This is a genomic window from Streptomyces triticisoli (assembly GCF_003270085.1).
In the GTDB taxonomy this organism is placed as follows: domain Bacteria; phylum Actinomycetota; class Actinomycetes; order Streptomycetales; family Streptomycetaceae; genus Streptomyces; species Streptomyces triticisoli.
Genome location: NZ_QFDQ01000001.1, coordinates 1 through 55,922, shown reverse-complemented (window position 1 = coordinate 55,922; position 55,922 = coordinate 1). Strand labels below are relative to the sequence as shown.

The following is a 55,922-nucleotide window of genomic DNA, read 5'->3' as shown; positions in this document are numbered from 1 at the left end:
CCTTGCCCGGCAGGTGCGGTCGATCTCCTGCTCGGCGAAGGTGATCACGTCGTCGTCCTCTTCGGCGGAGGCTGGAGGAAGAGGGGTCCGTTCACCGACGATCTCCTCCCACAGCATGCGATCCTCCGCTGGCACCCACATGTGCCGACCGGCCCGGCCGTTGCCGCGGCTGGGCACGTAGACCGGAACGCTCTCCCCCGTGGCGCTCTGCAGGACCAGGTCTTCGATGTGGACCGGCTTCTTCTCGGGAAGACACAGCGCGGGCACGAACCAGTCGGCGTGAATCGCGTCACAGTGACCGGCACCCTCGCTGACGAGGCAGTGGCGGTCGCTGCTCGGTACGCACTTCCAGACCTGAAGATGGAGGTACCCACCGCGGATCACCATCTCCTTGCCGTCGTCGATGTCCTTCCACGGCATGTCGTCGACGCGTGCCCACGGCGCACGGTCGATCAGGGAAGCCGCCCGGTCCTTCGCCACCCACAAGGGCGTGACGCCGTGCTCCACAGCATTGACCGAGCGGCGGTGCACGCTGCTGGGGCTGATGTGGTGGTACTGGATCTCCCAGCCGATCCGTATGCCACCGGGCCCGGTGACGACGGCGTCCGTGACGCTCCGCCGGTTCGCCACGGGAACTTCGGCCTCGGAATCCAGCCCGTACCGCGCGGCAGTCTCGACGACCCGCTCCTTGGTGGCCTTGTGCTGCGCGCTCTCTGCCGGGGTCGGCTTGTGCGTAACCGGCAGGTGAGAGGCAACCAGCGGCCTTCGGCCGCCCACGCGACCTCGGCGGATGAACATCCACGGAGACTTCCCGCCGGTCTCCGACTGGCACTCCCGCCCTTCGTGGTGCGCCAGGCATTCAAGCAGTTGCGGGTCGCGGTCGGTCACGCTCGCGGTGATCTCACGAAGCAGCTCCGGACGGCCCGGATGCCCGAGGTCGGGTAACGACAGGTTGATCTCTATGCCATAACCGGTGTGCCACACCCCGTTCGCCATTCCTCCACGATAGGAACGGCCACTGACACTCAACAGGGCGCACAGCAGGGGCACATGGCCCTGCGTCCATCTGACGACATGGATTTCGTCGTCCGGATCATGTCCTCGATCGAGCAGCGCTGTCCAAATCTGGCCAGTGGCGATCTAGAAGCGAATTTGGCCGATCATGCCCACAACACTGGAGACCAGCCGATTGATCTCCGGCGCCATCGACGTGCTGGCCAGGAAGAACCCGAAGAGCACGCTCACGACCGCGGGCCCGGCCTTCAGGGAGCCGCCTCGGATCAGCACAACCAGGACGATCCCGAGCAGCAGGACGAGGGAGATGCGCAGGGACATCAGGAATCCGCGGCCTCCGCCGGGCCGCGCTGCTCCCTGCGCGCCTGGCCGAGAGCTTTGCGCAGCCGGCCGGGCTGTGTCAGCGACCTCGGCCCTTGAGGGAAGACGTGCCAGTGCAACCCGGGCGGCTCCGTGGCCTCGGCGGGCGGCACGACGATGTGGCACTTCTGTCCGAGAGGAACCGTTCCTGGCTCCTCCCAGCCGACGGCCGTGCCGGGCGGCACGAGGAAGTACATGCGAGGCTCCGGCCCTCCGGGGTCAAGGATGACCGGACCGACCACCGTGCCGTCCTCGCGGAGAAGCTCGATCGCGCGCCGGCCGGTTATCTCTACGACGCGTATGGCGTCCCACCAGTGACCCGCCGAGCACAGTTCGGGATCGTCGCCTATCGGCATCCACCGAGGCGGCAGCGCGGGAACGCGCGGGGTGACGTCGGGCATGGAAACGGCCTCCTCAGAACCATCTGTGAGGAGACCTTTCCACTCTGTTGGTTCCGTGCGCGGACAGATTGTCCGTGGGATTTCCCTGCGAAGTGTCTTGACTGTTCCTCAGCTTGTGATAACTCCCGCCCAACTACCGAACGAAGAGAGCTCGTTGGAAGGGTGCGCGTCCATCCGCAGGAGTGCCGCGACCGTCTCGCGAGCCGAGGGGTGGAATCGCGTGTGGTTCGGGGCGACCTTACGCGCACGTCGCAGGTCCCCGAACGCACCCGCCCTGTCCCCCACGGCCAGCTTTGCCGAGGCCACGTCGATGAAGTGGTGGCTCGACCGCTCGCCCACCGTTGAGGCCGGGGGCACCCACTCCCCGCCCGGCACGTCAGACCACTCCGTGAGGCGGGCGAGAGCCTGCTCCGTGTCCCCCATGTCGATCATGGCGTGCACTTCGTGGATGCGGATGTTCGTCGGCCCGAAGGACATCTCGTAGGCGAGGGAGTCACGGTTGCCGGCCATTCTGGCCACGATCTCGGCCTCGCGCAGGTAGTCGTCCGCACGGTCCGGATTGTTCTCCCTGGCCTCCAGCACGGCCAGCTTCAGCAGCAGCGCTCCGTCGACCGCGAGCGCGTCGTTGGTGAAGGAGCGTTCCGGCTGGACTCGTTCGAGCTCCTGGCGCAGCGCCTGGAGCTTGCGGCGTGCGGATGAGTAGGCCCCCTGGCGGAGCATCGCGCCGGCGACCAGGTACCCAGCCGTGAACTTCATCAGCGGATCACCGGACAGGTCAGCAGCCCACCGCACCCGCTCCAGCGCCGTGTTGGACAGGTCGTGATGCCCCATCTTGTGGGCAAGGGAGTTCACCGCCCGGTAAGCACGCGCGAGGTGCCAGAACGCCTTGGCCTGGTCACCGTTGCGGCCGTCGAGGGCGAGATGCGTCAGTTCCGTGATGATCGGCGGCAGGAGCGGACCCATGGGCGCGTAGCGCGCGTCCCGCCGGAGAGCGGCGACTTGGTCGACTTCGGACGCGAGAACCGACAGCGGCCTCGGGGCGATCTCAAGTTCGTCCGGGGTGTCGTAGCACAGCATGATCCTCCGGAGTTCCGGGATCACCGTGTGCACGCCGTCCTCGGCTTCCGGCTCACCGTAGTACGGCTGGCCGGTGAGGACCTCGGGGCCGAAGTGCAGTGCCTTGGCGAGCGCCAGGACCAGCGACGGTGAAGCCTTGCGCGCGCCGGACTCCAGCTTCTGGACGTAGCTGGGTGATATTGCGACCTTCTGTGCCAGTTGAGCGGCAGACAGCTTCCGTGTCCGGCGGGCTATACGGAGACGGTCTCCCAGCGTCAGGTTTTCACTCATTGGTGGGGCGATCCCTTCGCGACGGAGCACTGCACTCAGCGTACGGACGATGTCCAGCCCCACAGAGTTGCTCGCCAAGTGTCAACAGCGGCGTCGTCGACATGTGCGCGCTTGGACATCAGCCGGCCCCCTGCATGCGGGGCCGCCCAATTTTGCATAAACCGCATGAATACTCCCCTCCAGTAATCCCTCAATAGCGCCCCGCGCTTTTAGCGAGGGCTAGCGCATGAGTCAAGACCTGTGCGCGAAGAACGTGCGGACAGTCTGTCCGCTCGCGTGTCCTTCCCGGTGGGATTGTTCTGTACACAACGCACACCGCCTGCGGGCCGGTTTCCCGGAGGGCGCCCGCCCTTCCCTCGCGCGACGACCAGCTCGTCGTCGGGTCTTTGGTACACAGCCGGCCGGAGGGCTGGGTTCTGCTCAAGATCACCGATCTACTGATGGAGCCTCGCCATGCGCTATCCGCCGACGAGCACCGCCTTGTCGACGAGTCTGTCCGCGATCAGCACACACCCCGTGAGCGACGTGCTGCTTGGTGCTTCTCTCGGGCAGGGGTCCGCAGCTCGGTCTTCGAGACCGACCGCGGTGATACTCGATCTCTTCGGCACTCTCGTCACGGCCCCGAGCGCGGTTGAACGGAGTGCTGCCGCCACCCAGTTCGCCGAGGTACTGCGTGTGTCCTCAGCGGTCGCCGAATCGGCACTGTCCTGCAGCTGGCGGGCGAGGCACGACGGGCAGCTGAGGTCCACTGCCGAGGTCGCGGCACACCTCGTCGCGCACTGCAAAGCTCCCGTGTCCTGTGTGAACGAGCTGGAACGGCTCCTGGCGCAACTCGCCCGCGACCGGCTCCAGACCGATGTCACGCTCCTGCAGGCCCTGAAGGAGCTTCGGCACGGCGGGGTCCGGCTGGCTGTTCTCAGCGACGCGTCCCCCGACATCGCCGAGGCGTGGAGCCACAGCGGTCTCGCTCCGCACTTCGACGCCGCCGTGTTCAGCTGCCGGGCGGGCGCGGTGAAACCCGCGCCTCAGCTCTTCAGCGAGGCCCTCGGAGCGCTCGGCGTCGCCCCGGAGCAGGTCCTCTACTGCGGTGACGGCGGCGGTGACGAACTGGCCGGGGCGGAGCGCGCCGAGATGCGTGCGGTTCGTGTGGAACGCCGGGGTGGGCCGCACGGCCTCGCGTTCGGCGAGACCGCCTGGCACGGCAGGGCGATACCAGAGGTGGAGGCACTCCCGTCCTTACTGAGCACGTGGAGGGAGCGATGAACATCCCGCACGCATGGGCAGTCGAAGGCGGCATCCTCCGCCGGCTCCCCGCGCCGGTCGACATGCACCCGATGGCCGGCACGACGATGGTCGAGATCCGGTACACGGGCTTGTGCGGAAGCGATGTCGCGAAGCTCAGTCACCCGTGGCAGGGGCGGCTGCCGGAGACCTGGTATCCCGGACACGAGGTCGTCGGGGTCGACTCGGAGACGGGTGACTGGGTCGCGGTCGACCCGCTGGTGCCCTGCCGCTCGTGCCACTACTGCGACCGCGGCCACGTTCACCTCTGCCCGGAGCTGCGACGCATCGGATGGGACCTTCCCGGGGGTCTCGCCGACGCCGTGAGGGTGCCCCGCGGCAACGTCATCCCGTTACCCCACCTGCAGGATGCCGCGCACGGTGTGCTTGCCGATCCGATGGCAGTGGCACTGCACGGAGTCCGCTGCGGTCTCCGGCTGCCTCTTGGGCGGCTCGGCATCATCGGGGGCGGCGTCCTCGGGGTGTGCACGGCGATCTGCGCAGCGGAGGCCGGGTGGGACGTGCACATGCTGGTCAGGGAACCTTCGCGGTCGCATCAACTGGGCTACGTCCTCGACCCGCACATCAACCTCCGCTCCACCGAGCTGCCGCCGTGCGACGTCGTCGTGGACGCCGCGTCCGGCGACAGCGACTCCCCCATACGCCAGGCTCTGAGCGCGGTTCGTGACGGTGGAACGGTTCTCGTACAGAACGCCTACGCGCCCCGGGTGTTTCTCTCGGTCCCTCTGCGGGGCATCTTCCGGCGCTCGATCACCCTGCGCGGCTCCTTCTCGTACTGCCGCGCGGACGGCCACGACGACTTCCGTGACGCCATCGACGTGCTCGCGAAGGGCGGCGACTGGGCTGCCCTGATGACCCGGGACAGATTCCCTCTCAACGACCTGCCACAGGGACTGGCGGCCCTGAAGAGCGGAGCCCGCCACCGTCCGTTCAAGGTCCTGCTCGCGTCCGACATCTGAAGGAAAGGAGCCGACACCGTGGCGATGACAGCGCCATTGCTGGCCCACAGGATCAACTCGCCCGCCGACATCCCACCCCAGGACGTCCACGACGGCATCACGCGCATTCTCGCGTTACCGGAGGGCCACACGCGGGACGTGATGCTCGGAAGCGTCCTGACCGGACTGCTCCTGCGAGGGCCAAGGCTGGAGGAGGTCGAGGCCGCTGTCCGAGCCTCGACGGCCCTGGACCGAAGTGGCTGGGACTTCCACCAGCCGCCCGCGGACATGCGGTTCGTCGGCTACACCGGTAGCGGGAAGAAGACCTTCAAGACGATCAACCTCAGCACCGCCGCCGCGCTGGTGGCGGCCACCGGGGGAGCACACGTCGCGAAACTCGGATCCCGCAGTGCGTCGTCGAAGACCGGATCGCGCGACTTCATCGACCTCGTGGGGGCGACGAGCGACACGGTGCCGCACCAGGAGATGGTCGACATCACGGCGGAGGTCGGCTTCGGGTTCTTCTCCATCGAGAACCGCGTACCCGAGTTCGACCGCCGCTACGGAGGCAGGTTCCAGGCCGTACACGCCCTCAGTCTGGCGTTCCCCGCCCTCCTCAGCCCAGTCGCCTGCCCGGCCTACGTGTACGGCCTCTCGCACCCCGCGGTCGGGGCTTCCGCCCGGCTGCTGTCCCGCCTCGGCCTGCCGGACGTGACGGTCGTCAGTTCCAGCGTCGGCAACGCGGTCCAGGTCGACGAGCTGATCCCCGGAAGCACGGTGCGGGCCTGCCGCATCAACGCCGGCGACGAGGACCTGGCCTTCAACGACGAGGTCCGCAGGGGCGCGGTCTCGATGCCGCAGGACCTGATGTCCGTCACCCAGTACGAGGACCCCCGGGAGAACGTCACCGCTGCGATCCGTGTGCTGGCCGGCCGGGACGCCAGTGAGGCGCGGAAGGCAATCGCCCTCAACGCGGCCCTGCTCATGGTGATGTCCGAAGCGACTCCCACCATCCGGTCCGGCATCGACAAGGCCCTCACCATCATCGACGCGGGCGCGGGACTGGACACGCTCCAGCGGTTCGTACGGCTCACGGGCGGTGCCCCGCGCCAGCTCCACTCGCTTCTGCAGCGCATCTCCCCGACGGCCGTTCTGGTGAGCCCGGGCGTCAAGGAGGTGGCACCGTGCTGACGCACGACGAACTCGCGATCGTCCACTTGGTCCTCAACACCGACTGCAACGCCTGGGACCTGACCGCGACCAGCACCTCACCGGGCGTGTGCCGCTTCTGCTACCGCGAGCGCAACCGGGTCAGCACCGACGCGGACACGGTCCGCCGTGTGATCGGCCGGATCCGTTCGGAGTCCGAGGCCCACCGGTGCGTCTTCACCGGTGGGGACCCCGTGATGCCGTACGACAACCACCTGGAGGTGGCCCTCCGGCACGCCACCGAGGTCGGCTTCGAGACGAACCTCCACACCAACGGGCTGCTCCTGAGCGAACGCTATGCCGGCCTCCGCGACCACGTGACCGTGTACTCCCTGGCAGTCGACGGCCCGGACTCCGAGACGGCCGACTGGTTCCGCGGACAGGGGTACTTCGAACGCTTCCTGTCCAACGTCGAGCTCCTCACCGGCGACCAGCGGCGCCTCGCGTTCAACACGTTCACCACGGCCGGCTCCGTGAAGGAGCTGCCGCGCCTCGCGCAGCTCATCACCGGGGTGGCCCAGCAGACAGACGTCGAGTACTGGCTGATCTCCCAGTACCGCCCCATCGGCCGCGCGAACGCGCACAAGGCGGAGATCTACGGCTTCGAACGAGACGACTTCGTGCGGGCCGTGGACGACGTACGCGGCGACGTCAACGGCGTGACGATCTATGCCCAGCCGACGCGTGCCCCGGAGGACCCGTATCCGTTCCGCGTGTGGGTCCTCGCCGACGGAACGGTCACGGCGGACCTCGGGAGCGTCGCGGCACCTCGCAACGCGGTGCTCGGCGACCTCCTGGTCGAGGGCTTCGAGCCGCTGGTCCGCCGGGCTTTCTCCCTCCGTGAGCAGACCCAGTTGGAAGGAATCGCATGAAGTTCGACACCGCGTACTACGAGAGCGTCATCGACCAGCACCGCTATGAGCGCCTCGGGCTCGGCACCATCGACTTCGGCCTGGCGGGGATGAGCCCCGGCGACCTGCGCACGAAGTGGGTGTGCCACACCGGAGCGCGCCAGTTCGCGGAGGCGGTCGCGGCCGAGCAGCCCGCGATCGTCACCACCGGGGTCGGGCTCGGCGGCCCGCCGCACGCCGGCACCCTCTTCCAGCTGCTGCGTGCGGTCAAGCTGCAGCAGTCCGGGCTCGATGTGCAGATCGTGCTGGGTGATCTCGACTCCTACAACGCGCGCCGTACGCCCCTGGACTCGGTACGGAAACTCGCCGACCAGTACGAGGAGTTCGTCCTGCGCCTCGGGTTCGACGCCGAGCGGGGTGTGCTGCGCAGACAGGAGGGCGAGACCGACGTCATGGCCACCGCGTTCCTGCTGTCGCGCCACCTGGACGACGACGACTTCCACTGGGCCGAGGAGGACCTCGCCGGGCTCTACCGCAACCACGGGGTCTTCGACCACCTCAACTACGGGATGAAGCAGGCCACCCTGCTCATGGCGGCGGACTTCGTCCATCTTCTCCGCGAAGGGCGGCACGTCCTGGTCTCCCTCGGAGTCGACGAGCACAAGTACGTCGTCCTCGCCCGACGCGGAGCGGAACGCTGGGGCCTGCCCGCGGAACGGCTGGCCGGCATCTACACCAAGATGATCCCGGGCTTCGGCGGCCTCCCGAAGATGAGCAAGAGCATCCCCGGCTCCGGGATCGACGCCTCCATGTGCACCGAGGACATCCGGGCCCTGCTCAGGGCGGACACCGACACCGCGCCCACCGACGACGGCTCGGCGCTGCTCCAGATGTACGCGTGTCTGCCCGAGGTCGACGGTCGGGAGTACGACCGGGCCTCAGCCGCGCGCCGCGATGGAAGCCCTGAATGGCGCACCGTACGCGAGCAGCTGGTCGAACGGCTGATCTCTCTGTTCTCCCACTGGCCGAAGTAAGCGAGGAGTCTCCCGTGCACACGGACACCACGACCTCCCGACAGCCCATCGGCGGCGCCGGGACCTACTTCATCAGGAGCGGCTACCGCAGCCGGGACCAGGTGGAGTACTTCCTCGACGAGACGGACGACACCGTGACCTGGCAGCCCGACGTCTACCCCTACGCCGCCGCCCGGGCGAAGCAACTCGGCCGCGACGTCGTGATCGACATCGGCTGCGGACGGGCGGGCAAACTGGCGTCGCTGGCCTACGAGTACCCGGCTTGGTCCTTCATCGGCGTGGACTTCGGGGACAACCTCGTGTGGTGCCGCGACAACCACCCCTTCGGCGAGTGGATCGAGGTCGATCTCGAATCGGCCGAGCGACTGCCGATCTCCTCCTCCCTCGTGCGCAGGTCCATCGTCGTCTGCTCCGACGTAATCGAGCACCTGGTGAATCCGGCTCCGGCCCTGTCCCTGATCCGTGGCCTCCTCGTGGAGGGCAGCGCCGCCGCCGTGCTGTCCACGCCGGCGCGCGAGTGCCGCAGCGGTTACGACGCTCCCGGACCGCCGCGCAACCCCAGCCATGTCCGGGAGTGGGCGAGCGACGAGTTCCAGGCGCTGCTGAAGGCTTCTGGGTTCGAGATCCACTACGCGGGACTCACTCGGAGCGACGACGCCTCGAACGGCCTGTCCACCCAGTTGCTCCTCGTCGGCTTGGAAGGGACGGAGGGCGAACAGCGGTGACAGCGGCTCCCCGATCCGAGGGCATGCGTGTCGTCCACCTGCCGGCTCGTACCCCGTACGCGTGGAAGCTGCAGAGCCGTGACTTCCACATCCTGAACGGGACCGAGCTCCCCAGCGGCGACACGGTGCCGACGGCGGTCGACGCCGCTTGGCTCCTCGAACACGGCCCCCTCACATGGCTCGACGTCCTGCATCTGCACCACATCGACTTCGAGGACCCCGCCACTCTGGAACGCCTGCTCGACGCGTGTCTCGGCGACGGGGTCAAGGTGGTCTTCACCGCCCACGACACTCGGCCCATGGTCGGCAACGTCGAGGGCTTCACGGCGCGACTGCGGATGCTTCACTCTGCCGAGGTCAGCTGGGTCTGTCTCACCGAGGGCTCTGCCAGCAAGCTGACCGAGACCCTTGGCAGGAGCCCCGGTGCAGCGGTCATCCCCCACGGGTACGTGGCTGCCCCGGAGGCACTGGCTGGCCTGGAGCGCGAGTCGAGCAGCTCGTCCCGGTACCTCATGTTCGGGGCCTCGCGGGTCAGCCGGGACCAGTTGTCCACCATGGCCAACTGGAGCCTTGGGATCACGGACCCCGACAGCAGCCTCCACGTCCTTCTGCGCGCGTTCAGCCCTGCCGACTTCGTCGACGGGGGCCGTGCTCCGTTGCTCCTGGAGACGGCCCGGCGCGATCCCCGTATACGCCTGACCATGCGCCCGTACCCCACGGATGAAGAAGTGGTCAGCGCCGGCTTGGCTTCGGATGCGCTGCTGCTCCCGTACCTCTGGGGCAGCCACTCCGGCCAGCTGGAGCTGGCCTTCGACCTGAACCTGCTTCCGGTCTGCTCCCGCACGGGGCACCTGCCCGAGCAGTACGAGCAGCACAAGGGGCTCGTCGAAAAACCCGAGTGGTTCGACTGGTCGCAGGGGCATCCGAACCTCTTCGGCGAGAAATTCCTGACCGCGTTGGAGAACGCGGCAGCACGGCTCGAATCCAGGCCCCGCCGCCTCGACCGCGAGTTCCTCGATTACAGGACCCAGGAACACCGGACCATTCTGAACCAGTACGCCCGCGTGTACGGAGGTGACCGGTGAGTGGCCCCCCTCGTATTTCGTGCGTGATCCTCTGCCACAACTACGGCCGGTATCTCGACCGGGCCATAACCAGCTGCCTGGAGCAGGAACCCGGTAACTTCTCCCTTCACGAAGTGATCGTCATCGATGACGGCTCCAGCGACGAAACAGAAGGGGTGTGCCTGCGCCACAAGGACAACGTCAAGGTAATCCGGAGAAACCAGCAGGGTTTCGGACAGACCCTGACCGATGCTTTTCTCCTCAGCACCGGTGACTGGGTGGTGCCGCTCGACGCCGACGACTGGTTCCACCCGTCGAAGCTGCGTACATGCGCCGAGGCGATGATGGGCGAGGTGCTGTTCATCGAGCACTGGGAGCACGTGGTCGACTCCGACGGGAATCCGATGTTGAAGGAGCCGCATCCGGGCGGAAACACGAGCACACTGGTGGTCCACCGCGATGCCGCCCTCAGCCTCCTTCCGGCGAGCAACGAGATCTTCTTCCACGCGTTGCGTGAGGCCGGCCGGGGGATCGCCCTCCGGGACCCGTTGACCTTCTACCGGGTCCACCCCCGCAGCATGACCGACCGCACCACGCCCGGCGTTTCACAGGACTACCGGGCTGACGTCTGCTTCGCGCTCTCGGACCGTCTCCGCGCGATGTACGAAAGCCCTCCCGCGTGGGCTTCCGCCCGCCAGCTCCGAAGGATCTCCTGGCATTTCCGCACCCTCGCCTTCGGTCACAAAGTGGAATCCGCCATGCAGCGCGAGAAGCGTCTGTCCGCGATGCTCCTGATTCCAGGAATGCTCATGGGCACGCTCCGTGCCCGTGACTCAATAGCACCGTGGCTCCGGTCCCTCTCCAGCACGATCGCGGGACGGCCGCTGGTGCGGCTGGCGACGGGCCAGAGACAGCAGCCTCATTCATGATCAATCCGATGATGCACCGAGGGCAGCGATGATAAAATCGCCGCTTCCAATCCCATACTGGTCAGGCCAGTTGTCCGACGCAGGAGCGTATAGGCGCCATGAGCCGTTTGAGTGAGTCCGTCACCCGTGTCATGCACATCCTCGATGGAGCGGACCTGGGCGCGGACTATACGGCCGCGCAGCTGCTCAGTGAGACAACGGCCAGGCGCTCTCTGGACCTCTCCGACCTCTCCCCCCAGGAGCAGGCGGCCCTGGTCGAGGGGCGCGCGAATCACCTGATCCCCTCGGCCGCGGTGCTCGCCGAGAAAATCGAGGCCGCGCAGGCCGCGGGGCGTCCGTTCGTCGTCAAGTACGGCATCGACCCGACCTCGCCCGATGTCCACCTCGGCCACGCCGTGCCGATCATCATCGCCAGCCGGTTCCAGCGGATGGGCCACCACGTCGTCTTCATCATCGGCGACGTCACGGCCAAGATCGGCGACCCGTCGGGACGCTCCTCGGAGCGGCCGGCCCTCACTGACGAGGACATCGCCCGCAACTTGAGCGGCTACCAGCAGCAGGTCATGCCGTTCATCGACTTCAAGCGTGCCGACCTGCGGTTCAACGGCGAGTGGCTGAACAAGGTCACTCTGCCGGAGCTCGTCGGGGTCCTCGCCCGGGTGCCGGTGTCCATGTCGCTCCAGCGTGAGGACTTCCGTACCCGGCTCGCCGAGGGCCAAGGGCTGTCCGTCGCCGAGTTCGTCTACTCCGTCGTCATGGCGTGGGACTCGGTGGCCATCGACGCCGATGTCGAGCTCGGAGGCGTGGACCAGCTGCTGAACCTCCAGATGTGCCGCAAGGTCATGGAGATCTCGGACCAGGCCCCCGAGGTCGTCATCACCACCCCGCTCATCGAGGGCACAGACGGCACGGGCGCCAAGATGAGCAAGAGCAAGGGCAACTACGTGGGCCTGACGGCCTCACCGGACGAGGTCTACGGTCGGCTGATGTCCATCCCCGACCACCTGACCGAGCCGTACCTCCAGCTGCTCACCGAGTGGACGGACGATGAGATCCGCGTGGTCACCAAGCGCCTGGAGGAGGGAACCGCGCACCCCATGGCGGTCAAGCGGATCCTCGCCGGCGAGGTAGTGGCCGCTCTCCACGGCCTGGACGCTGCCGCCGCCGCCCGCGCGGAGTTCACGGCGCGCTTCTCCAGGCGCTCCTTCGGGGACACCCAGAACCTCCCCGTCGTCTCCCTGAAGGACCATGCCGAGGAAACGCTCGGGGCGCTGATCAGCCGCACGCTGGACTTCGCCCCCAGCATCTCCGCTGTGCGCCGCGTGGCTCAGCAGAAGGGCCTCCGCCTGATCCGCGAGACAGACGGAGAGCAGCAGACCACGCAGCTCACAGAGGCTTCCGTCCAGCAGACGCTCAACGCGGTCGTGAGCAAGGTCGGGGCGCTCGATGGCGCCGAGCTGTACCTCAAGGTGGGGCGTAAGGTCGCCCGCATCGACGTCTGAGACTGAGACCCGGCGCCGGCCCACTCGGTGGGTCGGCGCCGTTCCGTTTGGCGCTCGTCGGCGGTGACCTTGACGAGGCGTGACGGAGCGGGCTGCGGCGGATCGCGCGCACGCGGCCCCGAGCCACGCGGGGAATGGTCCGCACCTCAGTTCGCCGGGGGCAGACAGCAAAGATCCGCGAAGTGCTGGCCAGCGCGTGCGAGGACATGTCAACGTGGACGACCTTCTTGCAAACCACCAGGTCGAAGAGGTGATTGCCCGTGACTGCGGCGCCCCCGGGTCCCGGATTTTCCACCACCGTCGAGGCTCTGCGGTTGCGTGAGTGGCGGCTCGGCCCGGGCCAGCCCACGCTCGTGATGGATCAGTTCTCCGCCGACGATTTCAACCTGGTCGTGGACGACCGCGCGGACGTGCACATCAACTCGAAGGATGGCTCCTTCTACCTTGGATGGTTCCCGTCCGGCCGCCCGGGCACCGAGGGCGAGGGGTGGAAGATCGCCGTTACCGGTACGGCCGAGGTGCGCGGCTACCAGATGTCCTTCGACACCGAGACGCCGGCCGACATCGTCGCCGCCGCCGTGGCTCGTGTGCTGGAGACCTCCCGGCAGGTGTGACACCAGAGGCTCGAGCCGGAGGCCCCCGGACGGTCCGTCGTCCACCTCGCCGAAGGCCGGAGGCGGACACACGGCTCGATCGTCTGCCACCCGAGGTCGCCGTAAGGCTGACCCGGCAGGCTCCCGTACCAGGCGCCGCCGCGCCTTTGGCGGCAAGCAGAAACCCACAAGCTTTTGGAGGCGCCCCTGCACCCCGACTTCCCGCTCGACCCGTCCGCCCCGACCAGCGTCCCGTCTGCGTACTGGGTCGGTCCCCGGCACCTGGCCGGTGACGACGGACGCCTGTACGACGCCGTCGCCGACCCGCTCGCCGGCCTGGGCTGGACGAGCCTGACGATCGTCCGCGGCCGGCAGGAGCCGGACGAGGCGCCGGAGGACCGCCAGGTCCTGCGCAGCACCGTCCTGCACGTCAGCCCCGACACGCTGCGGTGGGCGCAGTGGGTCCTGCCGGACGAGCCGTTCCACCTGGGCAGCCTGCCGATCGCCTGGCAGGTCTCCGCTCGTACCGACCCGAGCAGCCCGCTCGCCCGGTGGTCGGCCTACTTCACCCCCGATGTCCCCGGGGAGGTCCTCGCCGACTTCCTCGTCGCGCTCGACGCCCGGGATCAGCCCGCCGTGCCGCTCGGCGGCCCCGAGCTGGTCCTCGACGCGGTCACGGCGCACGGCTGGCCGCGCGACATCGACCGGCCCGGCGCGAGGGCGATGGACCCGACGTTCGCCTCCCACATCCGCCTCGGCGAGGTGCCGCCCCTCATCCAGGACGCCGACCCGCTCGCCCTGGTGGCCGAGGCGGACGAGGCGGTCCTGACCGGGTGGCAGGCATGGGCCGAGCCGGTGCCCGGCGCGGGCTACCTGTGGGCCGCATCGTTCGGCGCCAGCGTGCCGCACGACCTCGTCGCCGCCTTCGCCGACTCCCTCAGTGCCAGCGCACCGGTCCTGCGCCGGGTGCTGCCCGAGAGCACACGCGACCGGCTCCTGCGGGCGCCGGCCGGCTGAGGGCATCCAACGCATTGAAGCCGGGCCTCCCGTTGGGGAGGCCCGGCTTCGTGTTTCGGTGTCTTGTCCCGGCGTCGTCTTCCTCGCGTTACGACCTTGGTTGACGTGGGCAGCGAGTCCCCGGCTATGTCTGCGCCATGTCGACGAAGCGGGAGTAGTGGCCCTGGAAGGCGACCGTGATGGTGGCAGTGGGACCGTGCCGGTGCTTGGCAACGATGAGATCGGCCTCCCCGGCGCGCGGAGACTCCTTCTCGTAGGCGTCTTCGCGGTGGAGCAGGATGACCACGTCGGCGTTGTCTTCGAGTGCCCCGGAGTCTCGCAGGTCACTGATCATGGGCTTCTTGTCAGTGCGCTGTTCCGGTCCCCGGTTGAGGGTGGAGATGGCGACGATAGGCAGCCGAAGTTCTTTGGCCAGCAGTTTCAGGCAGCGGGCGATCTCGGAGATTTCCTCGTAGCGCGAGTTGAGCTGCCTCGTACCGAAAGTGAGCATGTGAACGGCGTCGACCACGATGAGTTGGACGCCCATACGGCTGTGCAGGTATCGGCAGTGGGCTCGAAGGTCGTGCAGGTTGGCGTAGGAGCCGTCCTGGATGTAGATGGGCGCGGCGCTGATGTCGGGCATCCGACGGGCCATCCGGGTCCAGTCCTCATCGGTGCACGTGCCGGAGCGAATGTGGAAGAGGGAGACACGGGCTTCCGCTGACAGGATCCGCATGCCGACTTCCTTGCGGTCGGCTTCAAGCGTGAACAGGGCCGTAGGCAGGTTATGCGTGATGCTGGCGTTGCGCAGGAAATCCAGCGCGAGCGTGGACTTGCCCATGGCCGGCCGGGCCGCGACGACGATGAGCTGACCGGGGTGGAGTCCGCCAGTCAGAGCGTCCAGGTCGGTGAAGCCTGTGGGCACACCCTGCAGGATCGCGTCACGGCTGCCAGCTGCCTCGATCCAGTCGAGTGTGTCTTCCATGACGTCCCCCAGAGGACTTGCTGGGGGCAGCAGGGGACGCCGCGTGGTCGCCGCGAAGATCTCCGCCTGCGCAGCGTCCGCGATCCGGTCCGCTGAGTCCGGCTCCGCATCGGCGACTAGGTTTTCGATGTGGACAGCAGCGGCCTTCGTGCGGCGCAGCAGGGCAGCGTTTTCCACGCGTTCGGCGTCGGCGATCCACTTCCGCGAAGGTGAAGGGCCATCGACCAGCGCGGTGATGTAGGCGGCACCCCCGGCTTCGTCCAGTTGTTCCTGATCGCTGAGGTGGGCGATCACCGCAGCGGGATCCGTTGGCTGGCTGCGCCCGTACAGATCGAGGATCGTGTTGTAGAGCAGGGCGTGGGCAGGCCGGTAGAAGTCGTGGCCGTGGAGGACTTCGACGATGTCGGCGATCGCGTCCTTCGACCGCAGCATCGCCTTCAGGACGCTTTTCTCGGCGTGCAGATCGTGCGGGTGGTGCAGTGCGGTATCGGTGTCCTCGGCGGTCACCTTGGAATCCCCCTCCTCGTATCTTCTCCCCGAGTGGCCAGGCAAGTGGCCAGAGGTGAGCGTATCTGCGGCACCCCAGCGGCAGGAGCTGATCGTCTCTATGGCCCTCGGGGGGATGATGGCGCTCATTTCCCGTTGCCGTGCCGGCCGAGGAACTTGACGGTTCACGGCCGGCGCGTGGGTTCGCGCGGAAGAAGCTGCCTTTGGCGTTGAACGGCGGCTTGGATGGCAGGGTCGGGCAACGCTGGTGCTGGCTGCCATCGCCGCGCGTGTGTACCGTCCGGTCGGACGAAAGGCGGTAGGGCGAAGGGCCGTAGAGGTCCGGTGATGTCCCTCTTCACCAGACGGATCCGGCGCACGGTCTGGGAGCCGAGTTCGACGTTGATTCGTTGGATGAGTGCGTCTGCCAGGAGCTTGACCTGGGTGATCCAGGCGGTGGAGGACCCACACAGTGTGAGGGTTCCAGATTTCCGGTCGAAGCCTGCCAGGTCCACGTGGCCGACCAGGGGTCCGGCCACGGAGACCCAGCAGTTGAGCAGCGTCGCCTCGGTCTCGCTCCAGAGCCCGTGCTCGGAGAACATCTCAAGCAACGCCTGCCCGAGCTGCACCGGTGGTGTCCGTCCGCGCAGTTGCCTGCGAACGGCAGGGGAAGCCGATCGCTCGGTGAAACGGTGCAGACGGGCATCTTCCCTGGCCCGCCGCAGCATCATCCGGGCCAGATCCAGGCGTTGCTCACCGCCGGCCGCCTCTTCGCGAGTCACAGGTCGACCTGCTGGCGGAAGGTTGGGGTGCCCCAGACACGTACGACGTTGTGATCGGTGAACGCGTACACCAGCCGGTAGGCGGACGCCGGGTGCGGCCCTTGCCGCAGCTGCGCCAGGTACTCCTGTGCCTCCGACTCGCTGCGTCGAGGTGTTCCGCACACCTGCCAGGCTTGCCCATTCCACATCTCGGGGATCCAGCGCTTTTGCGGCTCGGGCTGTTCGGCGCGCAGCCGGTGCCGAGACTGCACCCGCGCTGCGGGGGCTTCGTCGTCGGGGTCGGCGAAGCGCGGTCGGGGCGGTGTACGACGACCTGCCCGGCGGCGGGTCTCGCAGAGCAGGCACAGGTCTGCGGCGTCGGGGTCGACCGGTCCGTTCGGGTGTTCGGAGCATCGGGTGACCGGCTTGGGCGTGCTGATCGTCTCGTCCAGCAGGGCCAGCGCGCGTTCGAGGTCCTGGCGGATCTCCTCCACGTTGGGGACGGCCTCGCCGCCGGTGAGCCGCTGTTCGTGTTCACCGGCGACGCGCAGAGCACGACCCAGCGCGGCGACTTGGGCATGGTTCATGGACGGACCTCTCCTTCGTCTTCGGCACCTACCGGGGATCCGTCGTGCCACTGTGCCGGGACCAGAGCCCTTGATCAGCGGCTTGGCCGTGGGCTTCGGGCCAGCCGGAGCCGCATCGCCCGCCACAGCTCGCCCGCGCCCGGGCTGGTGGTGGGCTGGCTACGGTGCAGGCCCGGGCAGCAGGCATCGTGAGCCACCTTGGCGGTGCCATAGTCACGGTGGTGAGGTCCCGGCCAGGCGATCCCGCCGGCGAGATGGTAGACCTCGCGGTCGGCGAAGTGCCGGGCCGGGTACTCGCCCGGCATCAGGGCGATCCACGCCACTTCCTTGTCGGATTCCTCGCCCTCAATAGCGGAGACGGGGGCGGCCCCTGCCTGGGGGCGGTAGATGTTGATCCCGTCGTAGTCCATGGTCCGGTGACGGTGCGTGGAAAGGCCACAGTCCGGACACGGCACCGTCAGCTTGCGCCCCCACGCCGGCACGAGATCGTCAGCCGGGCCTTGCTGGGGAGGAACACTCATCGCCACCCACCACCTCCGACGTGTGAAGGACCGCAGGGGTCGGCTCGCCCAGGCGGCAACTTCCAGGTTAGCGACCCGGGTTGACACGGCCCTGGCTATCTTCACATCCGATGGCACAGCCGACTGCCGTCGGTGCCTGGAGCACACGGAGCTGGCCGAGCTTGTGGCGCAGCAGCTTGACGCGGGCCAAAGCCGGGCCTCCAAACGGGAGGCCCGGCTTCGCGCTGCGGTGCCTTGTTCCGGCGTTACCTGCGCGTCACGGCCCGTGGCTGGGGCCGGTCCGTACCTGCGACCGGCTATGTTCCGTCGCCTTCCGGTCAGCGTCGGTGGCTGAAATCGGTGACAGCGCTCGGCGTTGGCAGGTTGCTGGGCGCTGGGGACCCTGGGCGCCGACTGCCTCGGGGAGGCGTGTCCTGGGGGCTCTCGGGTAGGGCGGGCAGGTGGGCGCTGCGCCGCAGCCGCCAGACGAGGACGTCGCTGATGGAGGTGGCGGTATCGAGCTCGCGCCGTCGGGCGGCTTCGGTGAGTAGGGCGGCCGGGTCGTGGCCGGCCCTGCGGGCGTCGTCGAGGGTGGCGGCCAGGGCGGGCCAGCCGGCCTCGGCCCGGATTCGTTCGGCCAGCTCCGGCAGCACCTGGTGGAGAAGGCCGGCGTGCCGCTGCCGAACACGCGGGGCCAGACGATGGCCTCGCTGGCGGAGGACGGCCATGGGGTGGGCCGCGGCGGCTTGGTAGGCGGCGCGCAGGTGTTCGCCGGCTTGTTGGGCGGCGGCTGCCTGCTGGCTGTGGTGCTTCCTGGCGTGCCAGTTCGCTGCGGCGGTGGCGAGGAAGAAGGCCATGTCGATGAGCATGGCGGTGGTGGCGCCGTCTTCGCCGCGGCCCAGGGCGGGCCCGCTGTGGACGAGATCGCGGGCGGCCTGGCGCAGGGCGCGGTCGTGCCCGCGTACGGCCTTGATGTGGGAGCGGCTGGCCCGCTCGAACGCGAAGGCCGCATTGCGCAGTTCGGCGCGGGTGTGGGCGGCGGAGGTCTTGGCGAGCGCGTCCAGGATCTCCCCTGCCGCGGCGATCTGGGCTGCCGCCGTGCCGTCGTCGCCGTGGTCGATGATCAGCAGAGCCTGCCACGTGGCGGCGGTGGCCCGGCGCCGCGCGAACGCGGGACCCGTCACGTCCGGCAGGACGGATTGCTCCGGCCGGGAGTCGTGAGCCGAGACAGCGGTCTCTGCGGGAAGGGTCCAGCGTTCGCGGATGCGGGGCAGGGACAGGTCGGGTGCGAGTGTGGAGCCGGCGTAGAAGACCGGCTCGCCGTCCTTGTTGCGGTCGTCGGTGAGGGCGACCTTGTAGCCGAGCAGGTCACCGGAGGGCGCGACGCGCTTGCGGATCAGCAGGCCGGCGGCGGCCAGCCGGTCGAAGAACTCCTCCTCGCCGGTCACGCCGGCCACTGCGCGGCGGACGGTTTCGCGCAGTTCTTCGCGCGCCGTGCGGTCCCGACCCTCACGTTCGGCCTTGTGGCGCTCGGCGCTGGTGGCCCGCTTGGCGGCGGTGCCGTCACCGGGCGCGACCTGGTGCAGGCCGAGTTCCTTTTCGATCAGGCGGCACTCGGCCTGGGCGCGTTTGCCGGAGCGGTGGTGGTCGGGGCGGCGGCCGTCCTCCCGGACGAGGGCGGCGATGATGTGGATGTGGTCGTCGGCGTGGCGGACGGCGGCCCAGCGGCAGCCGGCGCCGTCGCCGGGGTCGATGCCGGTGGCGGCGACCATGCGGCGGGCGATCTCGGCCCACTGCTCGTCGGACAGGATCGGGTCGTCGGGGGCGGCGCGCACGGAGCAGTGCCAGACGTGCTTGTCCGGGCGCTGGTCTGCGGCGAGGAGGGACAGGGGCTGGTCGAGGAGGTGCTGGAGGTCCTTCTTCGTCACCGAGGGGTCGCGGCCGGGGTCGGGAGCCATGCCGTCGAAGGAGGCGACCAGGTGCGGGTCGATGTGTTCCTCGTGGGTGCCCTTGCCGTACAGGTAGTGCAGGAGGCCGAGGGTGTTGCTGCCCTGCTGGTGGATCCGGGGGATCAAGCCGCCTGATCCTCCCGCCGGTTGGTGATTCTGTCGGCCGCCCGCTGGACGGCCTGCGCGGCGCGTCGCAGATCGGCGAGAGCGGCGGCGAAGTGCGGTGCGTCCACGCCGGAGTTGAGGGCCTTGGCGATCTGGTTGACGTTGCTGCCGGCCCAGCCCAGCTGACGGCGCACGCCGAACAGCGCGGTCAGGACATCGCGCTCGGTGGCGATGGCCGCGGCGGTGCGGGACTGGTCGCGGGCGGCGGCCAGGGCGGAGTAGGCCAGGAACCCGGCCACGCTCATGCCGACGTGGTCGGCGCCGGACCGGATGAGGGCGAGCTCGTGCTCGTTGAGGCGGACGCTGTGGGCGGGACGCTGCTTCTTGTCGCGCGGACGCGGCTTGCTCCTCCCGGCCCTGGCCTTGCGGCCGGCCCTGCCCAGCTGCGGTCCGCCCTCGGCCGCAGCCTCTCCTCCCGGCGCCCCCTGGCGTCGGGAGGACCCCGCCACCCCCGGGGCGGGGTCGGGTTCGGGCGCTCCCCCTGCGGGGGAGTGTCCGGACCTCCAACTTGCTGCCGATTCGGCTGGGGTCGCAGTGTCAGGTGTGGCGGGGTGCTCGTGGTGCATGGGGTTGATCTCCGAGGAGTCGTGCGGGAGGTGGGTTGTACGCGCGGTGGCGGAGCCGGGGATGGCTGAGCCGGGGTTGGTTCTGCGTGGCCGTGAGGAGCGGCCTTGGCGCGGTTGGCGTGGCTCGGGTGAAGAGCCGCGCTTGCGGGAAGCGGGCTGGCGGCGACGCTCGGGCGGCTGTGCCAGGCGGTGGCGGTACGTGGTTCGCCACCGCCTGGCGTTCTGGGGTGGCGCTCAGACGACGATGGCGTTCTTGGCGGCGTTCAGTTCCGCCCTGACGGTGGCGGCGGCCTTCTGGGCGTCGTCCTTGCTGATCGTGTAGCCCTTGGCCCTGACCGCCTTCTCCAAGGCGGTGCGGGGAACTTCGCCGGTCTCGGAGCCGATGGCGCGGGCCGTGGCGAGCAGCTCCTCTTCTGGGACGGTGCGTTTGCGCTGGGCCGCCTTGGGCGCCCTCTTGGCGGTCGGCGCCGTGGTGGCGGACTTGGCCTCGGGCGTGGGTGCGTTGCTCGCCTTGGCGGGCGGAGCTGTGCTGGCGTCGTCTGCCTGCTTGTGGAGGGTCTGGCGGCTCCGCCTTGGCGTGGCGGAGGTGGTGGGCGGCGTGGCGGCGGGCGCTTCCGCCATGGCGCTGTTGGCGGCGAGGTGGCGGTTGATGACGAGGTAGAGGTGGACGGCGCCGGCGAGGGCGAGCGGGGCGATGGCGGACAGGGTGCCGGCGGTGGTGTTGTTGAGGTGGAGGCGGGTGCCCTCGTTGAGGCCGATGGCGTGGACGACGTTGGCGCCGATGCTGGTGCTGGTGGCCAGGCCGACGAGCGTCCACACGTAGAGGCGGGAGCGCAGCGGGGCGGTGCGCAGGATGAGCAGGGCGACGATGCCGATGGCGATGAAGCCGTCGATCACCAGGGGGAAGAGGTAGGTGAGCAGCCCGCGCACGTGGCTGGCGACGGCCATCTGGCGCAGGGCGTCGTAGGAGAGGGCGAAGGCGACGGCGGCGAGCAGGACGATGCCGACGCGGATGGAGCGGCTGCCGCGGACGGTGGTCGGGGCTATCGGGGCAGGAGAGGGCAAGTCAGGCACTCCAGGGGTAGTGCGGTGGGGCTGGTGGTGAGGGGGTGAGGGGCGTTCACGGAGGGGGCGTACACGCGGGCCCCCTTCTAAAGGGGGCCCCGCGCGTGATCGCTTGGGCGCGTGTGCGGCGTGGACGCTCGCGTGATCGCTCTACCTGCACCTTTGCGGTGAGCGTGCACGTCGTGAGCGGTTTTCCGGGGCGTGTGCGTGCGAGGGGTGCGTGTACGGTCGCGTGAACGGTTCAGGCGGTGGTGCGGGCGGTCAGGACACGGCGCCGATGTGGCGGGTGGAGGCGTGGTAGCGGGCCTGCTGGCCGCCGCCGTTGCCGCCTGCCGTGCCGTCGGCCTTGGTGGCCAGTCCGGCCTTGACGAGGCGTTCGAGGTGGCGCCGGGCCTTCTCGACGTCGGCCCGGTCGGGGTTGGTCTCGCCGGAGAGCACGCCGGCCAGCTCGCGGACGGTCAGGCCGCCGCGTGCCGCGCGCAGGAGCGTGATCGGGTCGAGGGCCGGGTCGACGGTGGTGGTGCCGCGCTCGTGGTCGTGGACGACCTGGAGGGGGCCGATCTCGCCGGTGGCGAGCTTGAGGTGGTGGATGGTGACCGCCGGGTCGCCGGGCTTGCCGTCGAGGAACAGCACGCTGCCGGCGCCGGAGGTCAGCCAGGTGGAGCCGTAGACCCGGTCCAGGGTGGGGCGTTGGCCCTTGGGGGTTTCGGCGCCGGACTTGCGCTGGTGGTGCAGCTCCAGGACCTCGATGCCGTTCTGGACGGCTCGACCGCGGGCGTTGTTGTACGCGACCGCGAGGGCGTCGTCGACCATGGTGCTGACGGCGTCCTTGAGGCTGTCGACCACCAGGGTGTCGGCCTGGTGCGCATTGGCGAGGTCGGCGAGGAGGTCGGGCTCCTTGTCGAGGGTGGCGGGCAGGGGGCCCTGCCAGACGGCGAGCCGTTCGCGCAGGACGGCCTCATGCCTGGGATCGACCGCGCGGGCCAGGGCGCGGGCGATCTGGGTGGGCCGGTCGATCGCCAGGTACAGCACCTTCTTGCCCGGCACGACCGGCATGTCGAGGACGGTGTCCTTCAGGCCGATGCGGGCGAGGACGACCTGGTGGGCGAGGGTGGTCTTGCCGACACCGGGCGGGCCGACGATCATCAGGCTCTCGCCGGAGGCCCAGGCGGTCTGCGCCGGGGTGCCCCAGATCGGCTTCATGTCGGCGGTCTTCGTGACGAAGTCCCAGCCGTTCACCAGGTACCGGGAGAGTCGTCCGGTGCCGGAGGCCAGGGCGCGTTCCCGCTCGGCCCGTACCTCGGCTTCGGCGGCGTTGCGTATCTCGTCCGGGTCGGCGCCCGGCTCCGTGACGCTCTGGACCAAGCGGAGGCCGGTCTCGCGCAGGCGGCGCAGGTCGGCCTTGCGCCGGACGATCTCGGCGTAGTAGCCGGCGTTTCCGACCGACGGCGGTGCACCGGCGAGTTGGTGCAGGTAGACGCGACCGCCGATGCGGTTCAGATCGCCGGTTCCCGTGAGGTGCTCGGTCAGGGCGATGGGGTCCGTGGGCGCGTCGGCGGAGCGCAGCGCGAGCAGCGCCCGCCACACCGTCTCGTGCGCGGGCCGGTAGAAGTCGGCAGCGTCCAGGATGGCCCGGACCTCGTCCACAGCGTCGCTGTGGTGCATGCACGCGCCGAGCACCGCCTGCTCGGCGTCCAGGGCGTACGGCGGTTCGCCCGGACCGTCGACGATCGTCTCGGCGGTCGTGGCCGCGGGCCGGCGGGATGGCATTTGCGGTGACAGGCCCGTACTCTGGGCCATAGGACTCCTCTCCCGGCAGGCCATACGGAGCGCCAACTCCGGCCACCGGTCCAGATCGTCATGGTTGGGCGGTTGCGAGGATCTCCGCTTCACCCCCGGTGTTCGCAGCACCGGGGGTTTCTGCGTTGTCCACCCGCGTTCACCGGTGGACGGCACCACCCTACCAGCGCATTCGGGAAACATCTACTTGCATTCGTCTCCCGAACAGTGTTTAGTGGTGTACCCGCGGCCGTACGGGTATGGCCACGCCCGGACGACCGCACGAACGAGGAGGTGAGCATGGCCAGCGGCAAAGGCGACGACTCCGCGCGCACGGTGAGCGACCGGCCCCCGGTCGAGAACAACATCGCCGACCGCGTGAAACTGGAGCGCGAGGCACGCGGCTGGAGCACGGTCACCCTGGCCGAGAAGATGGCCGAGGCCGGCCACCCCATCGGCCAGTCCGCGATCTGGCGCATCGAGAGCGGCAAGCCGCGCCGCCGGGTCAACACCGACGAGGCGCTCGGCTTCTGCAAGGTCTTCGACATGACCCTCGACGAACTCGCCAGCCCGCCAGGGCAAATGGCCAACCCGATCATCCGGCGGCTGGTCGGCGAGTACGTCGAGCTGTGGAAGGAATGGCGGGCCCTGGGCAAGTCCATGGACGCCATCCAGGACCAGCTCCGGGAGTACACCAAGGTCAACCCGGACCAGGACACCATGGTCCGCAACCTGCTCGCCCACGAACTCGACGCGGCCTCCAACGGCGACTTCCACCGCCACAAGGGCGCCAGCTCCAGGCTGATCCGCTGGCTCGGCGACGCCTTCAACCCGCCGGCCGCCAACGCCGACGTAGACGAGTAGTCGGCTCGCCGCCGGACCCTCGGTGCTGCGAACACCGAGCCCTCCACCGCGGCACATCATCAAGCGCGACAGCGCAACCGCCCAACCACCCACCACCACGACCGGTCCCACCGGAGTTGGCGCTCCGTACGCGACCGGGCTGAGGAGCCCTCTTGTCCCAGTTCCCCCTGCCCGTCACCCAAATCGCCCAGCTGCTCGGCGTCCCCGAAGAGGCCCTGCGTGCCCTGATGGCCGAGCGGGGTGACGAACCCGGCGACCCCACCCTGGTCGGGCTCACCGTCGAGGAGGCCGCCCGCCGTCTGGGCATCGGCCGGACGAAGATGTACGAGTACGTCTCCTCCGGAGAGATACGTTCCGTCAAGATCGGCAGCCTGCGCCGCATCCCCGCCGAGGCAGTGGGCGAATTCCTAGCCCGCCGCCACCGGGCCACGGACTTCGACGCCGCGGCCTGAGGCAGGCGCCCATGGCACAGCCCCGAAAGCCTCAGAAGTCCCGCCAGCCGAACGGCGCCTCCTCGATCTTCCTCGGCAAGGACGGCCGCTGGCACGGCTACGTCACCGTTGGTGTCAAAGACGACGGCACTCCGGACCGCCGGCACGTCAGCCGCAAGACACGTGCCGAGGTCACCAAGGTCGTGCGCGACCTGGAGAAGCAACGCGACTCCACAGGCGTGCGCAAGGCCGGGCAGACCTGGACGGTCAAAACCTGGTTGACCCACTGGGTGGAGAACATCGCCGCGCTCAGCGTCGGCGAGAACACCATCGACGGCTACCGGGTGGCCGTCTACCACCACCTCATCCCCGGCCTGGGCGCGCACCGCCTGGAGAAGCTGGAGCCCGAACACCTGGAGCGCTTCTACCGCAAGATGCAGGCAAACGGCAGCGCCGCCGGCACCGCCCACCAGGCCCACCGCACCGTCCGTACAGCCCTCAACGAGGCCGTACGGCGACGGCACCTCACCACCAACCCGGCCTCCATCGCCAAGGCCCCGAAGATCGAAGAGGAGGAGGTCGAGCCCTACACGCTGGAGGAGGTCCAGCGCCTCCTCCTCGAAGCGGGCAAGCACCGCAACACCGCCCGCTGGGTCATCGCCCTCGCGCTCGGCCTGCGCCAGGGCGAGGCCCTCGGCCTCAAGTGGGAGGACGTCGACTTCGAGAACGGTGTGATCCTCGTGCGTCGTGGCCGCCTGCGGCCTCGCTACAAGCACGGCTGCGGCGACAAGTGCGGACGCAAGCCCGGCTACTGCCCGCAGAAGATCAGCGTCCGGCGGGAGACCAAGGACACCAAGACCCGCGCCGGCAAGCGCCCGATCGGCGTTCCCGAGGAACTGCTGAAGCTGCTGCGACGGCACAAGGAGAAGCAGGACCGCGAGCGGGCTCTGGCCCGCGACCTGTGGGTGGAGAAGGGGTACGTGTTCACCTCGCCGACCGGCGAGCCGCTCAACCCCAACACCGACTACCACCGGTGGAAGGACCTGCTGAAGGCGGCGAACGTCCGCGACGGCCGCCTCCACGATGCCCGCCACACGGCAGCCACCGTGCTCCTCATCCTCGGTGTGCCCGACGCGATCGTCGACCGCATCATGGGCTGGGAGCCCGGCAAGTCGGCGCGGATGCGCAGCCGGTACCAGCACCTCACCGGCCAGGTCCTCCAGCAGACGGCCGCAAAGGTAGGCGGCCTGCTGTGGGGCCCGACGCTGCACCCGCCTGAGCCGACACCTGGAGGTGCCGCGCCCGGACCGAGCCAGAATCCCGCCCCGGCTGAGATGACCGTGTACGTCGCCCGCCTCGGCGACCGTCCCGTGCCTTTCGCGCACCGCGAGCACGCCGAGACCGTGGTCTCCCAGTGGGGCAGCGACCATCCCGGCCACGCTGCGGAGATCGAAGCGTGGGACCGGTCGAAGTGGGAGCAAGAAGGCCCCGGCGGCATGCGGGGCATCCGCGACCGGATGCCCGACCGCCGGCTCGTCCACCACGCCCACGCCGTGTTCCTGCCAGGCGGCGAACGGCTCAACATCGGCCGCGATGAGCAATGGTCCGTGTCGGCCTGGGAGTTCGAGACCGACCTCTACACGGACCTGCCGGTGCGCTGGCACACCACACGCCGTCCCGGCCAAGAGGTCGAGGCCCAGGTACGCGGCACGGACAAGGACGCCGTCACCGCCGCGTTGGCCGATGCTTGTGCACAGGCTGTGGACAGGGCGAGGAACCCCGGACGATACGGCGACGTCCACAGTTCCTAGTCGGTATGAGCACGGTGGGCTGCGTTCGATCTGGGGCGCAGCCCACCTCCGCTTCCACGCCGGCGGGAAGACCAACGAGCAACCACTGGTGCTGGTTTGCCGCTGCCCCGACGCCCCATTGTCAGTGCTGTGCCTCAGACTTGGGTCAGCCACGACTCGTCACTCGGAGTCCGTGGTCTGCCTGAGCGACAAGGGAGTCGACCATGAAGCCGGAAGCCGTCCAGCAAGCACTCGAGCACTTCTGGATCAAGCGGGACGAGCAGAGGAAGAAGCAGAAGGACGGGGGAGAAGCCGGTGGAGAGGCGCGAGGAAACGGGCATCTCAAGGCGTTCGAAAAGATAGTAGCGGATTCATTCGTCGACTGTGGTATCGGGGAGGGGGATATCCGCATGGGTAAGCCATACCTGCCCGGGTATTACCGCGTGCGTAAGCAGTGGGACCTTGTAGTGCTGTATAAGAAAGTGCTCGTTGCCGCTTTTGAGTTTAAGTCCCAGGTTGGCAGCGTGGGAAAGAACTTCAACAACCGATTTGAGGAAGCGCTAGGCAGCGCAACCGACCTCGCCGCCGCTCAGAGCGAGAACCGGCCGTTTGGTGACGTACCGCCTTGGCTTGGCTACATCTTTGTGTTGGAGGAAACCCCTGACACCGAAAAGCTGGACAGGGAGACTCGCGCACTGTTCGAGACCGATCCGGATTTCAATGGCCTGTCGTACAATCAGCGTTATCAGGAGATGATGAGGCGGTTCATCGGCAAGAACGTCTACGACATCGGGTGGTTCCTTACTACGAAGAGGAGCGAGGACGGAACCGTGACCTACAAGGAGCCATTGCATACGGCGACTTCCCGCGCTTTGCAGGTTGCTATCGAGGGGCGCGTTAAACTCGTGAAAGCCATGCTGGGAGAGTAGTTACCCCTTCTCTTCCTCTCCTGGGCATTGGGAAGGAAGGGGTGATGCATGTGTAGATCTGGGCTCTTGTAGCGAGGAGGTGCTTCAGCTGATGAGTGTTTTTGATAGTGATTCCGATCTGCGACGCGGAGAGCTAAGCTTCCATCGCGAGCGAACCACGATACGCATGTATCCCCTATTTTGGAAGGGGCGGCGTCAGCCGGTGGAAGCAATTGAGCTGGTCAGCAGCTCGGTGAAGACTTCTGCGGGGGTGCGGTAGTCCAGGATACGGCGGGGCCGGGAGTTGAGTTCGCCGGCTACCGCCTGGAGGTAGGCAGGGTCGGTGGTGATGTCGGTGCCCTTGGGGAAGTACTCGCGCAGGAGGCGGTTGGTGTTCTCGTTCGTTCCGCGCTCCCACGGCGAGTGGGGGTGAGCAAAGTAGACGTCCAAGTCCGTTGCCAGGGAGAGGCGTTGGTGTTGGGCCATTTCGGTGCCCTGGTCCCAGGTCAGTGATCTGCGCAGGGTCTCGGGCACGTCGGTCACGGTGGTGATGAGGGCGTCGCACACGCTGGTGGCGTTCTTTCCGCCGGGCAGGGGGACGGGCAGGAAGAAGCGGCTGGTGCGCTCGACCAGGGTGCCCAGCGCGGTCTTGCCGTTCCTGCCGATGATCAGGTCGCCTTCCCAGTGGCCGGGCACGGCACGGCCGGCGGCCTCTGCGGGACGGTCGTCGATGGAGCGCATGCCGATGATCCGTGCGCCCGGCGTGGTGGCCCGGCCGCGGGGCTTGCGGCTGGTGCGGCCCGAGCGGAGCTGGACACCGTGCCGGGCGAGCTCGCCCTTGGGCAGGGCGTAGATCCAGGTGTAGACGGCCTCGTGGGAGATCACCTGGTCAGGGTCGCCGCCACCGCGCTCCCGGCGCAAACGGCCGGCGATCTGGTCGGGCGAGTGCCCCTGACCGAGGCGGGCCAGGACCTCGCGGCGCAGTTCGGGCAACCGGTCGAGTTTCCGCGCTTTCGGCCGCCGACGAGTCTGCGCGGCAACGGAGTTGGCCCGAGCCGCCCGGTAGCGCTCACGCCCGCCGTGGCGGCGGATCTCGCGGCTGACGATCGAGGGACAGCGGCCGATCCGCTCGGCGATCTGTTTCTGTTCCAGGCCCTCGGCAAGCCCTCGGGAGATCTCTTCCCGCTCCAGCAGGGACAACGGGCGGCGGGACGAGGACGTGCTCAGGGACAACGGGCGGCGGGACGAGGACGTGCTCACGGGTGGTGCTCTCCGGTCGGGGATCGAACCACCGAGCCTATGAGACCGAGATCAATTGCTTCGACCGGTTGGGATCAAGAGGATCTGCCTGAAGGGGGAGGAGGGATTGTTCTTCCGGCCGACAATAGGAGGCTGCAGAAAATAGCGGAGAAAATAGGGCTACAGTTTCGTCGCGAGGGGCATTATGATGCGCCTCCGTACAGTGTTGACGAAGCCGAAGAGAGGCGTGAGGTAGCCCTCTTGGTGAAGACGCAAACCTCCATTCCGCTTGCTGCTGGCGCTGTGGGTTTTACTCGTGACGGCGACGGAACGTGGCTTGAGTGGGTATGGGTGCACCCATATGAGCGAGGGCGCCTCCTGTATAAGGCTTGGCCTGAGCTAGAAGCGCGATATGGCCAGTTTCATTTCCGACCGCCGATTTCGCCGGCCATGCGAGGATTTCTCAAGGCTCAAAACATCGACTACGGACAGTACGGGGAACGTCCGCCAGGGGCACTGGCCTAAATGCTCCTTGCCTGACGCTGTGGCTGGTCAGTCGTCCCAGCAGTGCCAGGAGACTTGTCTGTCCGGCGGCTTCACTAGCCTGAATTGGTCTGATCGGACCCCTACCGTGTCGGCCTCCGGGCGTGGACGTCAGGCAAGAACAAAAGCCGTGAGGCGGTGTGCCTCCTCTGACAGGGTCTCGTAGTCATCAGGGTTCGAAGAGCCACCGTTCAATCTGGTCCGCGCACACTTGACGGCCGCTGCGGTCGCTCTCTTCTCGTGCCCAGCGGGCAAGAAGAGTGCAGTAGCGCTGGTAGGTCTCCGGCGGCCAGTTTCCTCCACTGCGGAGGGTCGTCCATCCGCATCGAGTGTTCAACGCGTGGGCGACCCGGCTGTCGATGATGAGACATGGGTGGTCGGGGGCACCAGCGCCAGCGAAGTACAGGTACTTGGTGAAGAAGGCAGGGCCAAGGTAAGGCAGAGGTGTGCCGGTCCCAGGTGACAGGCACCGGTAGGCGGCTTCTGGATCGGTACGGGACAGCCGGGCTGCATCCCGCAGTGCTGCGGCGGCAGCGCCTGGGGCCTTGCTGATGCCGTCGAGCCGGCGGCGGTTGAGGCGCAACCTGGATCCGCTGCCCCAAGCCAGGACATGCCACAGCAGCCGCAGGACGTCCCGATCGCTGTCGAGGGAACCCGCCATGGAGAACAGCTCGCCGCGGCTGATGGTCATGGAGCTGGCGCCCTCGAGTCGACCCACGATCGGTCCTCCCGGCAAGCCCCGCTCAGCGAGTGCCGCATTCCACCAGGTTGCCCGGACAGAGATCGTGTGGGCATGAATGCGCTCTGCACGTTGCTGCCGCAGGACGGTACAGCCTTCCGGCGGAAGGGCGAGGGACGCCAGATCGGTTCCCGGGTGCGTCATGTCTTCTGCCATCTCGCATAGCGCCCGTGCCCCGCAGCCTGCGGCCAAGGAGGTATCGGCCTTCGGTTGTGATCGCCGGACTTGGTGGGGGTGCCTGTCATCGGAGCGTCTCCTCGTGTGCGGGCTTCCCGCCGATGGCTCGCGAATTGGTCCGCGACCCAACTTGGTTACACCAAGCCGTGCAGTGAACTCCGCCGGGCCGACCGCAGCCAGCCTGTGATGGGATGCGTCATTTGTGTCGGAATCCGGCGGCTATCTCGTAATGGCGGGCCGGTACCGTGTTGGAGCCCCGGCGAACGAAGAATTCCAGCCGCTCTCCATTCCGGTAGGCGTGAGGTTGGCCGCCGGCAGATACCTCGATCGCCAGCACCCGAAGACCGTTGTGGTTAATGACGCGCAGCGTGTACGACGGGTCGGGTTCTATGCAGTTACGGATCATCTGCGTGATCGCGAGCTTCGCCTGGTCATCGCTGACCTGCCGGCCGAGTCCCACGATGTGAAGGTCGTCCTCGATGCCGATCAAGACGGTGCCACCGTCCTTGGAGGCGAATGCCGAGATGGTCTTCAGCATCTTCTTGCGGGACTCCCCCTCCGGGATCTCCCGTTTGAGCTCCAGGTGTGGGCCCTCACCGCCTGCCAGCAGGATGTCGAGCTCAGGACCGGGGTCCTCCCAAACCACCGAGGCATCGCGCTCGTGGCCGTAGACGGGCGCGGGAAAGTAGCGCAGGTCCAGCCACTGCCCATCACGGCGTAGTACAAGCAAGCTGTCGTGGCCCAGCCCCTGGGGGAGGTCGAAGGTGTAGGTGCCGGCGCCATTGAGGGGTTGCCGCTGGTGACGTGTCGGTTCGGTCAACTCCAGAATGACGCCATCTAGGTGCTCCCCCGCCACCGTGGCGGTGAGACGGTCGGCCCCGATGGTGATGTTCGGGAACCAGGCGTCGCGATCCGGCTGGATGATGCGCCACAGGTCCGGGCGTACCAGGCGGCTGTCCTGCGGACTCTCGTACAAGAAGGCGCACAGGGCGGCGTCGAAGTTCAGGTAAGTGGGGCCCTCACCGACGAGTACCTCCTGGGCGGGGGTCGGCAGGTTGACGTCCTGGTTGACCGTCCACTCGGTTCGCGGCCACGGCGTGCTCAGCCGCGCCCAGTCCTGGCGACCCCGCAGACGCTGGACGGAGGCACTGGAGGCGGTCGGCTGTCCGGGGAACTCCACCTGCAGGCCGAAGACCTCCTGACGCTCGCGGCGCAGCAGATTGGCAGCCACCGCGCCGGGCAAGGGAAGCTCTAGGAAGGTGGCCGTGGCGTAGCGCCAGGACCGCTCCACAACGGGCTCGACGTTGTTCAGGGTGATCTCGCCGTGGTGCAGTCGCCAGCCACTCTCATCGACGGCGACCAACACCAACCTGGCCCGGACGACAGCATGCCCGTCGAGTATCGCGGCCAACTCAGCCACGTCCATGGTTTTGGCCATTGACGACTCCCTATGCCACTCGTGGAGCCGAACCTGGGCCTTTGTCGCGGCTCTTTGGGGAAGGCTACGCCTGGTCGGTTTGCACAGGCACTTCGTTATTTCTTCTATCCAGGAAGGCCGAGATCCTTCAAGTACGTCAGGCGGGCGTTGATCGCTGCTGAAAAGTGCCTCCAGTCGAGGCTCTCTACCAACTCGATCGGTTTCGGATTCTCAGCTGACGACGTGACGTAGCATGCGGCATCATAGAGTTGCTCAGCCATCAACCGCTCGCAGAAGATACCGAACCGGTCCTGATAAGAGGTATTGCGCCAGACATCCTCGACGGGCAAGGCTCCGCGGGCTGTCTTGACCGGCCTTCGAGAGCCCTCTCCGTCCTGCATGATGAAGAAATAGCCGAGCCAGGGCTTTTCCCTCGGGTAGAGCTCGGCAAGGGCGGCCCGGCGCAGGTCCACTGCGCTACCGAGTGCTTCCTCGACCCGGTTGTTGTAGTTGTTGCCGTACGACGGCCCGCCGAGAGCCTTCATCTCGAAGGCTGCGATGAGGACATTCTCGTGTACGACCACGACGTCCCACTGCTTCTGCGGTCGGTAGTAGCCGGGCAGCTCCAGGCCCTGGGACTTGCTGACCCGGATGCTCTCAGGCGGGTAGCCGGCTTCGAGGAAGAATTTCGCCAAGAGGGTGGCGATGGCATCGAAATGCTTGCCGCCCCGCACGGAGCCGGCTGTGCCGGCTCCCACCGCATCCCTGATTGCCGACTGCTCGTTCTGGAGCTGCTTGGCACCCCAGTACGCCGCTATGGCGTCCTCGAAGTCTTGGCGGGTGACCGTCAAGATCCGTTCCCTCCCTAGTCGGGCAGCTCGACCAGCCCGTAGACACGCAGTGCGGCCTCCGTGGCAGCCTTCACGTCGCGCTTTTCGAACGCTTCCGCGAGGGCAGCCTTGTCGCTCTCGCTGATTGCTTCCGGATCGGGCACGCGGATCTTGCGGAGGTACTGCGCTTGGAAGCGAAGCGTCCCCCCTCGCATCTTGACCGCGTACGCCTCCACGAACGCTTCCGCGACCTTGGACAGCAGAAGGCCACCGAGTACCCGCATGTCCCAGACATCCGAGACGATGAAGTACAGGTTGTGGTGAGGGTACAGGCCACCCTCATCCAGGACCGGATGGATCGTCAGCTTCATGTCCGGAAACAGCAGCTTGGGGCGTCGCGTCAGACGGTGGTCGACCTTGTCGATCGTCTTGTACCAGCGCTGAGGCTGCTTGACGGCGATGTAGCGCTTCCGCAGGGCGGCCCCATGCTCCTCGAAGTACGCGGCGAGCCGCGGGTAAGCAGAGAGATCGACCAGGTCACCTTCGGTGGTCCAGGGGTTGACCAGGTAGGTGCGGTTCCAGTTCAGGGTGCCGCTCGTGGTGTCGCGGACCATGGCCATGGGCAGCAGCCGGTCGCTCTCGACCAGGTTGTCGTCCTTCGTGAGGAAAACCTTGTCGGCGCCGGTGGCGATGCCGATGCCGACACGTGTCCCAGTCTTGGTGTCCTCCAGCAGCCGGAAGCGTTCGGTGAGTTCCTCCAGAACCGCCAGTCTGGCCGGCGAGGCGGCCGGCCACGAGTCCTCGTCCGGGAACCAGTGCGGCATGCGGGCGGCCTGGAACGCCGCAGTCGTAACCGACTCCGATGCGTCCTTCGCGTACCAGTCGGCGAACTCGCGGGCTTGGGCGCTGCCGAACGCCCGAGTGGTGTCCGCCGCCACCGCTTCGCCCTGGAGCCGGTTCGAGATGATCGTAATCGCCGGATAGGCCGATACCTGGTCCTCGAAGGCATCCACGTCGTGCATGACCAGGGCCAGGTCCATGCTGAAGCGGCTGGTCACCAGCTGACGGAGCCGACGGCCGTACTGGTTCCGCATCCAACGGTCGGCGCAGATGAAGCCCAGTCGCCCTCCGGGGTTGAGGCTTCGCAGCGCGACCTCGTAAAAGCCGATGTAGATGTCTGCCCTGCCACCCATCGTGGCGCAGGCGCTGCGGTAGGCCGCCATCCGGTCGTCGGGGACGTCTTCAAGGCGGATGTACGGAGGATTCCCTACCACGTAGTCGGCTCGGTGATCTGCATCCGGCTGGAGCAGGTAGTCACCTTGTCCGACCCAGGCGTCTGCCACCTGCCGAGCTTCCTCGGCCGGCCACCCCTCGTCCACCAGCTGCTTCTCAACGACTGCACGGCTCTGCTCCACGTTGCGGTCCAGAAGATCCAGGGCGCGGACGGCTGCGAGCGCATCTCTGAGAGGGCGATTGTGCGTGCGACAGGAGGCGCTGATCCGCGATGCGACGGCTGTCAGGAACGCACCCGTGCCACAGGCCGGCTCGACGAGCCTCACGACACAGAGATCCTTGTCGGCCGTGTAGCCGAGAAGGTCGAGGATCAGGTCGACCACCCAGCGTCGCGTAAAGACCTCGCCGTGTTCCACGGCCTCCGTGGGGAGGGCGGGAAGGTCGTGCAGGTCGGTGCTGGAGAGCAGAGGAGTGGCCACGTCCCGACCCTACTAGGGGACGATTCCGGCCATGGGCTCCGTTCACGAATGAGTGGCGCTGATGTGGAGGCGCGCCGTCGGGGAGCACAGCAGCGAGGACCCGGGCTGGTGGTAGGTACGCCAGCCCAGGGCCGTCCTGCATGAAGCTCAGGCCGCCTTGGCGGGAGCGGTGTCCGCTACCCGCTCGGCGCGGACCTGGCGGAGTAGGTGCAGCACTTCGTCGTAGACGCCGTCTGGATCGTCGGTCTCCAGGATCAGCATGGCCACCACGTCGAGGGCGTGGTTGATCTTCTCGTCGGAGTCCTTCTTCGCCTGTTCGATCCGTTTCAGGTGGCGGGCCACCTCCGGCCGAGCGTTAGCAAACGCTGCGGGCAGTCTGGCGAGGGCGTCGGACAGGTCCCAGCCCTTCGGGATGAAGTACACCGCCTGCGTCGGGTCCTGGCTGAGCACCTTCACAACAGGCTCGGTGATCCGCGGCCCATCGGTGATCTCCACGTTCAGGAGCAGCTTTGAGGCAGCGTGGTACAAGGCCGTGAGATCCGGTTCGTGATCTTCGAGGATCACCTCAGAGATGATGACGCCCTCAGAGGAGAGGCGGACACGGGCGAGCATGACTGTCGCGTCGAGGGAAGCCCGCTCGGGGTCGTAGGCGGCGGTGAAATGGTCGCCGTCATGGCGCAGCATGATGGCTTTCGGCTGCCGGGCATCACCCCGGTGCAGGTGAAGTGGCACAGCGAAGAGGCGCTCACGGGTCAGAATCGTCATGCCGAAGCCTCCGCCCTCCGCCAGGCCCGCCCAAGGGCGTCGCTGCGGTCGCCGTTGTGGCCGTGCTGCTGGGTGCACGGCATGCGGTCGGGCCAGGTGCCGTCGGTATCCGGCTGGGCGTCCATGCGATCGCCGGTCAGCGGGTCGCGGTCGGGGCGTCGCTCCAGACACTTGGACCCGACAGGGCTGCTGGGGGTCGTGCGCAGCGGGCCGGACTCGACGTGGCCGCGTCGGCTGACAATCTCTGCCACGTGCTTGGCGATGAGCTCCGGAAGCTTCTTGAGTACGGCCTGCGGGTCGTCAGCCTGTCGGCAGGCGGCAATCAAGTCCCTGGCCACCCTCGCGAGGACCAGTTCCGTGAGCTGAGCGACTTGGCCATCGTCGACGACGAGGGTGTGCGGCGGGAGCTCGTCGATGTTCAGGTCGTTGGTGGTCATGCGGTCTCGTCCTCCTCGGCTTCGTCCGAAGCGCGTTCGTCCACGGGAGCGATCACGAACTTCTGGAGGAGCGTGTAGGCGACCTTGAGCTCGGGAGTGCCATCGCGTTCGACGAGCTTGTGCAAGCCGATCCCGGCCACGACCAGCAGAGTCGTGACCCCGCAATACGAGTCGGCCATAGCCTTAACCTGGTCCCAGGTAAGACAAGGTGCCTCGCAGGCGCGGTCTGCCTGCGTGGTGGGAGTGCGTTGCTCAGTGCGGGCTGGCCTCGTCGTTGCCCCGACGACTACGGCGGTCATGATCGTTCTCCTCCCTGTCGCTGCAAAGCCAGTCGGGGTCTACCCATGGGCTGACCAGGTGCCCATGCTCCGTTCGAGGGATATCCGGCCGAGCCACGTGACGCGGCAGTCACATCTCGTGCTTCTGGTGGCAGACCCGGTCGTATCAGCGGCCGGAGAACGAGGCCCGTTGATCGATGAGTGCCAGCTTCGGAGGAAGGACTTGAGACCCCGTGTACGGCGCGGGATGCATCGCTCGACAGGTGCCGCGGACGCTGTCCGCCCGCGTCCGCACTGATCCGATCATGGCAACTGAGACCACAGCATGACGAAGGTCCCGATCGCACAGCGGTCGGGACCTTCGTTTCGGCTGGTCAGTGGTGCAGGGGCTCACCGCTGCGGCACCACCCGCCACTCATGCCCCGCTGAGCTGGGAGAACAGGGAGAGCTCTGGTTGCAGTTCTGGTTGCATTCACCCCCGTCCAGCACCATCCACCACCCGCCGGCGGCTCCACTCCGTCGCAGGTCAGAACGTTCCTGATCGCTCCCGGATCCCCGGGCGAACATTTGGAAAGCGTGTTGGGGGCAACCCCTCAAGGGTTCGAATCCCTTATCCTCCGCACCCGCCCACCAGGGCAGACGAAGGTCCCGACCGTTCAGCGGTCGGGACCTTCGTCGTTCCTTGGTTGCGGATCGTTTGCCGAACGACAGCGCTCAGGCCGGCGCCGTGGCAGTGGCGCCGTCTGCGAACGCCCGCTGCTCTCTCCGCACTTCGGATGCCATATTCTCCACTGGCGAGCAGTGCCGGGGGGTACCGCTCAGGGTCTCTCAGGGGGGAACCATCGTGCTCGTACTGTCATGTCTGCTCGTTCTCGCCGCCGTGGTGATGTACGTCATCGCCCGCGCCCAGGACTCGCTCCGGCTTCGGCTGGGTGCCGGCGCCGCGCTGCTCGGCAGCGTGCTCTCTGGCATCGCCAGCACCGTGTACGTCGTCAGCGCCTACGAGGTCGGTGTGCCGGTGACGTTCGGCAAGGTGGGTGCGCCGATGACGTCCGGGATGCATCTGAAGGCGCCGTTCACCGATGTCACGCCCTTCTCGACCCGTCCGGTCGACCTCAACCTCTCCGACAAGGACGTCGTCGAGGTGCGGTCCTCCCAGGGGGGTGTGATGTACGCGGAGGTGACCGTGAAGTGGGCGGTCAAACCGGACAAGGCGGGGGAGCTGTACCGGCTGGCGGGGAGCGAGGACGCCATTCAGCAGCGACTGGTCTACCCGGACAGCCGGGAGATCGTCCGGAACGTCTTCGCCCGCTACACCAGCGAGCAGGGCTACGCCTCGGACCGGGAGAGGATCAACGCGGAGATCGGCAAGTTGATCAAGGAGCGGCTCGCGCCCCGTGGCATCGACATCACCGCCGTGAACCTGCGCAACGTCAAGCCTTCGGACGCCCTCCAGAAGCAGATCGACCGCAAGATCCAGCAGAAGGAGGCCACCGAGCGGGCCGTCGAGGCGACCCGCACGGCGGAAGAGGAGGCCAAGCGCCGCAAGATCGAGGCCGAGGGCATCGCCCGCGCCAACAAGATCCTCAACGACTCCCTGTCCGACAAGGTCCTGACGAACCAGTGCATCGACGCGTACCGGGAAGCGGCCAAGGAGAACCCGGTCTACGCCGTGCCCTGCGGCTCGGGCAACGGCACCCCGGTCATCGTGGGCGGCAGCGGCCGGAACTGATTCCTCCCGCCGGCTGAGCCGGCGCATCGTGCTCGGCCCGCACGGGCACGCCCGGTGAGCCTGTTCCCAGGCCCAGCCGCACCCGAGGTCGTCCCGGGTGGCGTGCGGTGGAACAGCATGGCAGCGCACTGCCTCGCCGGGCCCTGGAGTATGCGTGACCAATCGGGTGGGAGGGCCGGGTGACCCGGCCCTCCCACCCGATTGCCTTGGTCTCGGTTCTGGTCTCGTTCACGCCCGTCCAGCACCGTCCAGAGCCGGCGTGGTACCCCGTTTCGCACCAGGTCCGAACGCCCACGCTCCCCACTGAACCCTCATGCGAAGATTTGGAAAGCGTGTTGGGGTCGGCTCGGAGATGCTGATGACGCTGGGCCCGTCGACATCGGTGAGGCCATCACCGTCGAATACGTCGCCACCGAATACATCGCCACCTCGGGCAGTCGGACCGTGCGCACTCTCAGCCGTCTCGCACTCGACCGCCCTGCATCGAGAAAATACGTCCTTCTGTGCGAAAGGCGGTCCAGCCACTGGCGGCCGAGCAGGCCACCGACATCCTGCGCGGCGACAGCCCGGTCGCCCTCCTCGGAACATGACCTCACGCCGGGCTTTTCGCCCAATCGACGAGCCGGGCCCACCAGCCAACCGTCGAGCGGCCCGGTGAGTCACCTGCGCGCTCCGTCGCCTCGCCCGTGCACCGCTGAGACTTCGGCATGCCCGCGAGCACTCGCTCCCCGTGCCTCCCCCCAGCCCTCGTAGATCATCTTCCGGCACGCTCGACAGGCTGCGCGTCAGCACATGCTTCTCCCATTCTCGTGTTCATTTGCGATCCGCATCATTCACATCCTCGCCACAAATAGCTCCAACATTCTCACCCCTTCCACAAGACAGGGCGGGTGCGTCCATTCCGTGGTGTATCTCACCGACTGATGAGAGAAAGTCCCCAAGGTTGCTCGGGACGCCGAAAAAATGATTGCATCTCGCCTGAACGTGGTGACGGAAAGCATCAGCACGCGAATGGAGAACGGCATACCGCCCGCCCCGAACAGGCGGTGCGTGCCGGTCAGAAGGGAGCAACGTGGGTTGCTCACACGCCGCAGCATGTCCCCTTTTCCCCCTGCTCAGGGCGAGCTTGCAAGGTTGGCGCAACTACTACTGCGACAGCGCGGACCGGTGGCGCGAGTGTGCGCGCTACGAGATGTCGCTCACCGGTGAACGCGTGCCCATCAGCCTGCTGCCCAACGGGGCCACCGCGCGACACCTCGAACGCGAGGCCGGCACGAACCGGTCGGGCCACGCCGGCCCGGGGCAGGCACCCCAGCAGACACCCCAGCAGACACCCCAGCAGACACCTCAGCAGGCCCCGCCGCCGCAGCCCACGGCTCAGTACGAAGCGCCATTCCCGCCCGCACCAGTCCAGTTTCACCAGTCGTCACCACCCGTACGGATTCCCCCGCCTGTGAACAGCCCCGCTGAACACGGACACGTATACGGATACGGACACGTATACGGATACGGGCACGGATACGGACACGGACACGAGCACGGATACGGATACGGACACGGGCGCCGGGCGAACAGTCCGAAGCGCGGCTGGTGGGCTCGGCTCGCCGATTGGATGAGAAACCCCGCATGAGTACGTACTGGCCCTGGTGGGCGGGCGCTGTCGGGCTCGCTCTGGTCACCATCAACTACACCCTCACCACCGACCGGTCCTTCGGGGTGTCGTCGGCGTGGGACCGTGTGCTGCACTGGCGCCGCGAACGCCGCCTCGAGCAGATGGAGGAGGAGTTCACCGACGATCAGGCTCTCGCCGAGGCGCTTGCCGCGGCCACCGCGGAGCACTTCGGAACCGGTGCCGGCGCGCCCACCGCGCCGCAGGTGCCACACCAGATGCCGTACGGGGAGTCTCAGCCGCCGCCCCCGGGCGTCGAACAGGCAGCCGATGAGACCCCTTCCGTCACGAGCACGGGGCCGGCCCCGCTGGTCACCCAGGCCGCCCTGCTGGTGTCGATCTTCCTCGGCGGCCTGATCGCCGCGTTCACTTCCGGGCGGTTCCAGCTCCGCTACGACATGGGTCCGGGTTTCCGGGACCTGGTCACCGCCGATCCCGTCACCATGGTCGTCCTGCTGTTCCTGGGCGGTGTGCTGGTCGGTTTCGGCACTCGGCTGGCCGGCGGGTGCAGCTCCGGCCACGGACTCAGCGGCTGCGGCCGTCTGCGCCCGGTCAGCATCGTTGCGACCGCCGTGTTCTTCGGCACCGCCGTCGGGGTGTCGTTCCTCCTGTGGAAGGTGATCTGATGCGTACCCGGGGCGCGGTTCTGCTGGCCAACATCATCACCGGGCTGGCCCTCGGCTACACCGTCGCCAACATCGGCTTCGGCGACTACGCCGAGCTGAACCGCATGTTCACCTTCCAGGACCTGCGCATGTTCTTCTCCTTCGCCGGCGCGGTCGGAATCATCGTGTGCGTGTTCGCTGTGCTGCGGGTCCGCCGCACCCCCGGGCGCATCCACGCCGGTGTGATCCCCGGCGCGGTGCTGTTCGGTACGGGCTGGGCGATCTCGGGCGGGTGCCCGGCGATCCCGATCATTCAGGTTGCCGGCGGATACCTGCCCGCCCTGGTCACCGTTGTCGGCGTCGCCGTCGGTATCCGGCTGTGCCGCTGGGCCAACGCCCGGTACTTCCATCTCGACCGCGGCTCCTGCGGGCTGTAGCCGGGCGCCGGCGGTCACCTCCTCCTGGCGGTCGCTCCTGCGGTGGAGCGCGTCGTCGGGGCGCGGCCGGTGTCGCGGCCGGTGTCGCGGGTGGAGGTCGGGGTGGAGGCCGGGGCGGGGGGCTGACGGTGGCGGGGGGTCGTGCGGCGGGGTGGGCGGGTCAGGGTGATCTGGCGCACGACTTGCTGGAAGCAGGCCAGGGACGCCAGGCCCGGCAGGGCGGCCGCCGCGATGTCGACCATCGTCCTGGGCGCCTGGACGATGCACAGGAGCATCGCGATGGACGAGAAGATCAGCACCACGCACCAGGAGTGGACGGCGCGGCGCCGGTGCAGCGCGGCCCGCAGGACCGACAGCGACGCCACCAGCCAGGGCCCGTACACCAGGAGGGGCCACCACGACGCGAGGCCGTCCTGCATGCGGGCCAGGGCCACGACGCGGAGGGGATCGTAGGCGACCATTCCGCCGAAGAAGCTCACCGATGAGGCGACCACCGCGGTCAGTGCGGCGATGACATGGCTGGCGGTCCGCAGGACGTTCGGACGCTTGCGTTCCCGGACCTTTCGATGGCGTCGGGAGACCTCCCTCAGCGGAGGCAGTTCCGCGGTGATCTGCTGCAGGTTCTCCAGAGGGGTGTTCGGGGTGTTCGGAGCGTTCGAAGTGTCCGGGGTGCTCGAAACACCCGAGGCGTACGGGGTGTCCGGGACATTCGGGGCGGGCAGGGCGGTGAACGGTGCCTCGTCCCGGACGGTGGGGGCGGCCGGCCCGTGCTCCTGCATCGCGTCCTGGAGCATGAAGGCCAGTTCCTCGGCAGGGTCCCAGCCCTCGTCCGGCGGCACCAGGGGGGCCGAGAAGAACTCCGTCGGAGCCCGGTGACGGCCCGTGCCGGCCTCCTGGTGTGCGCCCGGGTAGGGCGAGTGGCCGGAGAAGCCCGGGTGACCCGAATAGCCCCAGGGATCCTGATCACCCGAATAATCAGCTGAAAAGCCAGTGGAATTCACCGAACGGCGGTCGGTACGTTCGTCATACATCACGCAGTCGGCTGTTCCGCTCCTGAGAAGGCGGACCGAACCTCCGAACCGACCCAGCGGCGGGCGAGGTCGGCTTCCAGTGTGCTCATCGCGTCCAGGAAATCCCGCAGCAGGGGCTCGGTCACCTTCAGCGCGACCGGGCAATCGCCTCTGGTCAGGGTGCCGTTGACGGCGGCCGACGAGTGCACCGGAGCGGGAAGGTAGGTATAGGGGCCCAGCGGCACCGCCCGTGCGGCGGCGTTGGTGTTCTCTCGCTCCCGCCCCATGAGCAGACCCCAGTACCCTTCCCTGGTTGTCTTGGTCATATCCCGACTAACGCCGTCCGACTTTCCCCGGATGCGCGGCAAACGGGTGAAAGAATTCGACCGTTCGGGGCTGTGTCGCCGACGGTTCGCATGATGACCTTGCGCTGATCGGGGGTAACCGCCCGCCATGGGCGAAATCCTGGTCGGTACGTGTTCGTGGACGGATCCGGCGCTGGTGCGCAGCGGCTGGTACCCGGCGGGGTCACGCGGTGCCGAGGGCCGGCTGCGGTACTACGCCACGCGGTTCCCGGTCGTCGAGGCCGACTCCGGGTACTACGCCCTTCCCAGTGAGCGGAACAGCCGGCTCTGGGTCGAGCGGACCCCGGAGGACTTCATCTTCGACGTGAAGGCGTTCTCCCTGCTCACCGGGCACCCGACCCGGCGCGGCGCGCTGCCCGAGGAACTGCGCGGCACGTCGTACGACCCCCGCGACGCGAAGTTCCTCGACGCCGTGTGGGCGCGGTTCGCCGAGGGGGTCGGGCCGTTGCGGCGCCGCGGACGGCTGGGCAGTGTGCTGTTCCAGTTCCCGCCGTGGTTCCGGCCGGGCTCGCGGGCCGAGGCGTTCCTGGCTCAGTGCGCCGAGCGGACCGCGAGCTGGCCCGTCGCGGTGGAGTTCCGTCACCCCGCGTGGTGGCGGGAGGAACAGGCGGACGCGACCGCCGCGCTGCTGCGCCGGTACGGCTTCGCCGCCGTCGGCGTCGACATGGTGCAGACGTTGCCCTCCTCCGTCCCGCCGGTCACCCCCGTCACCTCACCGCGGCTGTCCGTCGTGCGCTTCCACGGACGCAGCCCCGCATGGGGGTCCGGGAGCAAGGAGGAACGGTTCCGGTACGAGTACGCCGGTCACGAGCTCGAGGAGTGGGTGCCGCGGCTGCGCTCCCTCGCCGGGCGCGTCGAGCGGCTCCACGTACTGTTCAACAACTGCTGCGGCGACGCGGCGGTCCGGGCCGCCGAGCGGATGCGCTCGCTGCTCGACGGCCGCCGTACCGCGTCCCACGTGCCGCGTTCCATGCCCGCGTCCGGCTGACTAGCGCAGGATCCGGACCTTCCGCTCCGCGCTCACCTGGTCGGTCTCCGACACCCGGACCGTCGCCTTCATCGTCCAGTCGCCGGCGATCGGGAGGTTGAGGGTGTCGGTGCCCCAGTAGCCGCCCCGCTTGGTGAGCTTCGCGTCGATCGGGCCGATCTTCTGTGCGGGCAGGGACAGGGACAGGCGTAGCTCGGGGACGGCGCTCAGGCCGCCGTCGGGGCCGTAGACCACGGCCTCCACCGCGTTCTGGCCGACGCGGCCCGGCACCAGTGTGACCTGCACCGTGCCGTGACCGCCCGGAGTGCCGATGTCGAACGGGATCATCGTGACGGAGGCGCCCGGCGCCCCTGCCGCGGGCGGGGCCTCGGCCGCCTCGGCGGCCACGCGGCCCGGGAGGGTGCTGACCAGCATCGTGGTGACGACCAGCACCGCGATGCCCACGGCGACCTCGGCCAGGACCGAACGGCGCAGGGCACGGCGGTAGGTGTCGGGCGCCGACGAGGGCACGGATTCCCCGACCCCGGCTCCCCTCGTCCCGGCTCCCCCCGTCTCGGCCTTCTCCGCCCCGGCTTCCTCCGTCCCGGCTTCCTCCGCCCCGGGAAGCCGTGTCCCGCCCACCGGCTCCGGAATCCGCTCGTGCGCCACCGCCCGCGGCTTCCCGGCCCGTACGGCGGCCTCCCCGTCCACCGTCGCCAGCCGCGCCGTCCAGCGCCGCGAGCGGCCCGCCACGGCCAGCATCAGCACCACCGTCACCACTTTGACCAGCAGCAGCCGGCCGTACGCGGTGCCGGTGAGCGTGCTCCAGGAGCCGAGGCCGCGCCAGGACTGGTAGACCCCGGTGACCACGAGGACGGTGACGGCGCCGAAGGCGATCCGGGAGAACCGGGCCACGGCCGCCGTCAGCGCGGGGCCGTCGCCGTCCGGGACCGCCGTTCCGGGCTCGTCCGCCGTCACGCGCTGCAGGATCGCGAGGAGGGCCGTCAGCCCGCCCAGCCAGACCCCCATCGCCAGTACGTGCAGCGTCGAGGACGTCATCGCCACCGGGACCTGGATGCCGGCCGAGGCGTGCTCGGACGCCGCCAGGGTCAGCGCCAGGGCGAGGGCGAGCACGGAGCCCGCCGCCGGGGTCGCGCGCGCGTGCTCCTGGCCCGGCCGGCGCCGGAGGAGCCGTACGAGGAGGACGGCCGCCGGCGCGAGCAGGGCCAGGCGGGCCAGCAGTACCAGGCCGGAGCGGCTGCTCAGGGTGCGGGAGAGGGCCGTGAGGTCGAAGGCCGACGCCGGGCCGGTTCCGGTCTCGTAGGGAGCCCGCAGCACCAGCAGGACGAGGGTGGACGCCAGCGCCGCCCACCAGCTCGCGACCAGCGGCCTGCGCAGCGGGCGGGGGTCCGGCGGACGGCACAGCAGGACGAAGGCGGCCGTGCCGATGAGCAGGGCGGCGGCGCCGTAGGCGGTGTAGCGGCCGAGGTCGTAGAGGCTGCCGGTCACGGGGTGCTGGTCGGGCCCCGTGTCGATCGCGGGTGGCGCCGGGGAGGGCTCCCCCACGGAGAAGGTGAAGGCGCCGGAGACCGGGTGGCTGTCCGCCGAGATCACCCGCCACGCCACGGTGAAGGTGCCCTCGCCCAGCCCGTCCGGAAACGCCACCTGGGCCGTGTCCGACCGGCCCGGCGCATGCCGTGGCTGCCCCGTCTTCACCCGTCGGCCCTCGGGGTCGAACAGGCGGAAGGAGTCGTCGAGCAGGGCCACGGACTCGGAGTAGGTCAGCGTGATCGCGCGGGGCGCCGACTTCAGGACCGTTCCGCCGGCGGGGTCGGCCTTGCGCAGGTCCGCGTGGGCGAAGGCGGGAGCGGCGCCGCCGAGCAGGAGCAGGGCCAGCACGGCGCCGAGCAGCACCGGCACCCGAAGTGGTCGCCGTACGGTCACGTCACTTCTCCGTCTTGGAACTTGCCGGCTTCTGGAGAGGTACGGAAGAAGGCGGCGCTTTGCTCACCGGGGATCGCGAGGGAAGGCTACCCAGCGGTACGAAAGACCGGTCGGGCGCAGTACGGCCGTACGCGGCGCCGCCTGCACCCCCGCCCGGCTGCGCCCCGCGCCTCAGCGGGTGACCATCGGGACATGGACGTCACCCTTCACCTCGCCCAGGACCCCGAGGCCGACGCGCTGCTCGGCCGCAGTCCGCTCGCCGTGCTGGTCGGGATGGTGCTGGACCGGCAGATCCCGGTGGAGTGGGCGTTCAAGGGGCCGGCGGCGATCGTCCGGCGCATGGGCACCGAGGAGCTGGACGCACACGAGATCGTCGTCTTCGAGCCGGAGACCTTCGCCCGGCTCCTGTCGGACAAGCCGGCCGTGCACCCCTGCCCGGGGCCCATGGCCGAGCTGGTCCAGCAGCTGTGCCGCTACCTCGTCGAGCACTACGACGGTGATCCCGAGGCGATCTGGCGGGACGTCGACAGCGGGCAGGAACTGCTGCGGCGGCTGGAGGAGCTGCCCGGGTTCGGCAGGCAGAAGGCACAGATCCTCCTCGCGCTGCTCGGCAAGCAGCTCGGAGTGCGGCCTGCCGGGTGGCGGGAGGCGGCGGGGGCGTACGGCGAGGAGAGGTCCTTCCGGTCCGTCGCCGACATCACGGGGCCCGAGTCGCTGGCGAAGGTGCGGGCGCACGAGCAGGAGACGAAGGCGGCGGCCGAGGCGACCGGGACCGAGCCTCACGGGTGATCCGCGTCCGCGGGCACGCCGAACGGGCCCCGAGCACCGCGTGGTCACACGGGTGGGAGCGCTCACCGCCTCCTGCGGGCCGTGCCGAAGAGGGACCGGGTGATCTCGCGGCCGAGCTGGGTGCCCACGGACCGGGCCAGGGACTTGAACACACCGCTGCCGACGACCTGTTCGATGACCGACGGCTCCTCGCCCTCGCCCTCGCGCTGCCGGCTCCGGGGCGCCCGTGCACCCTTCGGCTCCGCGGGTGCCGTCTCCCCGGCCCGGGCGGCCCGTGCCTCGGTGAGTTTCTCGTACGCCGACTCGCGGTCCACGGCCTGTGCGTAACGGCCGTACAGGGGCGAGCCCCGCACCGCGCGGTCCAGGGCCGCTCCGTCGACCGGGCCCATCAGGGACTCGGGCGCCCGCAGCCGGGTCGCCGCGACCGGGGTCGGCGCTCCCCGCTCGCTCAGCACCGTCACCACCGCCTCGCCGGTGCCGAGGCCGGTGAGGACCTCCTCCAGGTCGTAGGCGGAGTCGGGGAAGGTCCGCACCGTGGCCTTCAGGGCCTTCTGGTCGTCGGGGGTGAAGGCGCGCAGCGCGTGCTGGACCCGGTTGCCCAACTGGCCCAGTACGTCGGCGGGCACGTCCTTCGGGGACTGGGTGACGAAGAAGACGCCGACCCCCTTCGAGCGAATGAGCCGCACCGTCTGCGTGATCGACTCCAGGAACGCCCTGGACGCGTCGCCGAACAGCAGATGCGCCTCGTCGAAGAAGAACACCAGCTTCGGCCTGTCCACGTCGCCGACCTCCGGCAGGTCGTGGAAGAGGTCGGCGAGCAGCCACATCAGGAAGGTGGAGAAGAGCTGCGGCTTGTCCTGGACGGCGGGCAGTTCGAGGACGGAGACGATCCCGCGGCCGTCGCCGTCCGTGCGCAGGAACTCGCTCGTGTCGAACTCCGGCTCGCCGAAGAAGTCCGCCATGCCCTGCGCCTCGAAGGCGGTGAGGGACCGCAGGATCACCCCGGCGGTGGCGGTCGAGAGGCCGCCGATGTCCCTCAGTTCCTGCTTGCCCTCGTCGGAGGTCAGGAAGGCGACGACCGCCCGGAGGTCCTTGAGGTCGATCAGCTCCAGGCCCTTGGTGTCGGCGTAGTGGAAGATCAGGCCGAGGGACTGCTCCTGCGTCTGGTTGAGCTGGAGCACCTTGGACAGCAGCAGCGGGCCGAAGCTGGTGACGGTCGCCCGCAGCGGGACGCCGTGGCCCATGCCGCCCAGGGCGTAGAACTCGGCGGGGAAGCCGGCCGGCGTCCACTGCTGGTGGACCTCGACGGCCCGCGAGCGGATCCGGTCGTTCGCCGCGCCCGGCTCCGAGATCCCGGACAGGTCCCCCTTGACGTCCGCGAGGAAGACCGGCACGCCCTGTGCCGAGAGCTGCTCGGCGATCAGCTGGAGCGTCTTGGTCTTGCCGGTGCCGGTGGCGCCCGCGACCAGACCGTGGCGGTTCAGCATCGGCAGGGGGATGCGGATCCGCGCGTCGGGCAGGCTGCGGCCGTCCCAGATCAGGGTGCCCAGGTCCAGGGCGGGCCCGGCGAAGGCGTATCCGGAGGCGATCTCAAAAGCCTTCCGCGGGAGCGCCGGGGCGCCTCCCGGAGCCTCGCGGGCGGCGGCCCCAGGTACGGTCTCGCTGTCACTCATCTCAAGCCCCTGTTTCCGGTTCGCCCGGGTTTGCTGCGGCATTTCCAGCGTCGCACTCCGACGCCCGGGCTGCGCCCGCGAGCTCTGGCCCGGTAGGCTTTCCGTGTGATCTTCAAGCGCATCGGAAACGGCCGGCCGTACCCCGACCACGGCCGGGAGAGCACCCGGCAGTGGGCGGACGTCGCGCCGCGCCCGGTCCGCCTCGATCAGCTCGTGACCACCAAGCAGCAGCTCGACCTGGAGACCCTGCTCGCGGAGGACTCGACGTTCTACGGCGACCTCTTCGCGCACGTCGTGAAGTGGCAGGGCGACCTGTACCTGGAGGACGGCCTGCACCGCGCGGTGCGGGCGGCGCTCCAGCAGCGCCAAGTGCTGCACGCGCGCGTGCTGGAGCTGGACTGAGCCGTCCGGGTCGCCGTTCGATAACGGCTTGGACCTTTTGGGTTCTCCTGCGCGGTATCGAATGATCATCTGGTAGGAATCACCGCTCCTGCGCACTACGCTGCGCCCATGAGCATGCTGACTCCCCCCGGCATGGGCGGGAAGTACCGGATCACGGGGAACAAGTACCCGCGGATGCACAGGCCTCGGAAGCGCGGCAGGCTCGTGCTCCTCGCCGTCGCCTCCGTCGCGGTGCTCGGTGTGATCGGCTGGGGCACCCTGCAGCTCATCGACGTCTTCACCGGCGGCGGCAAGAAGGCCTCGGCGGCCGGCACCAAGGGGGACTGCTCGCCGAAGACGGCACCCACCGCGAACCCGTCGGCGGCGAGCGCGGCCCCCGCGCTGCCCAAGCCGGGCCGGATCACCGTCAACGTCCTCAACGCCACGCCCCGCAGCGGCCTGGCCAAGCAGACCGCGGACGAGCTGAAGAAGCGCGGCTTCCGCATCGGCCAGGTGGGCAACGCGACCAAGGAGTTCGACAAGAAGGTCAAGGGCGCCGGGATCCTCCTCGGTCCGGCCTCCTCGCTGAACACCTCGCTGCCCGTCCTCGCCACCCAGCTCGCCGGCGCCGAGAGCCGTACCGACACCCGCAAGGGCACGGAGGTCGACCTGATCATCGGCACGGGCTTCAAGGAGCTGACCCAGCAGGCGGCCGCGGAGAAGGCCCTGGCCGCCCTGAACGCCCCGAAGCCGACGGCGGCCCCGGCGAAGAAGAGCTGCTGAGCGGCCGTACGGCCGCACACAAAAGCGCTCGGCCATCCCGGAAGGGGCGGACCGAGCGCCGTACCGCTCCGTTGCCCGCGCGGCTCCGGTCGCCCGCGCAGGCAGACGGCCTTGCGGCGGGACCCTACTCCGCCGCCCCGTACATCCGATCGCCCGCGTCTCCCAGGCCCGGGACGATGTAGCCGTGCTCGTCGAGGTGTTCGTCGACCGACGCCGTCACGACGGTCACCGGGGTGCCCGCCAGGTCGCGTTCCATGACCGCGACGCCCTCGGGGGCGGCCAGGAGCACCACCGCGGTCACGTCGTCGGCGCCGCGCTTGATCAGCTCCTGTATCGCCGCGACCAGGGTGCCGCCGGTGGCGAGCATCGGGTCGAGGACGTAGACCTGACGACCGGAGAGGTCCTCCGGCATGCGTGTGGCGTACGTCGACGCCTGCAGCGTCTCCTCGTTGCGGATCATGCCGAGGAAGCCCACCTCGGCGGTCGGCAGCAGCCGGACCATGCCGTCCAGCATGCCGAGCCCGGCCCGCAGGATCGGCACCACCAGGGGCCGCGGGCGGGCGAGCTTGACGCCGGTGGTCCGGGCGACCGGCGTGTCGATGTCGACCTGCTCGGTGCGCACGTCCCGCGTCGCCTCGTAGGCGAGCAGGGTGACCAGTTCGTCGGCGAGCCGGCGGAAGGTCGCGGAGTCGGTGCGCCGGTCGCGCAGCGTGGTGAGCTTGTGGGCGACCAGGGGGTGGTCGACGACGTGGAGACGCATGTGCCAACAGTAACCGGGCCCCGAATCCGCCCGTCCCCCTGCCGTCGCCGCCCCGGCGCCCCCGGCCGCACCCCTGCCACCGTGCGCTGTTGTGGCATCAAGCCCCCGTCCGAGGGAAAGTGGGAGGGACGGACTGGGGTGGTGAACCAATGCCTGACCGGGAATACCGCAAGAATCCGTCGCCGCACGCACAGCCGGAGGCGGTGGACGCGCCGAAGACGGCGGACATGCCTGAGACCGACAGCGAGCGCCGGCGCCGACGGGCCCTCTTCCTGCGCGAACTCGCCGAGGCACGCGCCCTGCGCGACCGCGTCCAGCCCCGCCGCGCCAAAACCGCCCGGCTGCGGCGCGCCCTGCGCATGCGCACGTTCCGCTGGTAGGCGGAACACGCCCGGAGGACACGCGGGAAGAGCGACACCCGTGCGGACGCCCGGGCGGTGGACGTGCGTGGACGCCCGGGGAAAGCCGCGTACGATCCGGATGCGGCGGCAACGACTGTGCCGGTGAGCCCTTCACCGACGTACCGACGTACCGACGTACCGACGAAACCGCCGGACACAGGGAGGCGAAGACGTCCCCTGAAGGCCTTGTTTCTGCCACGATTCCGAATGGGTGGGGCTCGGAGCCCAGCTCTTCCCGCCCAGAACCTCCGCCGGGGGGACCCCCAACCGGCACGCCTATGACCAGTGGGAGAGTCACGGTGTACTTCGCCGCACTGCTCGCGCGCACCGAAGACGGGTGGGAAGCGAGCGACACAGAGCTCGACGACGTGGAGACGCTGGCCGACCTGGCCGACCTGGCCCGGGAGGCCTCGGCCGACGACGACACGGTGCTCGTCCTGATCGAGCAGGAGGACGCGTGGTTCGGCGTCGTCCGCGTGGACGGCGAGGACGACCCTCGTATCTACGTCTCCGACGCCGCCGCCGCTGCCCGCAGTTCGTACGGCGAGATCCTGCTCACCGACGAACTGCTCGGCCGGGAACCCGGCGACGACGGCCCCGACCTGGACTCCCTCGACCTCGACGGCACGGAGGACGGTGAGCCGGCGTCCGCCGAGGACGACGAGGAGCCGTCGTCCGCCGAAACCATCACGCACAGCCCGCTGGGCGACGGCGAGATCCTCGACGACCTGGGCGTCAGCGCGAAGGAGCTGCGCACCCTGGACGCGGAGGACGCGCTGAGCGCGATCGCCGACGCCCTGGGCGCCTCGGAGGTCCTGGAGACCGTCCGCTGAGCGGGCCGGGCACACCGGACACACCGGACACGAGCAGAACGCCGAGGACGGCCGGGGTCCCGGACCCGGTGCGCGACCGCTGGCGGGCCGCGATGCGGCTCGCCCTGGACGAGGCCGGACGGGCCGTCCGGGGCGGGGACGTCCCCGTCGGCGCCGTCGTGCTGTCCGGCGACGGTACGACCGTGCTCGGCGCCGGCCACAACGAGCGCGAGGCCACCGGCGACCCGACCGCCCACGCGGAGGTCCTCGCCATCCGGCGGGCCGCCGCGAAGGCCGGGCAGTGGCGGCTGTCCGGCTGCACGCTGGTGGTCACGCTGGAGCCGTGCACGATGTGCGCCGGCGCGATCGTCCTGTCCCGCGTGGACCGGGTGGTCTACGGCGCCCGCGACGAGAAGGCGGGCGCCGCCGGCTCCCTGTGGGACGTGGTACGGGACCGGCGGCTCAACCACCGGCCCGAGGTGATCGAGGGCGTCCTCGCCGACGAGTGCGCCGCGCTGCTCACCGACTTCTTCCGCGGCCGCTGAGCCCGGGCCCGCCCCGGGTTCTCCCGTCCGGCTCCTGCCGGGAAACGAATTTCGGAGCACGGCCACCCGTGCTGTAAGGTCTCCCTCGGTAGCGTGTCCGAGCGGCCGAAGGAGCTCGCCTCGAAAGCGAGTGTGGCGCAAGTCACCGTGGGTTCAAATCCCACCGCTACCGCTCGAGAAGGGCCCCGTCCACCGGACGGGGCCCTTCGTGCGATCATCTACAGCGCTCGGCCCGGTACGGATCTTCGACAGGCAGGCTCGCGCCAGGGCAGTCGACGACAGGACAACCAGCGACAGGGGGAGACCGCGATGGCGATGAACGCCAAGAAGATCGCCGTCTATGTGCTCGTGGCCTTCGCACTGTACGTGATCATCACCGATCCGGACGGGGCGACGGGCTACGTCCGGATAGCGTTCGAGGGCATCTCGGACGCCGCCAAGGCCATCGGCGACTTCATGACGTGGGTTGCCAGCAGAGGAGAGTGATGATCCGCCACCTGGTCCTGTTCAAGCTGGACGAGGGTGTCGAGCGCGACGACCCGCGCGTCGTGGCGGGCGTGGAGGCCTTCCGCGCCCTCGGCGGCCAGATCGACGAGCTGCGCTTCTGGGAGTGCGGCTGGAACGTCAGCGACCGGCCCATCGCCTACGACTTCGCGATCAACTCGGCGGTCGAGGACACCGACGCCCTGCGCCGGTACCTGGAGCACCCGGCCCACCAGGCGGGCGTCGCCCAGTGGCGGGAATTCGCCACGTGGGTGATCGCCGACTACGAGTTCTGACGGCCGCGGATTCCTCAGCCGTACGGTCGTACGGCCGCACGGTCGGTCCCACACCGGAACGGCGCGCCACCTTTCCGCACCTTACGTGCCATTTCGCCCCTCAACACGTGAGTATGTGGTGCTTGAACCCCATGCAGCTGTCTTGTGATGCTATGACCGCTTTTGCTGGATGAGTTGATCGACGAAGAGGTGGCGTTGACCGTGTCGGCCAGGACTGCGCCGCCCCCGGAGGGAGCCTCCGCCCAGACGGCCGCCCCCGCCGCCGCCCCGCCCCCGGAGAAGCGGCGCGGGGCCGACACCCGGGCCCTCACCCAGGTGCTCTTCACCCAGTTGAAGGAGCTCGAACCGGGCTCACCGGAACATGCCCGCGTGCGAGGGGCGCTCATCGAGGCGAACCTCCCACTCGTACGCTACGCCGCCGCCCGCTTCCGCTCCCGCAACGAGCCGATGGAGGACGTCGTCCAGGTCGGCACCATCGGGCTCATCAACGCCATCGACCGCTTCGACCCGGACCGGGGCGTGCAGTTCCCGACCTTCGCCATGCCGACGGTCGTCGGCGAGATCAAGCGCTACTTCCGCGACAACGTCCGCACCGTCCACGTCCCGCGCCGGCTGCACGAGTTGTGGGTGCAGGTCAACAGCGCCACCGAGGACCTGACGACCGCCTTCGGCCGCTCCCCCACGACCGCCGAGATCGCCGAGCGGCTGCGCATCACCGAGGACGAGGTGCTCTCCTGCATCGAGGCGGGACGCTCGTACCACGCGACCTCCCTGGAGGCGGCCCAGGAGGGCGACGGGCTGCCCGGACTGCTGGACCGGCTCGGCTACGAGGACCCGGCCCTCGACGGCGTCGAACACCGCGACCTGGTCCGCCACCTCCTCGTCCAGCTCCCCGAACGGGAGCAGAGAATCCTGCTGCTGCGCTACTACAGCAATCTCACCCAGTCGCAGATCAGCGCGGAACTCGGTGTCTCCCAGATGCACGTCTCCCGGCTACTCGCGCGTAGCTTCCAGCGGCTGCGATCCGCAAACAGGATCGAGGCGTAACCGGCACGGGCGAATCGCCCACCTGGGTGGTTCCCGACATCTTCGGCCCGAAAAGCCGTCAGACCCCTTGTTTCCAGGGCTGATTCGCGCCTCGGATGTCGACAAGTACCTACAGCGCGTTGCCGACATGTGACATTCTGCGGGAAGCGCGTTTGCCGTGGCTTCGGCTCCGGTATCTCAGGTGAGGACTGCGCTCTTCTCTTCGAAGGGCGCGGCCGCGACCGTCCCGCGACCCAAAGGGGGTGGCATGTCCGCAGAACAGGGCAGCTCCAAGGTGCTGACGCTCACGAAGAGCGAGACGCCCTCCCCGGCGCTCGAGCCGATCGACGCCCTCGACGCCCTCGACGATGTGGCGGCCCTCGAGGCCGCTCCCGCCACGGCTCTTCCGGCCTCGGAGAGCATCGACACCCGCACCCTGTCCCGCTCCCTGTTCCTGCGGCTCGCCGCACTCGACGAGGACAGCCCCGAGCGTGCCTACGTCCGGGACACCCTGATCGAGCTCAACCTCCCGCTGGTCCGCTACGCGGCGGCCCGCTTCCGCTCCCGCAACGAGCCGATGGAGGACATCGTCCAGGTCGGCACGATCGGCCTGATCAAGGCGATCGACCGCTTCGACTGCGAGCGGGGCGTGGAGTTCCCGACCTTCGCGATGCCGACGGTCGTGGGCGAGATCAAGCGCTTCTTCCGCGACACGTCGTGGTCGGTGCGGGTGCCCAGGCGCCTGCAGGAGCTGCGCCTGGCTCTGACGAAGGCGTCCGACGAGCTCTCCCAGAAGCTCGACCGCTCCCCGACGGTCACCGAACTGGCCGCCGCCCTAGGGGTGTCGGAGGAGGACGTGGTCGACGGCCTCGCGGTGGGCAACGCCTACACCGCCTCCTCGCTGGACTCCCCGGCCCCCGAGGACGACGGCGGCGAGGGCTCCCTGGCGGACCGCCTCGGTTACGAGGACACGGCGCTGGAGGGCGTGGAGTACCGCGAGTCGCTCAAGCCCCTGCTGGCCAAGCTGCCGCCCCGCGAGCGGCGGATCATCATGCTGCGCTTCTTCGCCAACATGACCCAGTCGCAGATCGGCGAGGAGGTCGGCATCTCGCAGATGCACGTCTCACGGCTGCTGACGCGGACTCTCGCACAACTGCGGGAGGGGCTCATCTCGGACTGATCCGTTCGGGTCGGTCCTTCCCCGTCGACGGGGCGTCAGCCACCATGGCACGGTGCCATGGTGGCTGATTTCTCGTGCTCCTGATCGCCCTACTTGAGCGCGAGCCAGGCGACGGCCACGACGATCGCCACGGCGACGACGACACCGACGATCAGGCCGATGCGCGGGCCTGAGGCGGCCTGCTGCTGCTGCCCGCCCTGGGGAGCCTCGTCGACGAACGCGCGGAACATCTGGGTGCTGCCGGCGGGGTCGTAGTTGCCCTGGGGGCCCTGGGTGTTAGCCATGGCCCGAGACCCTAGCGAAGACGCTGGACGCTTGCCCAAGTGGGGTGGTTCCGCCCTCGCTCGACACGCACCGGAGTGAGTGCGGCCGGCCCTGGGGTCTGCCGCCCCGGACGGGCCACTTGTTCACCTGCGGGTTTACGGACATCAATACTTGCCTTTGCCAAGTTTTTGCGCCACCGACCCTCAATTTGTTTGCCTTCAGCAACCAACCACTCATATTGTTGCCCGAAGCAACGAATGCGGGAGTGTGATGGCTGAGCAGGCACAGTACGAGCAGTACGAGGAGCTGGCGCGTCAGCTCGGTGCCGTCGGAATCGTGAAACGGGGCATGGGGCGGATCCTGCCGCCCGACTGCCCGGCCGGCTCGGCCGGTGTGCTGGCCCTGCTCGGCCGCCACGGGGACATGCGCATGAGCAGGCTCGCCGAGCTGCTCTCCGTGGACCTGTCGGTGACCAGTCGGCATGTCGCACACCTCGCCGCGCGCGGCTGGCTCGAACGGCTCCCGGACCCCGCGGACAAGCGTTCGCGCATCCTGCGCCTGACGCCCGCCGGGGTGAACCTGCTCGACGAGCTGTACCGGCGGACCACCCACCTGCTCGCCGAGCGGCTGAGCGACTGGAGCGACGACGAGGTCGGCCAGCTCATCCGGCTGATGACACGCCTGCGCGCCAGCTTCGGCGAATGCCGGTCCACCGCGAACCGGCACCCCGCACCCCTGGGACCCGGGTCCCAGCCGGACCCCGGCCCCGTCGCCAAGACCACCCGTACACCCGCAAGCACGTGAGAAAAAGGAAGCCCATGGCAACGACCACACCAGCCGGTGTGCGGGCCCACGCCAAACACGGGGGAGGCTCCTCCAGCAGCGCTCCGATGACGCACCGGCAGATCCTGGAGGCGCTCTCCGGGCTGATGCTCGGCATGTTCGTGGCGATCCTGTCGTCCACGATCGTCTCCAACGCGCTGCCGCAGATCATCGGTGACCTCGGTGGCGGCCAGTCCGCCTACACCTGGGTGATCACCGCCGCCCTGCTGTCGATGACCGCGGCCACTCCCCTGTGGGGCAAGCTCGCCGACCTCTACAGCAAGAAGGCGCTCGTCCAGATAGCCCTCGTCGTCTTCGTCCTGGCGTCGGCCTGCGCGGGCCTGTCGCACAACCCGGGCATGCTGATCGCCTGCCGTGTGGTGCAGGGCATCGGCAGCGGCGGTCTGGCCGCCCTCGCCCAGATCATCATGGCCGCGATGATCTCCCCGCGGGAGCGCGGCCGGTACTCCGGTTACATCGGCGCCACCTTCGCCGTGGCCACCGTCGGCGGCCCGCTGCTCGGCGGTGTCATCACCGACACCCCCTGGCTCGGCTGGCGCTGGTGCTTCTACGTCGGCGTGCCCTTCGCGGTGATCGCGCTGATCGTCCTGCAGAAGACCCTGCACCTGCCCGTCGCCCGGCGGAAGGTCAAGGTCGACTGGACCGGCGCGTTCCTGATCTCCGCCGCGGTGTCGCTGCTGCTGATCTGGGTCACCTTCGCCGGTGACAGGTACGACTGGCTGTCGTGGCAGACGTACACGATGGTCGCCGGTTCGGTCGTCCTCGGTGTGCTGTTCGTGCTCGTCGAGGCCAGGGCGAGCGAGCCGATCATCCCGCTGCGGCTGTTCCGCAACCGCACCATCACGCTGGCGTCGCTCGCCTCGCTGTTCGTCGGTATCGCGATGTTCAGCGGGACCGTGTTCTTCAGCCAGTACTTCCAGATGGCCCGCGACGAGTCCCCGACCATGTCGGGCGTCCTGACCATTCCGATGATCGGCGGTCTGTTCGTCTCCTCCACCGTCTCCGGTCTGCTCATCACCCGTACCGGGCGCTGGAAGGGCTGGCTGGTCGGCGGCGGTGTGCTGGTCACGGCGGGGCTGGGCCTGCTCGGCACCATCCGGTACGACACGGACTACTGGAGGACGGCCGTCTTCATGGCGCTGCTGGGCCTCGGCATCGGCATGATGATGCAGAACCTGGTGCTGTGCACGCAGAACCAGGTGGCACCGGCCGACCTCGGCGCGGCCAGCTCCACGGTCACCTTCTTCCGTTCCCTCGGCGGTGCGGTCGGCGTCTCCGCGCTGGGTGCGGTGATGGCCCACCGGATCACCGGCTATGTCAGGGACGGTGTGGCCGGCCTTCCCCCGAAGTACGCGGCCGCCCTGTCCGGTTCCGGCTCGGCGAGCGACAGCATCCCGGACATGGACGCGCTGCCGAAGCCGCTGCGCACGGTCATGGAGAGCGCCTACGGGCACGGCATCGCCGACATCTTCCTGATCGCCGCCGCGCTGGCGGCGGTCGCCCTCCTGTTCTCGCTGTTCATCAAGGAGGTCCCGCTGCGGACCAAGGGCGCGCTGGCGCAGGCCGCCGAGGAGGGGTCCACGCCGGTGGATCCGGCCGCGGCCCCGGCGGTCGCCGAGACCCCGTTCCCCGAGGCCGCGGCCGCGGAGACGTCCGGCGCCGCGGGGGAGCGGGTGCCCGGCCGGGCGGTGGCCGCCTCCGCCGAGGCGGGTCCCGAGG

56 protein-coding genes, 1 tRNA gene and 1 pseudogene (1 of these 58 running past the window's edge) are annotated in these 55,922 nt (G+C 68.8%); 32 read left to right on the top strand and 26 right to left on the bottom strand.

Going from position 1 to position 55,922, the window contains the following annotated elements; all coding sequences use genetic code 11:
- The 4 genes from DEP02_RS00285 to DEP02_RS00270 all read right to left on the bottom strand — a co-directional run.
- Nucleotides 1-996, bottom strand: partial view of a competence protein CoiA family protein gene (locus tag DEP02_RS00285; protein ID WP_232838890.1) — the 5' portion only. 267 nt of this gene lie to the left of the window's left edge; 996 of the gene's 1,263 nt are visible here — the first part of the coding sequence; it begins with the start codon at nt 994-996; the stop codon falls past the left edge of the window.
- Nucleotides 997-1,140: 144 nt separating this feature from the next.
- A complete protein-coding gene (locus tag DEP02_RS00280; RefSeq protein ID WP_112465262.1) occupies nt 1,141-1,335 on the bottom strand; it encodes a hypothetical protein in 195 nt (64 codons plus the stop codon).
- Entirely contained in the window at nt 1,335-1,775 is a 441-nt protein-coding gene (locus DEP02_RS00275) for a hypothetical protein (RefSeq protein ID WP_112465261.1), read from the bottom strand. The genes DEP02_RS00280 and DEP02_RS00275 overlap by 1 nt, the downstream gene beginning before the upstream one ends.
- A 108-nt stretch (nt 1,776-1,883) precedes the next feature.
- Nucleotides 1,884-3,122, bottom strand: coding sequence for a helix-turn-helix domain-containing protein (locus DEP02_RS00270; RefSeq protein WP_112465260.1), 1,239 nt, complete (start codon nt 3,120-3,122; stop codon nt 1,884-1,886).
- A gap of 453 nt (nt 3,123-3,575) precedes the next feature.
- Between DEP02_RS00270 and DEP02_RS00265 the strand changes: the two genes are divergently transcribed.
- The 11 genes from DEP02_RS00265 to DEP02_RS00215 all read left to right on the top strand — a co-directional run bounded on the left by DEP02_RS00265 (nt 3,576) and on the right by DEP02_RS00215 (nt 14,286).
- A complete protein-coding gene (locus tag DEP02_RS00265; RefSeq protein WP_112465259.1) occupies nt 3,576-4,385 on the top strand; it encodes an HAD family hydrolase in 810 nt (269 codons plus the stop codon).
- Nucleotides 4,382-5,383, top strand: coding sequence for a zinc-dependent alcohol dehydrogenase (locus DEP02_RS00260; RefSeq protein WP_112465258.1), 1,002 nt, complete (start codon nt 4,382-4,384; stop codon nt 5,381-5,383). Before DEP02_RS00265 ends, DEP02_RS00260 begins: the two co-directional genes overlap by 4 nt.
- 24 nt (nt 5,384-5,407) lie before the next feature.
- Nucleotides 5,408-6,553 (top strand): hypothetical protein, encoded by a 1,146-nt coding sequence (locus DEP02_RS00255; RefSeq protein ID WP_157977342.1) that lies wholly within the window; start codon nt 5,408-5,410, stop codon nt 6,551-6,553.
- On the top strand, nt 6,547-7,443 hold the full coding sequence (locus DEP02_RS00250) for a radical SAM protein (protein WP_112465256.1): 897 nt from the start codon (nt 6,547-6,549) through the stop codon (nt 7,441-7,443). The genes DEP02_RS00255 and DEP02_RS00250 overlap by 7 nt, the downstream gene beginning before the upstream one ends.
- Nucleotides 7,440-8,456 carry a nucleotidyl transferase family protein gene (locus tag DEP02_RS00245; protein ID WP_112465255.1) on the top strand — a complete coding sequence of 339 codons (1,017 nt, stop codon included), beginning with the start codon at nt 7,440-7,442 and terminating at the stop codon, nt 8,454-8,456. Before DEP02_RS00250 ends, DEP02_RS00245 begins: the two co-directional genes overlap by 4 nt.
- Before the next feature lie 14 nt (nt 8,457-8,470).
- Nucleotides 8,471-9,181 (top strand): methyltransferase domain-containing protein, encoded by a 711-nt coding sequence (locus DEP02_RS00240; RefSeq protein ID WP_112465254.1) that lies wholly within the window; start codon nt 8,471-8,473, stop codon nt 9,179-9,181.
- Nucleotides 9,182-9,204: 23 nt separating this feature from the next.
- On the top strand, nt 9,205-10,266 hold the full coding sequence (locus DEP02_RS00235) for a hypothetical protein (protein WP_112465265.1): 1,062 nt from the start codon (nt 9,205-9,207) through the stop codon (nt 10,264-10,266).
- Nucleotides 10,263-11,174 (top strand): glycosyltransferase family 2 protein, encoded by a 912-nt coding sequence (locus DEP02_RS00230; RefSeq protein ID WP_112465253.1) that lies wholly within the window; start codon nt 10,263-10,265, stop codon nt 11,172-11,174. The genes DEP02_RS00235 and DEP02_RS00230 overlap by 4 nt, the downstream gene beginning before the upstream one ends.
- A 98-nt stretch (nt 11,175-11,272) precedes the next feature.
- Nucleotides 11,273-12,676, top strand: coding sequence for a tyrosine--tRNA ligase (gene tyrS / locus DEP02_RS00225; RefSeq protein ID WP_112465252.1), 1,404 nt, complete (start codon nt 11,273-11,275; stop codon nt 12,674-12,676).
- A 260-nt stretch (nt 12,677-12,936) separates the two neighbouring features.
- Nucleotides 12,937-13,290, top strand: a complete 354-nt coding sequence (locus DEP02_RS00220; RefSeq protein WP_112465251.1) for an SPDY domain-containing protein — start codon at nt 12,937-12,939, stop codon at nt 13,288-13,290.
- Between the two features lie 174 nt (nt 13,291-13,464).
- A complete protein-coding gene (locus tag DEP02_RS00215) occupies nt 13,465-14,286 on the top strand; it encodes an SPDY domain-containing protein (RefSeq protein WP_112465250.1) in 822 nt (273 codons plus the stop codon).
- A gap of 124 nt (nt 14,287-14,410) precedes the next feature.
- Here the strand turns inward: DEP02_RS00215 and dnaB are convergent, their stop codons facing one another.
- The 8 genes from dnaB to DEP02_RS00175 form a co-directional block, all read right to left on the bottom strand.
- Nucleotides 14,411-15,886, bottom strand: a complete 1,476-nt coding sequence (dnaB, locus tag DEP02_RS00210) for a replicative DNA helicase (protein WP_112465249.1) — start codon at nt 15,884-15,886, stop codon at nt 14,411-14,413.
- Nucleotides 15,887-15,921: 35 nt separating this feature from the next.
- Complete coding sequence (locus tag DEP02_RS00205; RefSeq protein ID WP_112465248.1) at nt 15,922-16,518, bottom strand: DciA family protein; 597 nt, start codon at nt 16,516-16,518, stop codon at nt 15,922-15,924.
- The gene (locus tag DEP02_RS00200; RefSeq protein WP_112465247.1) at nt 16,515-17,084 is read right to left on the bottom strand and encodes a hypothetical protein; all 570 of its coding nucleotides are present in this window, start codon (nt 17,082-17,084) and stop codon (nt 16,515-16,517) included. Before DEP02_RS00200 ends, DEP02_RS00205 begins: the two co-directional genes overlap by 4 nt.
- 74 nt (nt 17,085-17,158) lie before the next feature.
- Nucleotides 17,159-17,494 (bottom strand): DUF6083 domain-containing protein, encoded by a 336-nt coding sequence (locus DEP02_RS00195; RefSeq protein ID WP_157977340.1) that lies wholly within the window; start codon nt 17,492-17,494, stop codon nt 17,159-17,161.
- Between the two features lie 428 nt (nt 17,495-17,922).
- Complete coding sequence (locus DEP02_RS00190) at nt 17,923-19,659, bottom strand: relaxase/mobilization nuclease domain-containing protein (RefSeq protein ID WP_112465245.1); 1,737 nt, start codon at nt 19,657-19,659, stop codon at nt 17,923-17,925.
- Nucleotides 19,656-20,147, bottom strand: coding sequence for a plasmid mobilization relaxosome protein MobC (gene mobC, locus DEP02_RS00185; protein ID WP_112465244.1), 492 nt, complete (start codon nt 20,145-20,147; stop codon nt 19,656-19,658). Before mobC ends, DEP02_RS00190 begins: the two co-directional genes overlap by 4 nt.
- A gap of 351 nt (nt 20,148-20,498) precedes the next feature.
- Nucleotides 20,499-21,338 (bottom strand): DUF2637 domain-containing protein, encoded by an 840-nt coding sequence (locus DEP02_RS00180; protein WP_438947707.1) that lies wholly within the window; start codon nt 21,336-21,338, stop codon nt 20,499-20,501.
- Between the two features lie 252 nt (nt 21,339-21,590).
- Complete coding sequence (locus tag DEP02_RS00175) at nt 21,591-23,129, bottom strand: DnaB-like helicase N-terminal domain-containing protein (protein ID WP_112465242.1); 1,539 nt, start codon at nt 23,127-23,129, stop codon at nt 21,591-21,593.
- 279 nt (nt 23,130-23,408) lie between these two features.
- Between DEP02_RS00175 and DEP02_RS00170 the strand changes: the two genes are divergently transcribed.
- The 4 genes and pseudogenes from DEP02_RS00170 to DEP02_RS00155 all read left to right on the top strand — a co-directional run bounded on the left by DEP02_RS00170 (nt 23,409) and on the right by DEP02_RS00155 (nt 27,122).
- Entirely contained in the window at nt 23,409-23,972 is a 564-nt protein-coding gene (locus tag DEP02_RS00170; RefSeq protein WP_111002271.1) for a helix-turn-helix domain-containing protein, read from the top strand.
- Nucleotides 23,973-24,124: 152 nt separating this feature from the next.
- The gene (locus tag DEP02_RS00165) at nt 24,125-24,424 is read left to right on the top strand and encodes a helix-turn-helix domain-containing protein (protein WP_112465241.1); all 300 of its coding nucleotides are present in this window, start codon (nt 24,125-24,127) and stop codon (nt 24,422-24,424) included.
- Between the two features lie 11 nt (nt 24,425-24,435).
- Nucleotides 24,436-25,659: pseudogene (locus tag DEP02_RS00160) on the top strand (tyrosine-type recombinase/integrase); the annotation flags it as partial.
- Nucleotides 25,660-26,417: 758 nt separating this feature from the next.
- Nucleotides 26,418-27,122, top strand: a complete 705-nt coding sequence (locus DEP02_RS00155) for a PaeR7I family type II restriction endonuclease (protein WP_112465239.1) — start codon at nt 26,418-26,420, stop codon at nt 27,120-27,122.
- A gap of 195 nt (nt 27,123-27,317) precedes the next feature.
- On the opposite strand, the gene DEP02_RS00150 is transcribed toward DEP02_RS00155, so the two are convergent.
- The 8 genes from DEP02_RS00150 to DEP02_RS00115 all read right to left on the bottom strand — a co-directional run bounded on the left by DEP02_RS00150 (nt 27,318) and on the right by DEP02_RS00115 (nt 35,139).
- Complete coding sequence (locus DEP02_RS00150; protein WP_232838889.1) at nt 27,318-28,361, bottom strand: IS30 family transposase; 1,044 nt, start codon at nt 28,359-28,361, stop codon at nt 27,318-27,320.
- Nucleotides 28,362-29,052: 691 nt separating this feature from the next.
- Nucleotides 29,053-29,766 carry an 8-oxoguanine DNA glycosylase OGG fold protein gene (locus DEP02_RS00145; RefSeq protein ID WP_112465238.1) on the bottom strand — a complete coding sequence of 238 codons (714 nt, stop codon included), beginning with the start codon at nt 29,764-29,766 and terminating at the stop codon, nt 29,053-29,055.
- 229 nt (nt 29,767-29,995) lie between these two features.
- Entirely contained in the window at nt 29,996-31,237 is a 1,242-nt protein-coding gene (locus DEP02_RS00140) for an AlbA family DNA-binding domain-containing protein (protein ID WP_112465237.1), read from the bottom strand.
- 104 nt (nt 31,238-31,341) lie between these two features.
- The gene (locus DEP02_RS00135; RefSeq protein WP_112465236.1) at nt 31,342-32,067 is read right to left on the bottom strand and encodes a PaeR7I family type II restriction endonuclease; all 726 of its coding nucleotides are present in this window, start codon (nt 32,065-32,067) and stop codon (nt 31,342-31,344) included.
- Between the two features lie 14 nt (nt 32,068-32,081).
- Entirely contained in the window at nt 32,082-33,758 is a 1,677-nt protein-coding gene (locus tag DEP02_RS00130; protein WP_112465235.1) for an Eco57I restriction-modification methylase domain-containing protein, read from the bottom strand.
- Between the two features lie 147 nt (nt 33,759-33,905).
- On the bottom strand, nt 33,906-34,523 hold the full coding sequence (locus DEP02_RS00125; protein WP_111002278.1) for a hypothetical protein: 618 nt from the start codon (nt 34,521-34,523) through the stop codon (nt 33,906-33,908).
- The gene (locus DEP02_RS00120) at nt 34,520-34,960 is read right to left on the bottom strand and encodes a hypothetical protein (protein ID WP_112465234.1); all 441 of its coding nucleotides are present in this window, start codon (nt 34,958-34,960) and stop codon (nt 34,520-34,522) included. The genes DEP02_RS00125 and DEP02_RS00120 overlap by 4 nt, the downstream gene beginning before the upstream one ends.
- A complete protein-coding gene (locus tag DEP02_RS00115) occupies nt 34,957-35,139 on the bottom strand; it encodes a hypothetical protein (RefSeq protein WP_112465233.1) in 183 nt (60 codons plus the stop codon). The genes DEP02_RS00120 and DEP02_RS00115 overlap by 4 nt, the downstream gene beginning before the upstream one ends.
- 943 nt (nt 35,140-36,082) lie before the next feature.
- Between DEP02_RS00115 and DEP02_RS00110 the strand changes: the two genes are divergently transcribed.
- From DEP02_RS00110 to DEP02_RS00100, 3 genes are all read left to right on the top strand, one after another.
- Entirely contained in the window at nt 36,083-36,970 is an 888-nt protein-coding gene (locus tag DEP02_RS00110) for a prohibitin family protein (RefSeq protein ID WP_112465232.1), read from the top strand.
- A 1,626-nt stretch (nt 36,971-38,596) separates the two neighbouring features.
- Entirely contained in the window at nt 38,597-39,265 is a 669-nt protein-coding gene (locus tag DEP02_RS00105; protein ID WP_112465231.1) for a YeeE/YedE family protein, read from the top strand.
- Nucleotides 39,265-39,681, top strand: coding sequence for a YeeE/YedE thiosulfate transporter family protein (locus DEP02_RS00100; RefSeq protein ID WP_112465230.1), 417 nt, complete (start codon nt 39,265-39,267; stop codon nt 39,679-39,681). Before DEP02_RS00105 ends, DEP02_RS00100 begins: the two co-directional genes overlap by 1 nt.
- Nucleotides 39,682-39,695: 14 nt before the next feature.
- Here DEP02_RS00100 and DEP02_RS00095 read toward each other — a convergent pair whose 3' ends face one another.
- Together DEP02_RS00095 and DEP02_RS00090 are read right to left on the bottom strand one after the other, a co-directional pair.
- A complete protein-coding gene (locus DEP02_RS00095) occupies nt 39,696-40,682 on the bottom strand; it encodes a DUF2637 domain-containing protein (protein ID WP_232838887.1) in 987 nt (328 codons plus the stop codon).
- A gap of 29 nt (nt 40,683-40,711) precedes the next feature.
- Nucleotides 40,712-41,017 (bottom strand): hypothetical protein, encoded by a 306-nt coding sequence (locus tag DEP02_RS00090; protein ID WP_232838886.1) that lies wholly within the window; start codon nt 41,015-41,017, stop codon nt 40,712-40,714.
- 127 nt (nt 41,018-41,144) lie between these two features.
- Between DEP02_RS00090 and DEP02_RS00085 the strand changes: the two genes are divergently transcribed.
- Nucleotides 41,145-42,044 (top strand): DUF72 domain-containing protein, encoded by a 900-nt coding sequence (locus tag DEP02_RS00085; RefSeq protein ID WP_112465227.1) that lies wholly within the window; start codon nt 41,145-41,147, stop codon nt 42,042-42,044.
- On the opposite strand, the gene DEP02_RS00080 is transcribed toward DEP02_RS00085, so the two are convergent.
- Nucleotides 42,045-43,937, bottom strand: coding sequence for a copper resistance CopC/CopD family protein (locus DEP02_RS00080; protein WP_112465263.1), 1,893 nt, complete (start codon nt 43,935-43,937; stop codon nt 42,045-42,047).
- Nucleotides 43,938-44,159: 222 nt separating this feature from the next.
- Here DEP02_RS00080 and DEP02_RS00075 point away from each other — a divergent pair, with 222 nt between their 5' ends.
- Complete coding sequence (locus tag DEP02_RS00075) at nt 44,160-44,756, top strand: HhH-GPD-type base excision DNA repair protein (protein WP_112465226.1); 597 nt, start codon at nt 44,160-44,162, stop codon at nt 44,754-44,756.
- A gap of 62 nt (nt 44,757-44,818) precedes the next feature.
- Here DEP02_RS00075 and DEP02_RS00070 read toward each other — a convergent pair whose 3' ends face one another.
- Nucleotides 44,819-46,429: a helicase HerA-like domain-containing protein gene (locus DEP02_RS00070; RefSeq protein WP_112465225.1), complete on the bottom strand. Its 1,611-nt coding sequence runs from the start codon at nt 46,427-46,429 to the stop codon at nt 44,819-44,821.
- 105 nt (nt 46,430-46,534) lie between these two features.
- Here DEP02_RS00070 and DEP02_RS00065 point away from each other — a divergent pair, with 105 nt between their 5' ends.
- Together DEP02_RS00065 and DEP02_RS00060 are read left to right on the top strand one after the other, a co-directional pair.
- Nucleotides 46,535-46,831, top strand: a complete 297-nt coding sequence (locus DEP02_RS00065; RefSeq protein WP_004943146.1) for a type II toxin-antitoxin system VapB family antitoxin — start codon at nt 46,535-46,537, stop codon at nt 46,829-46,831.
- 132 nt (nt 46,832-46,963) lie between these two features.
- The gene (locus tag DEP02_RS00060; RefSeq protein WP_112465224.1) at nt 46,964-47,593 is read left to right on the top strand and encodes a LytR C-terminal domain-containing protein; all 630 of its coding nucleotides are present in this window, start codon (nt 46,964-46,966) and stop codon (nt 47,591-47,593) included.
- A gap of 124 nt (nt 47,594-47,717) precedes the next feature.
- Here DEP02_RS00060 and upp read toward each other — a convergent pair whose 3' ends face one another.
- Nucleotides 47,718-48,353 carry a uracil phosphoribosyltransferase gene (upp, locus tag DEP02_RS00055; RefSeq protein ID WP_112465223.1) on the bottom strand — a complete coding sequence of 212 codons (636 nt, stop codon included), beginning with the start codon at nt 48,351-48,353 and terminating at the stop codon, nt 47,718-47,720.
- 149 nt (nt 48,354-48,502) lie between these two features.
- On the opposite strand from upp, the gene DEP02_RS00050 reads away from it, so the two are divergent.
- From DEP02_RS00050 to DEP02_RS00020, 8 genes are all read left to right on the top strand, one after another.
- Complete coding sequence (locus tag DEP02_RS00050) at nt 48,503-48,733, top strand: hypothetical protein (RefSeq protein ID WP_112465222.1); 231 nt, start codon at nt 48,503-48,505, stop codon at nt 48,731-48,733.
- Nucleotides 48,734-49,053: 320 nt separating this feature from the next.
- Nucleotides 49,054-49,587, top strand: a complete 534-nt coding sequence (locus DEP02_RS00045; protein WP_112465221.1) for a tRNA adenosine deaminase-associated protein — start codon at nt 49,054-49,056, stop codon at nt 49,585-49,587.
- Nucleotides 49,588-49,679: 92 nt separating this feature from the next.
- A complete protein-coding gene (gene tadA / locus DEP02_RS00040; protein WP_232838892.1) occupies nt 49,680-50,111 on the top strand; it encodes a tRNA adenosine(34) deaminase TadA in 432 nt (143 codons plus the stop codon).
- Nucleotides 50,112-50,198: 87 nt separating this feature from the next.
- Nucleotides 50,199-50,283: transfer RNA gene (locus tag DEP02_RS00035), tRNA-Ser, on the top strand.
- 137 nt (nt 50,284-50,420) lie between these two features.
- Nucleotides 50,421-50,597: a hypothetical protein gene (locus DEP02_RS33795; RefSeq protein WP_198668227.1), complete on the top strand. Its 177-nt coding sequence runs from the start codon at nt 50,421-50,423 to the stop codon at nt 50,595-50,597.
- Nucleotides 50,597-50,890, top strand: a complete 294-nt coding sequence (locus DEP02_RS00030; RefSeq protein WP_112465219.1) for a Dabb family protein — start codon at nt 50,597-50,599, stop codon at nt 50,888-50,890. Before DEP02_RS33795 ends, DEP02_RS00030 begins: the two co-directional genes overlap by 1 nt.
- A 177-nt stretch (nt 50,891-51,067) precedes the next feature.
- A complete protein-coding gene (locus DEP02_RS00025) occupies nt 51,068-51,937 on the top strand; it encodes an RNA polymerase sigma factor SigF (RefSeq protein ID WP_232838891.1) in 870 nt (289 codons plus the stop codon).
- Between the two features lie 247 nt (nt 51,938-52,184).
- Nucleotides 52,185-53,096, top strand: coding sequence for an RNA polymerase sigma factor SigF (locus tag DEP02_RS00020; RefSeq protein ID WP_112465217.1), 912 nt, complete (start codon nt 52,185-52,187; stop codon nt 53,094-53,096).
- An 89-nt stretch (nt 53,097-53,185) separates the two neighbouring features.
- On the opposite strand, the gene DEP02_RS00015 is transcribed toward DEP02_RS00020, so the two are convergent.
- Nucleotides 53,186-53,380, bottom strand: coding sequence for a hypothetical protein (locus DEP02_RS00015; RefSeq protein WP_112465216.1), 195 nt, complete (start codon nt 53,378-53,380; stop codon nt 53,186-53,188).
- A gap of 250 nt (nt 53,381-53,630) precedes the next feature.
- On the opposite strand from DEP02_RS00015, the gene DEP02_RS00010 reads away from it, so the two are divergent.
- Both DEP02_RS00010 and DEP02_RS00005 read left to right on the top strand, forming a co-directional pair.
- Nucleotides 53,631-54,164 carry a MarR family winged helix-turn-helix transcriptional regulator gene (locus tag DEP02_RS00010; RefSeq protein ID WP_112465215.1) on the top strand — a complete coding sequence of 178 codons (534 nt, stop codon included), beginning with the start codon at nt 53,631-53,633 and terminating at the stop codon, nt 54,162-54,164.
- A gap of 86 nt (nt 54,165-54,250) precedes the next feature.
- Nucleotides 54,251-55,922 (top strand): MDR family MFS transporter (locus DEP02_RS00005; protein WP_112465214.1); only part of this gene is annotated, 1,672 nt, incomplete at its 3' end.

Bases quoted from the DNA above. Each gene is read 5' to 3' on its own strand.
- DEP02_RS00280 (WP_112465262.1), bottom strand. From the start codon at position 1,335: ATGTCCCTGCGCATCTCCCTCGTCCTGCTGCTCGGGATCGTCCTGGTT.
- DEP02_RS00275 (WP_112465261.1), bottom strand. From the start codon at position 1,775: ATGCCCGACGTCACCCCGCGCGTTCCCGCGCTGCCGCCTCGGTGGATG.
- DEP02_RS00270 (WP_112465260.1), bottom strand. From the start codon at position 3,122: ATGAGTGAAAACCTGACGCTGGGAGACCGTCTCCGTATAGCCCGCCGG.
- DEP02_RS00265 (WP_112465259.1), top strand. From the start codon at position 3,576: ATGCGCTATCCGCCGACGAGCACCGCCTTGTCGACGAGTCTGTCCGCG.
- DEP02_RS00260 (WP_112465258.1), top strand. From the start codon at position 4,382: ATGAACATCCCGCACGCATGGGCAGTCGAAGGCGGCATCCTCCGCCGG.
- DEP02_RS00255 (WP_157977342.1), top strand. From the start codon at position 5,408: ATGACAGCGCCATTGCTGGCCCACAGGATCAACTCGCCCGCCGACATC.
- DEP02_RS00245 (WP_112465255.1), top strand. From the start codon at position 7,440: ATGAAGTTCGACACCGCGTACTACGAGAGCGTCATCGACCAGCACCGC.
- DEP02_RS00235 (WP_112465265.1), top strand. From the start codon at position 9,205: ATGCGTGTCGTCCACCTGCCGGCTCGTACCCCGTACGCGTGGAAGCTG.
- tyrS (WP_112465252.1), top strand. From the start codon at position 11,273: ATGAGCCGTTTGAGTGAGTCCGTCACCCGTGTCATGCACATCCTCGAT.
- dnaB (WP_112465249.1), bottom strand. From the start codon at position 15,886: ATGAGCGCCATCATCCCCCCGAGGGCCATAGAGACGATCAGCTCCTGC.
- DEP02_RS00200 (WP_112465247.1), bottom strand. From the start codon at position 17,084: ATGAACCATGCCCAAGTCGCCGCGCTGGGTCGTGCTCTGCGCGTCGCC.
- DEP02_RS00195 (WP_157977340.1), bottom strand. From the start codon at position 17,494: ATGGACTACGACGGGATCAACATCTACCGCCCCCAGGCAGGGGCCGCC.
- DEP02_RS00175 (WP_112465242.1), bottom strand. From the start codon at position 23,129: ATGGCCCAGAGTACGGGCCTGTCACCGCAAATGCCATCCCGCCGGCCC.
- DEP02_RS00170 (WP_111002271.1), top strand. From the start codon at position 23,409: ATGGCCAGCGGCAAAGGCGACGACTCCGCGCGCACGGTGAGCGACCGG.
- DEP02_RS00155 (WP_112465239.1), top strand. From the start codon at position 26,418: ATGAAGCCGGAAGCCGTCCAGCAAGCACTCGAGCACTTCTGGATCAAG.
- DEP02_RS00145 (WP_112465238.1), bottom strand. From the start codon at position 29,766: ATGACGCACCCGGGAACCGATCTGGCGTCCCTCGCCCTTCCGCCGGAA.
- DEP02_RS00140 (WP_112465237.1), bottom strand. From the start codon at position 31,237: ATGGCCAAAACCATGGACGTGGCTGAGTTGGCCGCGATACTCGACGGG.
- DEP02_RS00125 (WP_111002278.1), bottom strand. From the start codon at position 34,523: ATGACGATTCTGACCCGTGAGCGCCTCTTCGCTGTGCCACTTCACCTG.
- DEP02_RS00120 (WP_112465234.1), bottom strand. From the start codon at position 34,960: ATGACCACCAACGACCTGAACATCGACGAGCTCCCGCCGCACACCCTC.
- DEP02_RS00115 (WP_112465233.1), bottom strand. From the start codon at position 35,139: ATGGCCGACTCGTATTGCGGGGTCACGACTCTGCTGGTCGTGGCCGGG.
- DEP02_RS00105 (WP_112465231.1), top strand. From the start codon at position 38,597: ATGAGTACGTACTGGCCCTGGTGGGCGGGCGCTGTCGGGCTCGCTCTG.
- DEP02_RS00100 (WP_112465230.1), top strand. From the start codon at position 39,265: ATGCGTACCCGGGGCGCGGTTCTGCTGGCCAACATCATCACCGGGCTG.
- DEP02_RS00090 (WP_232838886.1), bottom strand. From the start codon at position 41,017: ATGACCAAGACAACCAGGGAAGGGTACTGGGGTCTGCTCATGGGGCGG.
- DEP02_RS00085 (WP_112465227.1), top strand. From the start codon at position 41,145: ATGGGCGAAATCCTGGTCGGTACGTGTTCGTGGACGGATCCGGCGCTG.
- DEP02_RS00075 (WP_112465226.1), top strand. From the start codon at position 44,160: ATGGACGTCACCCTTCACCTCGCCCAGGACCCCGAGGCCGACGCGCTG.
- DEP02_RS00070 (WP_112465225.1), bottom strand. From the start codon at position 46,429: ATGAGTGACAGCGAGACCGTACCTGGGGCCGCCGCCCGCGAGGCTCCG.
- DEP02_RS00060 (WP_112465224.1), top strand. From the start codon at position 46,964: ATGGGCGGGAAGTACCGGATCACGGGGAACAAGTACCCGCGGATGCAC.
- upp (WP_112465223.1), bottom strand. From the start codon at position 48,353: ATGCGTCTCCACGTCGTCGACCACCCCCTGGTCGCCCACAAGCTCACC.
- DEP02_RS00050 (WP_112465222.1), top strand. From the start codon at position 48,503: ATGCCTGACCGGGAATACCGCAAGAATCCGTCGCCGCACGCACAGCCG.
- tadA (WP_232838892.1), top strand. From the start codon at position 49,680: ATGCGGCTCGCCCTGGACGAGGCCGGACGGGCCGTCCGGGGCGGGGAC.
- DEP02_RS33795 (WP_198668227.1), top strand. From the start codon at position 50,421: ATGGCGATGAACGCCAAGAAGATCGCCGTCTATGTGCTCGTGGCCTTC.
- DEP02_RS00030 (WP_112465219.1), top strand. From the start codon at position 50,597: ATGATCCGCCACCTGGTCCTGTTCAAGCTGGACGAGGGTGTCGAGCGC.
- DEP02_RS00020 (WP_112465217.1), top strand. From the start codon at position 52,185: ATGTCCGCAGAACAGGGCAGCTCCAAGGTGCTGACGCTCACGAAGAGC.
- DEP02_RS00015 (WP_112465216.1), bottom strand. From the start codon at position 53,380: ATGGCTAACACCCAGGGCCCCCAGGGCAACTACGACCCCGCCGGCAGC.
- DEP02_RS00010 (WP_112465215.1), top strand. From the start codon at position 53,631: ATGGCTGAGCAGGCACAGTACGAGCAGTACGAGGAGCTGGCGCGTCAG.